Below are 57166 nucleotides of genomic sequence, written 5' to 3'. Positions count from 1 at the left end.
TCGAGGTCGCGGGACATCGCGCCGGAATGGCAGCAGTCGAGGATGACCGCGGCGTTGCGGGTCCGCGCGGTGAGTTTTTCGAGCAGCAGCGACAGCTCCACGTTGGCGATGCCGCGGAAATCGTCCTCCGAGGACTCTTCGTAGTCGGTCGGGATGATGAACTGCAGCACCCCCGGGCCCGGCATTCCTTCGGCGAGCGCCGGGTCTTTCGCGTAGGCCCCGTGCCCGCTGTAGTAGACGACGGCGGCGTCGTCGGGCCGCGACCGCGCGATCAGCTGTTCGTAGGCGTCGAGAATGCCTGCCCGGCTGGCGTTTTCGCCGTCGCAGACGACCGGGTCGAAATCCCAGCGCGTGAGCGCGGCGGCCAGCGCGGCGGTGTCGTTTCCGGGACCGGTCAGGCCGCCGGTCGCCGAACCGATCAGCAGTGCCCTGCGTGTCATGTTCCCTCCAGGATCATCGCGGCCCGTGCCCGGGCCGCGTCGTTCATTCCCCCAGCAGTCCGCATTCCCGGGCGATCCGCACCGCCTCGGCGGCGTTCCTGGCGTCGAGCCGGCGCATCGCCGAAGCGCGCTGATTGGCCACAGTGGACTTCGCCAGCCGCAGCCGGGTGGCGATCTGGCTGTTCGTCAGCCCCTGGGACACCAGGTCCAGCACCTGCAGTTCGCGGTCGGTGATCCCGAACGGACGCTTCGGCCGGGCCGGGGCCGCACCCGGCAGCTTGCGCGCCCGCCGGATCCGCCGGACCAGCGCGGCGAGCGGGACCGCGCCGAGCCGGCCGGCGATCGCCCCGGCCTCGGCGGCCGCTTCCGCCGCCGTCGCGGTGTCCTCGTCGCGGGCAGCCGCGCGGGCCAGCGCGTAAGCGCGGTGGTACGGACGGTCCAAAGAGGACCAGGATTCCGCGATGCCGGCCCACATCGGCGTGGTGTCCGCGCCCGAGGCTCGCGCTCGTTCGGCGGCGCAGAGCGCGGCTAGCGCCCGGGTTTCGGGGTCGTCGCCCGCGGTCGCCCGCGAAGCCAGGTCGCCGGCGAAAGCCCGGAGTTCCGGCGGCAGGCCGGGCTCGGGCCAATCGGCGGCGATGCGGAGGCCGCAGGCGCACAGTTGCAGCACCAGCAGCACGTCCTCGCTCGCCGCGACCGCTTCGATGCCGTGCCGCACGGTCGTCAGCGCGTTCTCCGGATCGCCTCGCGCCTCGGCGAGTTCGGCGAGGCAGCGGTACACGGGACTGAGGAACCGCGGCTGTGCGCTGGGCAGGTTCCGCACGCTCTCCAGGAGCCGCTCCGCCTCGTCGAACCGGCCGGTGGCCAGGTCGATCTCCGCTTTGGTCAGCCGCTGGAACGTGGTCTCCCGCGCCGGGTGGTAGCGCAGCACTTCCTCGACGAGGACCGAGGCCTCGTCCCATTCGCCGATCTGGAACAGCGTCGCGCAGGCGTTGTTCGCCAGCAGTGCCGACTGCCGGGAGTCGAGCAGCCCGAACTCCCTCGTTTTCGCCAGTCCGATCCGGAACTGCTTCGCGGCCTCGACGATCCGGCCCGCGCGCTCCAGGCACACGCCGAGGTTGCCGCGGGCGCGCAGCTGGTCCTCCAGATGGTCTTCCGCCTCCGCGACGGCGAGCGCCTTCTCGACGGCCGCGACTGCTTCTTCGTGGCGGCCCAGGCCGGAAAGCGCCAGCCCCCGGCTGTTGAGCGCACGTCCGGTTTCCGGCCCTGCCGACGCGGCTCGGGCCTCCGCTTCGGCTTGGCGGGCCAGTTCGAGCGCTTCGGTGCACCTCCCGGACTTCACCGCCGCCGTGGCGAGCGCGGACCGGACCCGGGAGCCCGCCGCGCTCGGCCGGGCCGCGTCGAGGATGCGGTCGGCGGCCCGCAGTTCGGCCTGGGATTCCTCGTCGTAGCCCGCTTCCCAGTGGTAGCTGCTCAGCCGCTCGTGCAGGCTGCCGAGCCGGACCGGATCCGCGCCGTTCGCCGCCGCCACCGCCTCGCGGGCCCAGGTGACGCTTTGGCGCAGGTGCCCGGCCCAGCGGGCGGCGTTCGCGGCCGCCTCGAGCACCTGGTCGAGCGAGGCGCCCGCGACTTGTCCGGCATCGGGGAGCCGGGGCCAGAGGTCGAGCGCGCGGGCGTACTGAACCTCGGCCTCGGTGAACGCGCGCAAGCGCAGGGCGAAATCGCCGGCGCCGATCGAGGCGTGCAGTGCCCGGGCCGCGTCGTCGGCCGCATACCAGTGATAGGCGAGCTCGGGCAGCAGCCGCGGATTGGCCGGGGCCTCCTCGGCCAGCGCTTCGGCGAACTGCGCGTGCAGGCGGCGGCGTTCCCGGGCCAGCACCGCGCGGTACGCGGCTTCGCGCAGCAACGCGTGCTGAAACCGGTACGAGCGATCGTCCTCGTCCTCGACCAGGACGTGCTGACCGAGGCATTCGGTGAGCGCGGCGTCGAGCGCCCGGTCGTCGAGCCCGGCGACCCGGGCCAGCACGGCGTCCCCGACCCGGCGGCCCGCGACGGCGGCGACCTTGGTCAGCCCGGCCGCGTCGGGGCCGAGCCGGGCGAGCCGTTCGTGCATGAGGTCGTCCAGCGAGGGCGGGATGCGGGCCGCCCCGGAGCCGGACTCGGCGACGAGCTGTTCGGTGAAGTAGGGATTGCCCTCCGACAGCGCGAAGTACTCGTCGGCGCGCTCCGGGCTGACGTCCTCCCCGGTCAGCGCGGCGACGAAGGCCCGGAGTTCCTTGCGGCTGAAGGGTTGCAGGGTCAGCCTGCGCGTCCGGCGGACGAACTCCGGCTCGGTCAGCCGGACCCGCAGCGGATGCCCGGTGCGCAGTCCCGACCGGTAGCTGCACACCAGCATCAGCCGCTCGTCGGTCTTGGTGAGCACGAAGTAGGCGATGAGGTCGAGCGTCGCGGTGTCGGCCCAGTGCACGTCCTCGAACACCAGCACCAGCGGTTTCCGGCCGCCGATGTGGTCGAGCAGCCGGGCGACCGCGCCGAAGACCCTGCTCCGCGCGCCGGGGCCCGGAGCGGGCCCGGGGCCCGCGGTGAAGTCGGAGATCAGGCAGGACAGCTCCGGCCAGGCGGGTCCGGCCAGTTCCCGGGCCCGCTGCTCGCCTTCGGCGCGGACCAGGCCGCGCAGGGCCTCGGTCAGCGGGCCGTACGGGATGCCGTCGCCTGCCAGTTCGAGACAGCCGCCCGCGAGGACGAACGCGCCGGATTCGCGTGCGGTGCGGGCGAATTCCCGCAGCAGGCGCGTTTTTCCGGTGCCTGCTTCGCCGTCGAGGACGAGGGCTTCGGGGCGCCCGGCTGCTGCGGCGGCGAGCACTTCGCGCAGCAGCTGGAGTTCGGCGTGTCGTCCGAAGAACGGGTTCACGCCGGGCCTCCTTCCGTGGTGGCGTGTTCAGGCGAGCGGTTGGGCCGCGGCTTTGAGCGACACCGGCCACGGGTAGCCGGCGGGCAATCCCTCGACCGCCTTGCGGAGTTCGGCCGCGGCGAAGGCGGTCCGGCACGCACAGCGGAGCGCGTGCAGTTCCGCTGCGCGATCGGCCGCGAGGTTCCCGGAGCCCAGCAGTGCGTCGAGGCGGCCGGTGAACCCGGCGGCGAGCGCGTCGAGTCCGGCGAGCGGCCGTTCGGGCGGGAGGAACGCGCCCAGGCAACGCAGGACGACCGGGAGTTCCGGATGGTCGATCGGCAGGGCGCGCGCGGCGGACAGCAGAGCGCGGGCGCCGAGTTCGCAATCGCTGCCGTCGCCGTCCGGATCCGCGCGTCGGCGGAGGCGCAATGCGACGGCGTGGGCGAAATGCGTGAACGCAGTGTCCTCTTCGGACAGTTCGGCGGTCTCGCTCTCCAGCACCTCGCTCGCCAGCGCGATCGCGGTGTCCACGGATTCCACCGTGGGCGGAGCCGTATCGGGCAGCAGCAACTCCGCGGCGGTGCGCCAAGTGCGGCGGCCGTCGAGGGAAAGCGACGCGACGAGGGACTGCAGCAACTCCGCCTGCACAGGCTGCGGCGGGACTTCCGCGGGAGCCTCCGCGCGCGCGACCGCCGGGCTTTCTTCGGCGGCGTCCTCGACGATGATCACCGGAACCTCGTCAGGACGCACGTTCAGGACGCCCGCGCCGGACTCGATCGCTTTGCGCATCAGGCTGGAGAAGCCCGCGCCGCCGTTGGCCATCCGGGCTTGGAGTTCGGTGAACCGGGCGAACAGGTTCTGCATCGAAGACAGGTCCAGCGGCCGGTCGCCGAGCCCGAGCATGGCCTTCATCAAGTCGCACAGCTGCAGCAGCAGATCGGCCATTTCGGAGACGTCGGCGGACACGCCGTCGGTGTCGCACACCGTGTGCAGCAGCTCTTCGGCCCGGTCGATGTCCGGCAGCGCGGCGGGAGAACGGCGTCCGGACAGCAGGTCGGCGGGGGTTTGGGTGACCATGCCGGTCAGCTGGTTCTGCGCGCCGGTGAAGAGCAGCATCGCCAGCACCAGGCGCAGGATCGCGAGGTAGGAGACCTGGAACCGCCCGTGCTCGATGGCTTCTTCGAGCAGTTCGACGGCGCGCGGACGGTGGGTGCCGTCGCCGGTCCGCACCGTGCGGAAGGCGAGCAGGTACCCGAGGAAGGCCGCGACCTGCGGGCGTTGCGGATCGCCTTCGCGGTGGTGGCCGTAGACCTCGTCGGCGCACTGGATCGCCTCGTCGAGATCGGTGCGCGCCGAAAGCGAATCCAGCGGCGCGGTCGTCATGCGCTGGAACAGTTTCTGCGCCAGGCTGCCCAGCGGTTCCGTCCGCGCGGGGCCGCTGAGCGTCGCGAGCCGGGCGCGCAGTTCGTCGATGGTCTCGGTGGTCTGGGGCATCCGGTTGTCTCCTTCGCCGGGGGAGGGCTGGTCAGTGGCCGCCGTGGACGAATCCGGCCCATCCGGCGACGCCCACGTGCTCGCGGTGGGCGAACGACTCGCGCAGCGGGGCGGGGACGCTGTCGGGGATCGGCGCGTCCGGACGGAGCAGGCAGAGCTGGGCCGTGCGCAAGGCTTGCCACGGCGGCAGCTTTTCCGCGCGCAGGTAGTGGTGGAACAGGTACATCAGCATCGACGTCGCCTCGTCCGGAATCGCCCACTGGGTGAACAGGACGGTGCGGACGCCGCCAGCCAGGAACGCGGTGCCCAGGCTGTAGGCCTCGTCGTAGCCGTGGATCGACCGGCCGGTGTGGCACGCCGCCATCACGACGAGGCCGATCCGGCGGCCGGGGGTGCGGTGCAGCAGCCGGACGATCTCGTCCGCGCCCAGTTCGCCCGGCGTGCCGGGAGAATCGGGTGCCAGCACCAGAACGGCCTTCGCGGCCCGCTCGTCGGAGGTGAACTGGCCGTGGCAGGCGAGGTGCAGCACCGCTCCGGCTTGCGGGCCGTCGGCGGTCAGCCACGCCCGGACCTGTTCGGCGGTGCCCGGTCCGGACGGGCTCGGGGATCCGTTCGGGCGGCGGCCGACGTACTTCGCCGCGTGCAGGAAGGCTTTGTGGACTTCCAGCGCCTCGAGCCGCGCGGCGGGCAGATCCCGCGCGGTGCCTTCGGTCCGCGGATCGCTGACGACAAGGCCGGTCGAGGTCAGCCGTACCGGGGGCCGCGCGGCGTTGGCGCAGAACTCGCGGGCCGACACCGCTTGCGAGAACGCGGCCAGTTCCAAGGCGTAGGCGCCTTCGCGGTTGCGTGCGGCCTGCCAGGGGATGGCCGCCAGTTCGGCCATCGGGATGAGCACGATCCGCGGCACCCGGTCGCGTGTTTCCGCGTCCCGCGCGAAATAGCGTTCCAGGAGCGGGCCGATCGCCACTCGCCAGGCCCATTCGCAGAGGTCGTCCAGGCAGTCGGTGAACGAAGTCTGCGCGACCGGAGCCAGCTCACGCGAAAAACGCGACAAGGCCGTCAGATAACCCTCGATTTCGTTGTCGTGGCGCACTCTCAGGTACGACAAAGGCAGGTAGGCCATTCGTCCTTCGCGCGGGATCACCAGGGCCATGCCCGGTTGCTGTTCGTCGGCGGGCACGAGATAGACGAGGGCGTCCGCCTCGACGGTGCGCAGCGCGGCGCGGACGTCCGCGGGAGACGGCAACCGCAGCAGATGTTCGATTCCTCCCGCGGCGTCCACGAGCACTTCGATGGCCTCTGCCCGCAGCCCCGGCGCGGTCGGCCCCTCTGTCTCCCACCGCTGCGCGAGGGCGTCTTGCCCGGCCGCGCGCAGCCGCGGCACCAGATCGAGCATTTCGACCTCGGCGAACAGCATCAGGCCGCGGCCGGTGTCGAGCGCCTCCATCGCGCCCGCGTAGTCGCCCGCGAGGACGCGCTGCCGGGCCAGGTCCATGCCCATGGCGGCGGCCTCGCGCAGACCGGTCCGGGCCACCGCGGGATCGGACTCCACCAGTGCGCGGCGCGCGAACCGGTACAGGGCGGTCAACCCCGCCTCGCCGGAGGCGGCGTGGTCGCCCAGCCGGCGGCTGATCTGCGAGAGCAGGTTGTTGGCATCCGTCCACAAAGGATTCGCCGATCCGTCGCGGCCGCGCAGGTCGCGGATGAGGTCTTCGAGCACTTGCCGCGCCTCGTCGAGGCCTTCGGTCGAGCCGAGGACCTCGGCGCGCCGCCACAGGTTGATCGCGACGCCGTTGCGGGCGAGGTCTTGCGCCGGACCGGGCTCGGCGGCGGCCTCCTTGGTGAGTTCGACGGCCCGGTCGATGCGCGCGAGGTCGGTCTCGGTCCCGCCGCGCATCAGCGCGTAGCTGGCGGCGAGCTTGTTCATCGCTCCGGTTTCGCCGCCGGTGTACCGCCGGACGGTCTCCTCGGCGGTGAGCCCGTCCACGTCGGGCATCGGGTCGGTGAGCAGGCCGAAGATCGCGTTCGAACTCGGCGGGAGCTCGAACGCGGACGGGTCGAGGCCGAGCGCCAGCGCGCTGTGGCGCAGCCGCTCGAGCTGGTCCTGCGTCGCGGACCAGTCGCCGGTGTGCTGCGCCCGGAGGAATTCGGCCATCGTGTCGCGCACGTCCCGCAACTGCGCGGCCCGCTGCTCGTCGCCGATGCGGTCGATGAGCGGCCCCATCTGCTCGATCATGCCCATCGCGCTGCTTTCGTCGCCGCGCTGGAACGACACGCTGAGCCCGACTCCGTGGCGGGCGGCCGCGAGCGCGGCGAGGGTGTGCGGGAATCCCGCCTGCTCCGTCGTGAGCTCGTCCAGTTCGGCGACGACCTCGGCGGCCGCGGCTTCCCGGTCCTGCACCTGGCAAGCGAGCTGGAAGGCCCGTGCCGAGGCGCGCGCCTGCGGCCAGGCGAGCAGGTGCGGGGGCGCGGCGTCCGCCAGGTCCAACAACGCGCCGGTCTCGGCGATGAGCTGGACCGGCGGTCCGCTGCCGCCGTCGGTCAGCAGCGTGACCATGGTGGCCGCGAACTCGCTCCGCAAAGGATGCCCGGCGGGCAGCGCGCGCAGGTCGGCCAGGAAGGACGGCAGGTCGTGCCGCCCGCCCGCGGCCACCGCGTCCACTGCCGCCCGGCAGCGCGCGACGGCAGCCGGATCCGCCGGGACGTCCGTGCCGTTGCCCACCCTGGCCTCCTCGCTCCGGTTCTGCTCTTCCCTGACGGACGGCCGCCGCTTCAGGGCGCGGTCACCGCCGCCAGGATGCGGTGCACCGCCTCGGGTTCGGCGGCCCGAGGCTCGTCGTCGAACACCGACGCCACGACGTCCAGCACGACCTCCTCGGGCGTTTCGCCTGCCGCGATCCGGCTCGTGATCGCCGCGACCGCCACCGCCGCCAGTTCGGTCAGCGCGTCGGGCGGTTCCTGGCCGCCGGACGGGTCGACGAGGAAGAGGTCTTCGCCGTTCTCCGCGGACACCCGTTGCAGCGGAACCGACGGAGGCTGTTTGCGCCCCAGCGGCCGCTCGACGTAATCCGCGTACCACCGGGGCCGCACGCGCATGGCGGACAGCACCGCGGCGATGTCGCGCGCGACCTCCTGGCGGGCGGTCGCGGGGTCGGCGCCGCACCCCACGCGGTATTCCGCCCACTGCTCGACCGGCCAGATCCCGGGCCCCACCGCGGCGTCCGTGCCGACGAAGTCCAGGATGTCGACGGCGAGCGCGAGCAGCACCGGGTCGCGGCCGAGTTCCGCGGCCAGCCAGCAGGGGACCCGCGGGCGCTGCAAGGCACCGCGTTCGCTGCGCCTGCGGCGGTATCCGTCGACGGTGGCGTGGCCGAGCCTGCTGCGGATCCACCCTTCGAGCGAGGCGATCGGCACGCGCGCGTTGGCGAAAATGTCGTCGATGACCGCGTCCATGTCGTTGTGGAACCGGTCGAGGCACGGGTCGTCGAGGCGCCGGACCCCGGCGGCGCAGCGGTAGTGGCCGCGCTTGGCCTCCAGCTTCCGGGTGAGGTTCCGGAACAGGACCGGCTCGGCGATCTCGAACACGGCGGCCCGCAGGCGGCGGCGGGCCTCGCCGCGCGCCGCGGCGGCGTGCGCGGCCAGCTTTCCCTGGCTCGCCAGCTGCCGGACCTGATCGGGGGTGACGGGGACGAAGTCGTTGCCAGCCATGGGAAAGCTCCTGCTGATCGAAATTGCTTCGGCAAAATCGAAGCTAGGAGCCGTCTTCCGCGGGTTCGATGGACCGCGCGGGAGTTGATGACAACGCACTATCCGGGAACCGCGGCGGACCGCCTCGTCTCGCGGACTGGACCGGTGGGACGACCCGGTTGGACCGCTCGACGCCGCTGCCGGGAATTCAGCCGCTGGCCCCGCCTGCGGGGTTCCCCTCACGAACCTGCCCGGTACGGTGCCGCCTTCGCGGTCAGCGTCGCCACGTCACCTCGGTGACGTCGAGTCCGAGGTCTTTCATCGACCGGTCGAGGGTGCGCAGCGCTGCTCGGCGAGGGGTGCCGATGATCCAGGGGCCGTCGTCGCCCGCCTCCAGCTGGAGCGGTCCTCGCGCGGGCGCGCAGTCGACGAACTCGGCGTAGCGGTGCCTGCCCAGTGCGCTTTGCGGGACCATGCGCTGGTTCGCCGAACCCCGCCACACCAGGTCGGTCGGCTGCGCGACGTCGAACCGGCCGTACACCACGACGTCGGCCCGCGCGGCCGCGGCCCGGCGGGGCTCGTCCAGTTCGTCCTCGTCGTAGCCGGTGTAGAGCAGGAAGTCGAGGTCGCGGTCTGTGCCGCGGCGGATCTCGTCCGCGGCGGCGAGGAACGCGGCGAGGCTTTCCGCCTGCTGCAACGGTTCTCCGCCGCTCACCGTCAGCCCGGCGGCACCGCGGTCCACCGCGGATTGCCACAGCGCGGCCAGGTCCTCGACCGGCGTCTCGGTCCCGCCGTCGGCGGACCAGGTGTCGCGCGACATGCAGCCCTTGCACGCCAAAGTGCAGCCTTGCAGCCAGATGCCGAGCCGGTGCCCGGGCCCGAGCGCGCGGACCGGGTAGTGGGTCCGGCTGATCCGCAGCCGCGCGCTCATGCGGGACGCGTCCGGTTCAGCCGGTTCTCGACGGCTTCGGTGAAGGCCGGATCGCCGGTCGTGGCGGACAACGCGTCGAAGTAGGCGTACTCCGCGGCGCGGTACGCGGCTTGGATCGCTTCGATCAGGGTCGCGGGCTGGCGGCCGCCGGTCTCGGGAATGACCGCGGCGAAGTCCGCGAAGCCAGGGTCGAGTTCGAGAATCATCTCCTGCAACTGTGCCTCCAGTTCCTCCGAACGCTGCCTGCTCGCCGCGTACGCCTCCTGGAACGGATGTCGGCGGGCGAGGCCGACCATGAACGAGACCGAGCCGCCGACCAGCAGTCCGGCGATCACGATCACCACCAGGGTCGTGCCCGTGATGTCCAGCGACGCGAGGCGGACGTGGTCCGCGCCGACGACGGACGCGGCGACCATGCCCAGGAAGGCCGCCATCGTGGTCCAGGCGACGCCGAGGACCGCCGCCGCGGGTTTGAGCGCGCGGTCGCTGCCGGTCGCCCGGCCCGACCGCAGCATGACCGCGGTGACGTGCGGCCCGAGCACGGTCATCACCGCGGACGAAACGCCCAGCGCCCAGGCCGCCGCGGCGGGCAGCACGCCGGAGAGGAAATGCTGGAACACCAGGTAATGCACCGGACCGAGCACGACGACGAGCCCGGCGAGGATGAGGACCCTCCACCGCAACCCCAGAGCGGTGGTTTCGCCCTCCCACACCGGATCGTCCTCGGGCGCCTGGTCCTCGCCGGCCTCCGCGGGCGGCCGGTGCGGATCCGGCTCGCGCAGCCACGCTTCCCGTCCCGCGAGGCGGCTCATCATCTGCCGGGCGGCAGCCGTCTGCCGGCGCGCCTCGTCGCGCTGCTCCCGCAAGAGCGCAGTCTGCTGGAGCACGGCGAGATGCCGTTCCTGCGCCGAGGCGACCGCCGCACGGCAGCGCTGGCGCAGGAGGTTCGCGTAGTCCTCCTTCTCGGTTTCCGCGTCGTGCGCGGCGGCGAGGGAATCGGTGAACGACCAGCCGTCGCGCACGTGGTTGCGGGCGTCGGCTTCCCCGCGCGCCCGCGCCTCGGCGATGAGCACCGCGGCGGGCGTGCGCGGGTCTTCGACCGGGACGGGCGGCCGCGGCCGGGCACGCGGGGCGCGGTCTGCGGACGCCGGGGCCGGCGCCTCCTGCGGGGGATGGGTCACGATGCGCTCTCCTGGCTAGCGGCGGTACAGGGTGATCGAGCCCTCGACGTCCCGGCCGAACCGGATCCGGTCGCCGGACGCCAGCTGCCGGTCCAGCGGCGGCTGGATCTCGGCTCCGTTCAGGAACGTCCCGTTCGGGGTCGGCAGCGCTTCGATCCAGGCGGTCCCGTCGGCGTCGACGCGCACCGCCGCGTGCGCGCGGGAAACGTTGGGATGATCGCGGAAGACCCGTTGATAGGAGCCCAGCCTGCCCAGCTCGACCCGGACGCCTTCGCTCACTTCGACCTCCCCGCCGGCGAACTCGATGTACAGGGCGGGCGGCGTCAGCGAGCGGCCGCACTCCAGCCGCGTGCACTGGGTGTTGCCGGGAGCGGCCTCGTGCGAGCAGCGCCAGCAGCGGTCGCGGCTCCACCCTTTCCGCCGGTCCGCCGGCTGGACCGGGATGTCCGTCCCGTCCGTTCGACCCCGTTCTGTCGTGGCGCCCCCAGGCGGTTCCTCGGCGACCTCCACCAGCGGGCACGTGTGCTCCGCGCACATCGACGCTCCGTCGTCGAAGACCTCCGAGGGATCCTCGGGGCACGCCCAGCGCATCAGGCCCCGCCCCGGGTGAGCCGCGCGGTCAGGCCGGGGCCGTCGTCCTCGCCGCCGGGGCGCAGCTCGAAGACCTCGACCAGGTCGCCGCGGGCGGCGTTCTCGTCGAACAGCATCCGCGCCAGCGGGTTGACCAGATTGCTCTCCAGCATGTTGCCGATGCCGCGGCCGCCGTTTTCCAGGTCCTCGCAGGACAACGCGGCCAGCCGGGAGTGCACGGCGGGCTTCAGCTCCAGCCGGACGCCGAGCTGGGTGCGCACCTTGGAGACGACGTTGCGCAGCTGCCCTTCGAGGATCAGCACCGCCACCTCCGGGCTGATGTAGTTGAAGACGACGATGTTGTCGCCGAACCGGTTCAGCAGCTCGGGCCGTTTGAGCACCGTGGTGAAGTGGTCGCGGATCTCGTGCCGCACGCTCTCCTCGAGTTCCGCGTACCGGGCGCCGGGCTCGACGAGCCGGGTGGTGGCCTTGGTCTCCGGGTCGGTCCGCAGGATGCCGAGGTTGGAGGTGAAGACGAGGACGCATTCGGAGAAGTACGTGGTCGTGCCCTGGCCGTCGGTGAGCCTGCCGTCCTCGAGGATCTGCAGGAACTTGTCCATCACGAGGTTGTGCGCCTTCTCGATCTCGTCGAAGAGCACCACCTGGAACGGCCTGCGGCGGACCGCGCCGGTCAGCTCGCCGCCCGCCTCGAACCCGACGTAGCCCGGGGGAGCGCCGATGAGCCGGTCGGCGGCCTGTTCGGCGGAGAACTCGCTCATGTCGAACCGCAGGTACGCCTGGGCGTCGCCGAAGAGCAGCTCGGCGATCTGCTTGGCCAGTTCGGTCTTGCCCACCCCGGTCGGCCCGGCGAAGAACAGCACCCCGCGCGGGCGGTGGCCCGAGGTGCTCGCCTGCGCCCCGGAAAGGCCCAGCGCGGCCCTTTTCAGGATGTCGAGGGTCTTGCCGATCGCGCGCTCCTGCCCGAGCACCCGCTCGGCGATGACCTTCTCGCCCCGGGTGATCTCGGCGCGCACGCTGGCCCGCTGCCACAGGTTGTCGTCGATGCCGAGCTTGTAGATCCGCGTGGCGTCGGCGAGGCGGTCCACGCCCAGCTCCCGGTCCGCCGCCAGCCGGGTGATCTTGAGCAGCGCTTCCAGCGGCATGCCCTCGGTGAGCGCGGCGAACTCCTTCTCCGGCGGGATTTCCCGCGGTTCCGGCTCGGCCGCCGCGGGCAGCAGCGGAACGAGGAGCTTCGCCATCCGCTCGCGGTCGTCGAGCGTCGGCACCGGGGCGGCCAGCGTGCGGATCGCCTCGATCCCGGCGGTGAACCAGATCGGCAGGTCGCGTTCGCTGTCGGCCAGCCAGATGACCGGGTGGTACAGCGCGCGCGGGCGGTCGGGGTACTTGTGCCGGACCGCGGCGAGCGCGAGTTTCTGGAAGTAGACGAACTCGTCGCGTTCTTTCGCGTCGAGCTGTGCGGGCGAGCGCAGGAGCCGGGAGGCGTGGTCCACGACGAAGGCCAGCCGGGCGAGCGGCCGTCCCGGCCCGCCGGACCGGGCGGCCGCGTGCGCGGTGGCGTCGGTCTCCAGCGGCGGTTGCTCGGCGGTCCCGGCGATCTTGGCCAGGTGCGCCCGCAAGCGTTCCGGGGACGGCCGCCTGCCCAGCACGCCGCAGCCGAGCACCTGTTCCGCCGCCCGTCGTGCGTCCTGTGTGGACGGATGCACGTCGAGGCCGGCGACCGCGTCGTAGGTGACCAGCGCGTCGAACCCGGCCGGTTCCAGCACGTGCCACAGCAGCTGGGTCAGCGACAGGATTTTCGTGGCGCCTTGGTGCTCGACGAGATAGGAGTCGCGGATGTTGCCGTGCAGCACGTACTGCGCGTGCACGGCGAGGGTGCCCGCGATCTCGCTGGCGAAGGCCGGGACAGGATGCTGCATACCGGGTTCGGTGGACACTGGCGCGCTCTTTTCGGGCCGGGCGGGCAGGGATCAGGTGTGGTACCGGACGCCGGGCCGGGACGCGGTTTCGATGTCCTCGACGGCGTCTGCACCGGCCACTTGCGCGGGCGTTTCCTCCAGGCGCACTTCCACTCCGGCGGCCGCCGCGGCGGCGGCGACCGTCCGCATCGCCGCGTTCGCGACGGCGCAGCGTTCCTCGCCGGTCGCTTTCTCGCTGTCGCTCAAGGGGGACCGGGCCGCTTCGAGGTGGTGTTCGATGCGATTGCCGTGGTGCACCCGGACCACCGTCGCGTGTTCGTCGGCCCAGCCGGGCCGGGCCATCCGGAGCCCGCTGAAATCCTTGCCCTCGAAGGTGTCCAGCACCTCGTGGCCGTCCTCGGCGAGGCAGCGGCGGACGAGGTCGCGCACGAACGCCCGCCCGGCCGTTTCGTCGGCCCAGTCCATCAGCCGGGCGCCCTCGCGGCGCAATTCGGGGGTCAGGTCGCGAGTGCCTTCGACGACCTCGCGCAGCGCGCGGGCGGTCCCGCGCAGCGGAGCGGGCGGGTCCACAGCGGACAAAACCTCGGCGAGCGGGCCGTCGTCCAGTGCCGACACCCAGGTGGCGGCCAGCCGCCGGCGCTCGATGGCCGGGTTGAGCTCGGTGACGATCTGGTAGCGCAGCTGCCTCAAGTACATCGGCTGCTCGGCCCCGGCCGGGATCGCGGCGGCTGCGGCGAGCATCTGCTCCAGTTCGGCGGTGGTGGCGTCCGGGTCGAGCAGGCCGATCACGTCGGCGACCGACGTGGCGGCGACCGGGCCGCGCCGCGGTGCGTGCCGGTCGGCGACGGCTCGCCGGTACCGGTCCAGTTCGGCGGAGAGGTCGCGGTCCGCGCCGGTGTTCGGCGCGGTGAGGACGACCCGGAGCGGCGGTGCGGCCGCGTCGATTTCCTTGTGCAGCCGGGCGATCTGGTACTCGGTGTCGGACACCCAGCGGACCGCGAGGGCGGGCGTCACCTCGGCGGAGAGAGCGAGCGGGGGAGGGACCGGCAGCCCGATGCCCGCCGCTTTGGCGCGCTCGCGGACGAGCCGCAGCCGGGCGTTGACCGCCACGATGTCGGCCATCGCGCGCCGCCGCCACTGCCCGGCCGCCTCCGCCGCCTCGATCGCGGCGATTTCCCGTTCCAGCGCGGCGCCTGATTCCCCGATCGCGCGGACCGCGCTTTCGGTCGCGGCGCCGACCGCCCTGGCCACCAGCACCGCGCCGGCCGTCACCGCGTACGCGCCGGCCACCACGATGGCGCCCGCCGCGACGATCGGAAGCCCGGCAGGTGCGACGACCATCGTTCCAGAACTCATGGCTACCTCCTCATGGATGGGATGACGGACCGCCGCCGCCCGCGCGGGCCAGGATTTCCCGTTCGCGGCGGTCCTGTGCGCGCCAGGCCATCGACCGCTGGACCGTCCACGGCAGGATCAGGAAAGCCGCCAGGAACGGCGCGGCGAGGGGCGCGACGACGGTGAGCGCGGCCAGGCCCGCGACCGCGGCGAGAGCCGCCGGGACGGCGGTGCGGCGGGCGAGCAGCCGCCTGGCCAGCCTGCCCAGCGCGACCCGGCCGGCGCCCAGCAGCGAGTAAGCGGGATGGAACCGGCCGCCGCTTTCCCACGCCAGCAGGCTTTCCGACACGAGGACGAGCAGGGCCGCGGCGGCGAGGCCCACCCAGGAGTCGACGATCTGGGCGTCGGAGGCGACCTCGGCCACGTCGCTCAGCCCGAGCAAGGCGAGCAGGAACGCGGTGACCGCGGCGACCCCGGCGGCGGCGTAGCTGAGCGCCTGCGGGCGGTTCTGCCGCCGCGACCAGTCGCGCAGGCTTTCCGTGCGGCGCAGCCAGGCTTCGTGCGCCTCCTGGGCGCGCCGTTCGTCGGCGAGCCGGGCCGACTCGGCTTCGGCGTGGGCGACGAGGGCCATGGCGATCCATCGGCAGTCGTTGTTCCGGACCAGCTCCGAAAACCAGTCCAGGCGGAAGGCGCGTGCCTGTTCGTCAAGCTCGCGGCGGATGGTTCGGGTGTGTTCCGCGGTGGCCGTCGCGGCGAGCAGTGCCAAGGAAAGCGCCCGTTCCCGTTCCTCCCGGAGGAAGACTTCGGCGGCTCGGCGCGCGTCCGCGTTCGCCACGGCTGCCGCGCGCTCGGCGAGTCGATCCCAGGCCGTCCGCCAGTTTCGGCGGACTTCCTGAAGGCCGAGCCCGCTCGATGCCTCCCCGCGTGCGCCGCCGGAGGCGAGGAGCGGCAACAGTTCGCAGTCCCAGAGTTCGGCGACGACGTCCGTGCTCGGGACGATTCCTTCGTAGCCTTCCTGGGCCAGCTGCGCGAGCGGGCCGGGCGCGATGTTCCATCTGCGGTACCAGGGCGGGAAGGCGGGGGCTACCGCGCGCACGAGATGCAGCAGGCGCACGTCGGCGGGCGCGCGGCGGCGGGGCGGCGGGACGCGGGCGCCGTCGTCGGGGAAGGCCGCCAGCCAGGCGGACAGCCGCCTCGCCGGTTCGGGGTTTTTCCCGCACAGCACCGAAAGCGCCAGTCCCCAGTCGTTGACCAGCGCGGCCGCGAGGTCTTCCCGGTCCCAGAACTGGCGGCCCGCGAAGACGTACGGTTCCCCGGCGCGGGGGTCGTCGGCGGGCCGGGGCGGGGGAGTGCTGACGGCGGGGCGTTCCCCGCGCAGCCAGGCGGCGACCTCCTCGGCGCCCCAGCGGTGGTCGGGGTCCATGGTCAGCAGGCCGTCGCAGAGCAGGCGGAGGCCCTCGTCGGCGACCGCGCCGGTGTCGATCGGCCGGCCCGAGGCGAGGCGGTCGCGGATGACCTGCGGGACGGTGATCCCGGGGAACAGCGGCTGCCCGGTGGCGAGTTCCGCCGCGCAGACCCCGAGAGACCACCAGTCGAAGGCCGGGCGGACCAGGCCGACGTGGAACTCGGGCGGGGTGTAGGGGACGGTGCCGATCCGCCCTTCGTCGGTGTGCGCCTCGCCGGCCGGCACGTGGAGGGCCATGCCGAAGTCGGCGATCGCCACCGTCAGCGGTTCGAGCCCGGCGACCAGAATGTTGGCGGGCTTGAGATCGCGGTGCACGATGCCCGCCTGCTGGACCGCGGCCAGCCCGTCGGCGAGCTGGCGCACCACCTCCGCGACGACGTCCGGGGCGACCCCGGCCGGATGCCGCAGCCGCAGGTCCAGCAGGGTCCCGCCGGTCAGGTGCGGCATGACCTCGTAGAACCGGTCGTCCTCGACCCCGGTTTCGGCACAGCCGACGACGTGCGCGGGGCACTCGCCGCGGAGGAACGCGACGACGCGTTCGTCCGGGAGCCAGCCCGGCCGGTGCACCTTCAGCACCCGGGGCGCGCCGTCGGAACGCCGCACGACGTGGAAGACGTCGCCCTGGCCGCCCGGGCCGGTGATGTCGAGCTCGATCCGGAACCGTTCGGCGAGCAGGCGCGGCAGAGCGCGGCCCGCGCCGCGGGGGCGGGACCGGCCGGGCTCGATCTCGGTCGGCTCGCCTCGGTCGAGCGCACGCCTGCCGGGTTCGACTTCGGTGGGCGGGGCGCCGTGCGGTGCGGTCACCCGGCGGTCCTCGCGAATCCGGTCAGCCGCACGAGAGCTCGACCACCACGGACCGGTTCTGGGCGGCGGCGACCGGGTCGAGCGTCCCGTCCGGGCCGATGTCCCGCACGCGGCCGGGCCCGTTCTGGCCCGCGCCGACGGTGGTGATGCGGTCGGCCGCGATACCGGCCTTGACCAGCAGCGCCTTCACGGTTTCGGCGCGCTGCTTGGACAGCGTCACGCTGTCGGCGGGCGAGCCGAACGTCGCGGTGTTCCCGGTGAGGGTCACTTTCTGCCCGCCGGCGAGCTGCGAGACCAAGGTCTGCAAGGTGTCGTGGGCCCCCTTTTCGTCGCGCAGCCGCGCCGTGTTCGGCAGGAAGCCGACTGGCCCGCTGTCACGCAGCACGGTCGTGCCGCAGGGCCGAAACACCGGCGCCGCGGGAACGTCGACCTTCGAGACCGGCAGGTCGGTTTTGACCGTGTCCTGGCGCCGATCGGGAAGCGGGAGGACCGCCGTGCATGTGGCTCCCGCCTTGGCCGCGACGGCCTGCCACAGCGCGACGACCTTTTTCTGGAGGCTGCCGTCCAAGGCCGGTTGCGGATCGGCGGTGAGGCCGAGCCCGGCGAGGAACACCGCTTTGTTCTTCAGCTCCGGCAAAAGGTGTTTCGCGGCAAGGAAGTTCGCCAACTCGCCGGGGTCCGCGTCGAACATCGCACTGTCGCGGAAGGAGATCGTGCCGGTCGTGGAGAGGCCCGAGTCCATCAGCACGACGGTGCCGCCGTCGCCGGTGAGCTTGCCCGCCTCGGACAGCGCCGTCAGATCGTCCGCCTCCGGCTTCTTCGGGCCGAGGCCGGAGACGGCCTGGGCGACCTGCTGGACGGCGCTCGCGATCTCCTGTTTGCGCTGGGACTCGTTCTTGCCCTTGATCACCGGCGAGATCTTGAGCGCGCGGGAGGGCTGGCCGTCGACCCGGAACACCTGGACGCTCTGCTGGTTCTGCACCGCGGCGGAGAGCAGGTCCTGCACCCCGGCGGCGACGGCGGGCCGCTGGCTTCCCGCCCGCGCGCCCACGACCAGGCTGACCGGCTTGTCCGGCGCGGCGGTGCAGCCGTCTGCCGCGAGGCCGGTCCCGGCGGCTGTCGAACCGCTGGCCGAACCGCCTGTCGGAGCGCACGCGGAGAGCAGGGCAGCCGCGGCGGCGAACGCCAGCGCCGCGGGGAACGGCCTTCCGCTGTTTCCGCGGGGTCGCAAGGAGATCATCGTCCGTCCTTCGGTTCGGGGTTGTTTTCGCCGGCCTCCGGCGCGGGCGGCCTGCGTTCGCCGGGATCCGCGCCGCTGCCGAGCAGCCGTATCCGCGCGTCGGCCACGAGCTTGGCTTCGAGGCTGTCCAGCAGCGCGAAGTGCAGGCGCATGTCCTGGTCGGCCCGCTGCCGGATCTCCCGGACCTGGGCGGAGAGCCGCTGCGCCACGACCAGCCCGGCCTCCAGGTCGGCCAGCCGCGCCGCCGCTTTCGCCCGTTTGGCCACCGCGCGCGCCCACTGCTGGGCGGCGGGGTTGTGCAGTTTGTAGGCCATCGCTCCGGACAGGACGCCGGTGCCGAGGTACAGCGCGAGGAACAGGATCGCCGACAGATGGCTCGCCTGGCCGGAGGCGGCCTGCAGCTGCGACTGGGACTGGCCCTCGACTTCGACGGTGGTCCCGGTCTGGTCCGACGAGACGTAGAACCAGCGGAACAGGAAGGCGGCCAGCCCGAGCGTCAGCCACACCCCGCCGCACGCCGCGGCGAGCGAGCGCGCGTTCGGCGCGTGCCGCTGGACGGACGCTTCCTTCCACTGTTTGCCCGCGAAGTGCGAGAGCGCGAGGCAGACGACGGTGAACCCGCCGACCAGGATCCACAGCTTCCACGGCTCTTCGTTGATCGCTTCTTCGAGGACCTGGTCGAACGCGACGACGTCCACCGCCGCCGCGGCCACGAGCGCCAGGTACTGCAGCCCGGTCGTCCACGGCAGCCCGACGATGAGCGACGCGTCGCCGCGGATCACCCTGCGGCGCTGGGAAAGGACGGTGATCGGCCGCCTCGGCTCGGTCATGGCTTCCCGCCCTTGCGCTCGCTGCGGCGGACCGGTTCGTGGTACGGCGAGTCCGGGTCGGTCACTCGTTCCAGCGCGTGCGCGACCGCGGCGTCGAGGTCGTCCATCACGTCGCGCTGGTCTTCGCAGCGGATGCGGCGGGATTCGAGCAGGGCCTCGGTTTCGGCTTCCAGCTTCCCGATCTCGATCAGCAGCCTGTTGTGCTGGTCTTTGACCTCGACGACCCACTTGGCCTTGTGCGCCTGGATGTAGGCGTCGAGCGGCGCCGCGGCGCCCGCGTCCGGCCCGAGCTCTTCGATCTTCCGGCTGACGTCCCGCGCCAGTTCGGCGACCGCGACCTCCGGCGGCGCGGGCTCGCGCAGGTTCCGCAGCCGGCGCTCGATCGGGGCCGGGATGCTCTCCGGCCGGTTTTTCCTGATTCTCATGCGGGTTGCTCGTAGTTCTCCGGCTCGGCGCCGGCGTCGGGGGCGGACTCGGGTTCCGGCGCCGCCGGGCGGAGGCGCTCGACGACGTGCAGCAGTTCGTACCGGCGGCCGAGGGATTCCGGCGGGCCGCTCGGGTCCTCGAAGACCCACGAGGGCAGCACCTGGCTGGTGTAGCGGATCAGCGGAGCCAGATAGGCGCCTTCGGCGTGGGCGAGCACGAGGTGCTCCCAATAGGTGGCGACCCGCATCGCGCCGCGGGCCCCGGCCTGTTTGGCCCTGGTCTGCGCGAGCGCGAAGTCGGAGCGGGCCGCCTGCTCCCCGGCGGCGATCCGGCCGCCCAGCTCGTCCAGTTCGTGCTGCATCGCGGCTTCCCCGCCGCGCGCCGCCGCGATCCTCCTGGCCCGAGCGGCCTCCCGGCGGCTGCGCAGGACGGTGTCCTGGCCGGGCTGGGCCTCGATCCGGCTGCGCGGGAGGAGTTCTTCCGGAGTGAGCGGGACTTCCGCGGAGACGACGCCGTCGGTCGCGCGCTCGAGGCCCAGTTTCGTGTCCGCGTACCGTCGGCGCAGCGCACCGAGTTCTTCGAACCGCGGCTTGTTCTGCCGCACGTACTGCGCGAGCTCGGCGGCCATCTCGTCGAGGGCGACGCTCTGGAGGTACTGGGGATAGGGCGCGGTGATCGCGCCGTCGTCGGCGACCATGGCGAGCACGTCGTTGTAAGCGGGGGTGCGCAGCCGTCCGTCCCTGCGTCCGCGTCTGCGGTCGGCGCGCCACTCGCGCTTGTCGTAGCCGGTCTGGCGGACGGACCTGGTCATCGCCGCTCCTTCTCGATGCGGGCGTCCCGGTGCCGGGACAGTGCCGTGCGGTGCCGGATTCCCAGCCGGGCCAAGGCGTTCGCCTGGACGCGCAGCTCGTCGGCCACCGCCTGGCCGGGGAATCCCGCTTCCGGGACCGGGATTTCGACGACGCTCAACGCCGCCAGCGCGGACAGCGGGTCAGCGAGCCCCTCCGCGGCACGTACGGCTTGCTGGGCCTGGTCGAGCGCTGCCGCGAGGGTTTTCCCGGTGCTGGTCTCAGCGAGACCGAGCCGCTCCCCTTCGCCGAGGACGGTCCGGCCCAGCGCGATCAGCCGGGTGGTGCTGTGCCCGAACTGCTCGGAGATCTCGCGCAGCTGCGGGTGCGTGCTGGCCAGCGGCGCCACGTCGGTCTCCTCCCACGCGCTGTCGTCCGGCCGGTGCTCGCGCATCGGCTCGGCGGTCGTCGTCACGCCGTCTGCTGTGATCAGGACGGACAGGTCCGCCGGATCCCCGGCGGCCCGGGCTTCGCCTGCCCGCAAGGCGAGCGCGATCCGGTCCTGGCGGGCCAGCACCTCCGCCACGTCGCGGCAGAGACTCCGCAGCCGCGGCCGGGCGGCCGGTTCCCGCGCCAGCGCGCTCATGCGCTCCAGCGCGTCCGCGATCAGCGTCCGGTGCCGCCGGATCCGGACCGCCGCCGCGACCCGCGCCGCGCCGACGAGCAGCAGCCCGGCCGCCCCGGCCGCGACCGCGATCCACCCGAGTTGGTCCACGCCTCACCCCACAGATCCGCCCACAATCCCGTCTGACGGACGGCCGTGGCGGTCATGCCCCGAGCAGAGCGAAGCCGCCCCAGCGCGAAATGTGCGCCGAGCCGTTGTCCGGGGCGAGCATCGACAGTTGCGCCCGGCGGAAGGCGGCCGCCGGGCGAGCCGGATCCTCGTCGAGATACTGCTGGAACAGCGAGAACAGCACCGGCGCGGGCGAATGCGGCCATGCTCCGCGCACGACGACGCGCGCACCCGCCGCGAGGAACGCGCTGGACGGTTCGAGCGCTTCGTCGTACGAGGAACGCGTGGCGTGGTCCGCAGTGCAGGCCTGCAACACCAGCTCGCCGTCCGCGAGCCCGGCAGAGTCCATAGCGGAGCGACGAGTGAGCAGGCCCGCCGAGGGGACCAGGGTGATTTCGACGTCCTCCACCAGATACCGGCGTCCGGAGCCGGTTTCGCGCCAGGCCGCCGCCCACGGCGCAGCGCCGAGCGCCCCGGCCGGAACGAGCGCGATTCTCGGCACCCGGCCGGGCGCGGCGGCCTGCGCGGCGGCGAGCACAGCGGCGCCGCCCGCCAGCCACGCCCAGCCGCCGAGCGCGTCCAGCGCCGCGGGCTCGCGGCTGGGATCCCGGGTGAACGGCTCGGCGGCGAGCAGCGGCAGCCTGCTGCTGGCGACCGGGCCCTCGGCGGGCACGACCACCGCGGTGCCGCCCGCCGCCGGATCGTGCGGAATCAGGTAGACGAGCGCGTCCAGCCCGCGGTCCCGCAGCGAACGGCGGATCTCGTCCGGCCCCGGCGGCTCGGCCAGCGTTCGTTCGTCCTCTTCGGACAGCTGTGCGGCCACTCGTCGGCGAGCCGCCTCATCAGCGCTCTGAGCAGACGGCCAGGCCTCGGCGAGCTCGGCCCGTCCGGTCTGGCCGAGGCGGTCGCGGAGCAACTCGGCCCCGGCGCCGCGGGCCAGCGCCGCGCCGCGTTCGGCCTCGACGACGCGGACGAGGTCGTCGAGGGCGTCGTCCTCGTGGCACCAGCCCGCCGCCGTCCGTGCGAACCGGTGCACCGGCGTGCTCGGTTCCCACTGCGGGAAAAGGAAAATCTGCCAGGTCTGCCGGGCCAGCGCGCGCAGGGCGACCTGTCGGCTGCGCGCGAAGTCCCCGGGCCCGCCGCGCCGCCGGAGCAGCCGGCAGAGCTGCTCGTCGACCGCAGGCTGCCCGCTGTCCGGACGCTCCAGCGCGCGTTCCAGGTCCTCGATGGCGGGCTCGGCCTCGTCGCCGTCGTGCCCGCCGAGGACCATCTGCGCGGACACGAAACCCCGGATGCGCCGGACGAACGGGCTCGCCGCCGCTTTCTCCGGCAGTTCGCCGCACATCCGCAATACCTTGCGATAGGCCGCGGTCCGGGCGGCCAGATCGCCGTTCTCCACCGAACCCGCCGCTTCGCCGAGCGCGGTCAGCAGCGGCAGGAGCGCCGCGCTCTCCTCGCCGGGCTGCGCCGCCTCGGTCGCGGCGAGATCCGCCACCATCTGCTGAATCCCCGGACCGAGCGGCTGCTTGCCGTCGACCATCGCCTGCAGCGCGGTGCGCTGGTCCAGCATCTTCAGCAGGCTGTCCGCGTCGAGGAGGCTTCGCACGCCCTCGTCGTTCAGCGCAGCGCGGAGCGGGCCGGGATCCCGGTAGCCCAGCAAGACCGGGATCATGTCTTCGAGCACGGCCGCGGCCGCGCCCAGTTCAGGGCTCCGGCCCTCCTCGTCGTGCTCGCTCATCCGGCGGAGAGCGTCCGCCGTTTCCGCGAAGACTTCCTGCATCAGGCTGACGTCCAGCGGGAACCGGTCGGCGATCCACTGGCCGCGCAGCTGGGCGGTCCGGTACGCCAGGAGCGCCCGCGCGGCATCCGGTCCGGCGAGCGCTTCGGCGCGGGCCTCGGCCAGGATCGCGTCGACGTCGCACCGGTCCGCGACCGCGTCGCCCCCGAAAGCGTCCAGTGCCGCGGCGAGGCCGCTGATCCTGCTGCTGTGCAACGGAACGACCACGCCGGGATCGACGTCGGCGTGCGTCAGTGCCCGGGTCGCCCATTCGACCGCGGGCCAGGCGTGTTCGTGGCCGGAGAGTTCAAGCAGCGACTCGTGCAGACCGGCGAGCACGACCTCCGACCCGGGCGCGCGCTCGGGCGTCCCCAAGACCTCAGCGGCGGACGACAGCACCGGGGCGTCTTCACTGGTGCAGCCGCGAACCTGAAGAAGGAGCGCGCAGCAAACGGTCTCGTGGTCGTTGAGGCCCGCCGACGCGCGTTTGGCCGCGTAGGAGGTGATTGCTGTTTCCAGTTCGGCGGTGGCCTCGCCGTCGCTGGTGCAGAAGATTTCGTTGGCGACTTCCGCCACGATGCCGTGCGCATCGGGCAGCCGCTCGGGATCGGCGGCGAGCAGTTCGAGCAGCTTCTTCGCGGCGGCGAGGGCCTCGGTGAGCAGGCTGCGGTCCGCGCCGGCCAAGTACAGCTGTTCGAGGACATCGACGAAGAGCTGCCATCCGTCGACGCAATCGTGGCCCGCTTCGGCCAGCGCCGGCGCAGTGAGCGCGCCGCGCAGGAGGTCCGCGGCGCGCTCCAGATCGTTGTGGTCCCCGGTCAGCGGATGGGCCCATCGCAACGCCCACGCCCGGCCCAGTGCGAAGTAGGCGGCGTTCAGGGAATCGGTCCAGGACAAGGAGATCCTGTCGAGAGCTCCGGTCAGCTGCCGTGCGCGCTCGGCGGTGACGGCCTCGGTGCGCAGCAGGGTGGCGACCATCTCGCTGGCTTCCACCGCGGCGGATTCCGCCACCTCGGGCGGGCTGCCCGGCGCGGAGGCGGCGGCGAGCAGGCAGGAGGCGGCGGTCTCGTAGTCCGCGGCAGAGCCGGTCTCCTCGGCGATCCAGCCGTGCGCGCAGCCGAGCACGCGCTGCCAGTGCGGAATCGACGGGTGGCCGGACGCGGTGTCGACGGCGAACCCGACGAGTTCGGCGGCGAGGCGCAGTTCCTCGACGCTGGCGTCCGGTCCGAGCGCTTGCAGAAGGCCGATCCCCGCGTCGGCGGCGTCCTCCGGCTCGACCCGGCCCGGATTTTCCCGGAGCAGCGCCGCGATCCGGTCCGCGCCGTCGTGCGCACCTTCATCAGCCACGGTTCACCTTCCCCTGCCTCGCCTCGATGACCGCCTGGACGCGCGACATCACGTCGTCCAGGCCCTGGGGGTCGGACAGCAGGGACTCGGCGCGCTGCCGGGGCAGGAAACCGTTGTCCGCCAAGCCGCGCAGCGCGGACCGCAGGCTGGTCTCCCGGTCGTCGGGCGGCACTCCGGCGAATCCGGTGACGACCGTGTCGACCACGACCGCGTCCGGGTCGGCGCTGGCATCGCGGAGTTCGACGGCGGCGAACGCGGCCTGCGCGCTCGGGTCGGCGACGCAGTCGCTGCCCCATTTGGACGCGTCGTCGTCGGAAAGCGAGGCGACCGCGCTGTCCGGGCGGCGTCCGAGCGGGCGTTCGATGTAGGCGTCGTACCAGCTCACGTACTCCGGAGCGGCCCGGGTCCCGACGTTGACCCGTGCGCCAGTGCTGCACACGCACTGGATCGTGGCGAGCATCGCGGGGATCCGCTCCACGTAGTACGGCACGGGCTTCCCGAACTCGGCGGCGCAGCGCTCGGCGATCCGGCGCACCAGATAGCCGCCCGAGGGCAGCGGGGCGGAGTAGCCCGCCTCGTCGACGAGGTGCCCGAACACCGCGCGGTGCTCTTCGTCGGGAAGCGCGAGCCCGTAGCGGTTGCTGCGCACCTGCTTGGGCTTCGCCTGCGCACCGCGGGCGCAGCGGTAGGACCGGAGCACGTCGTGGACCCGTTTGCGCACGTGGACGCGCACGGCGCCGGGCGGATTCGTGATCGTGGCGCCGTGCTCCGTCAGAAAGATCATGACGACGTGCAGGACGTCGGCGACGAGATCCCGGCAGACGCATTCGCCGGAGAGCACGAGACCGGACGCCGGTTCCGGGCCCGCCGCCGGGCCGTAGCGGAGCTCGCGCAGCACGAGGCGCAGATCGCAGCGGGCGACCCGGTGGCTGGCGTGCAGCCGGTCCCGGGTTTCGCGGAGCTCGTCGACCGCGGCGCGGACGACGTCGGTGGGCAGTTCGGGGGAAGGACGGCAGGGCCGGACAGGGGAAGAGAGCGTCTTCATGCAGAAATTCCTACACTAACAGAAGTTAATATGCGAATGTGTGGCTAAGGGTGACATCGCGGGTCACGTTCCGTGCCGGGGTCCGGGGCAGTGGAGGCCGGCTGTGACACCATTGGCCTAGCGGAGGTGGAGTGCAGGATGGTGTTGCTGCCCGCGGTTGTGCCCCAGCTGGTCGAAAAACGGTCGGAACTGGTGCCCGCCCGGCTGGCCCGCAAGGTCGCGCCGCTCTTCGGCGTCCCCGCCGAGCAGAACCCGTTCCGCCCGCTGACCTGGGTGTGCGACTTCACCGCGATCACCGTCTCGGAGATCGCCCGCGGGGCCCCGCTGCCGACCCGGGCCGCCGCCGCCGAACTGCGGGAAGAACAGCACGAGGGCGGATGGTTCGTCCGCGACCGCGCGGTCCTGCCCGGCACCCGGGGCGCGCTGCCCAACGAGATCGTCGCGGCCACGATGAACCGGTTCGGCCCGGACACCAAGGCCGCGGTCGTGCTCACCGCGGCGAACGTGCTGCTCGGCCCGGCCGCCGAAGCGGTCCGCACCGCGCTGGGGATGCTGCGGCCGGCGGACGGCCGCGAGCTCCCGCCCGTGCAGTGGCTCGCGGCGTGGGCCGCGACGGCGATCGAGATCTACCGGTCGCAGCCCGCTCTCGTCTCCGCCGCGCTGACCGCGAGGGTGATCCAGCGCGCGTCGCTTTCCGCCCCGCGGTTTCCGTTGTCGCCCGCGGTGGCCGCGCAGGCGCGGGCCCGGTGCGAGATCGGCGCGGTCACGGCCGAACGCGGTCCCGATCCGGTCACCCGGCCCCGCGACTTGGACTTCCTGGACGGCATCGGCGCCGCCCGGCTCAACTCCGTCGGGGTGCTGCCGGGCGCGGGGGCGGAGGAGCCTGCCGGGCTGCCCGCCGGGCTCGGCGACCGGATGGTCGAGCGGCTGATCGGCCTGCTGGTCGAGATGGGCGCTCCCGGCGGGGTGGCGCACCTCTGGGTCACCGAGCGGATCCCGGGGCAGGAACTGGTGTCCGCCATGGTCCCGTCGTCCGGGCTGGTCCGGGAACTGGTCGAGGCCTGGGCCGCCGAACCGGGCTCGCTGCCGGGACGGGACGAGCCAGGCGACGCGCTGGCCGGTGCGCTGGCGGTGCCCTTCCGGCTGCCGCGGCCCGCCGAACTGGCCGCGCTGCCGCTGCTCGCCCGGCGCGCGTTCGTGCTGGCGGCGACCGGGATCGTCCGGCAGATGGGCTTGCTCGCGCCGTCGGAATGGCTGGCCGGGCCGCGGTTCGCCGAACTGGTGCACGACCTGTCGGATCTGCTCGGCCGGGTGTTCGAAGCGGACGATCCGGTGGTGACCGACACCCGGCTGCGCTTGGCCGTGCAGCTGGCGGGAGCCGAACGGCATGCCGGTCGTGCCGAGCCCGCGTCCGCGCGAGCGGTGCTGGCCGCCGCCGATGCCTGCCTGGAAGCGGGGGAGGCGGGCCGGATCGATCCCGGGCTGCTCGCCGACCTGCTGGTCGTGGCCTGCATCGAGCTGAACGCGCTGCGGTCGGCCGGCTTGCGGGGCTTCGGCATCGGGACCGCATTGCGCCGGTACTGGGCGGCATTCGCCGACACCGTCGAGGTCGACCTCTTCGCGCCGGGCGCCGATCACAGCGGGCTCAGTTTCCAGCTGCACAATTACGCCGCTTTCCTGGGAGCCAACAAGGACAACGCCGAGGATCTGCGCGCCGCGGTCCGGCTGTTCGAAACGGCGGTCATCCCCGGCCGGACCCGGCTGTACAACCGGGACCGCGACATCAGGCCGCTGGCGCGCAGCCGGTACCTCGCCGCGGACGCCGCTTCCGGCCTCGCTTCCCTGCTGACGGACAGCGCCGAGGCCGAGCGGTTCGCCCAGCAGGCTTATGCGTGGCTGCAGCAAGTCCTGGCCGATCCGCTCTATCAGCCGCACCGCCTGCGGCCGGTGCTGGGCGACAGCATGTTCGCGGTGCGTGCCGCGCCGGTCCTGCTGCAGGCGGTCGAACTCGGAATCGCGGAGAACCCCGCCGCGGACATCGCCCGGGCCGACGAGCTGGTGCGGCTGGTCGAAACGTGGCTGAAAGAGACCGCGGACGACGGCCCGGGGCATTCGGGCCATCAGCTCGCCGTTCTCGATTTGCGCGCGCGGCTCGCGGCCCTCGGTTTCGCCGGCTGAAGACACCGGAATTCCTTTCCTGGCGTGCGGTTTTCCGTGCGCTCCCGCTGCTCGCCGATCCGCGGCCGCCGGCGCGGACCGTCCAGTGGAGGGCGGAGGTGATCGGCGATGCGCGGTGGCGGAGGAAACGGCGACGACGACGGCGGCGGCAATTGACCGCAACGGAATCCTTTCGGGAGCACGGCAGTCGTTCCGGGACCGGGAAGCCGCGGTTCCGGAACGACTGCGTTCCGCGGGAGTTGTTGGCAGGCGGGCAATTCGGGGTCGAAACGATGCTGCGGAAAGCGGGAAGCTGCCGGGGAGTCGGTTCGCCCGCGCGGATCGTTACAGCGCGGACGCCGAGCACCGGAGCCGGCCCCGCAATGAGCGGATTCCGTTTGCCGGCCGGTGTTTTCCGGTTTCCGCGAGCTGTTCCAGTTTGTTGCGCACTGCCTTATCGGACGGCTGCCGAAAGAATGCGGATCAGCTGTTTTCGCCGCGGGAATTGCGGTGGCGGAAACAATCCGGACCTGGTATCAGGCGGGCGGCGCCACCGCGGTGGCGATCAGCGCGCGTGCCGCGATCTCGATCCGTTCTTCGTCCCCGGTCACGATCCGGTCCAGGCACAGCCCTCGCAAGCCGGAGATCAGCAAGCTCGCCCGGGCCGCCGCGTCGGGTTCGGCGTAGCCCAGTTTCCGGTACACCGGCACCAGCGGGTCCACCATCGCGGTGATCGCTTCCCGCGCGACGGTCAGGTAGCGCTCCGGCTGAGTCGGGGCCAGCGCGAGCACCTGGAACAGAATGTGGATCGGCCGCTGCTGGCGGCCGCGGGTGATCGCGTGCCACAGGGCGTGCGCGGCGGCGGCGAGGGATTCTTCGTCGTGCACGGAGCGGAAGAGTTCGGCGACGTCCGGGCGGCTCGCGGCGATCGCTTCGGTGATCAGGTTTTCCCGGGTGCCGAAGTAGTACAGCAGCATCCGCTTGCTCGTCCCCAGCGCTTCGCCCATCGGCGCGAGCGACAGGTCCGCGATGCCGTGCGTCGCGAGGTAGTCCACGGCCTGCTTCAGCAGTTCGGCGCGGCGGCCGGTCCCGGAATCCACCCCTTGACTGTACCGATCGGTACGCCGTACCGTCCATCCGTGTACCGATCGGTACACGGGCGAGGAGGGCTGATGGCGGGCAAAGCGCTCTCGGTGGCGATCGCCGGCGGCGGGATCGGCGGGCTGACGCTCGCGCTCGCGTTGCGGCAGCGCGGGATCGGGGCGGAGGTGTACGAGCGGTCGGCGGAGTTGCGCGAGGTCGGTGCGGCGGTGGCGTTGGCCGCCAACGGGTCCCGGGTCCTCGCGCGGCTGGGGTTGCGGGACGAACTGGCCGCGTGCTCGGCGGTGCCGACGGAGCTGGTCTACCGGCATTGGCGGAGCGGACAGCGGGTGGTCGCGCATCCGATCGGGGACGCCTACGAGGAACGGTTCGCCGGACCGTACTTCGGGATCCATCGGGCGGATCTGCAGCGGATCCTGGCCGGTGCGTGGGGCAAGGTCCATCTTGGCCGGCAGGTGACCGGGGTCGTCGCGGACGGGGCGCGGTATCGGCTCGCATTCGCCGACGGGACAAGCGAAACCGCCGATGTGGTGGTGGGCGCGGACGGGGTGCACTCAGCCGTGCGCTCGTGGGTGGACGACGCGCCGCTTGCCCGGTACTCGGGGTCGAGCGGCTTCCGGGGCCTGGTGCCGGCGGAGCGACTGCCGTCGTTGCCGGACGCGGGGGCGATCCAGTTCTGGATGGGGCCGGGCGGGCATCTGCTGCATTACGCGATCGGCGACGGTTCGGTGGTGAACTTCCTTGCGGTGCTGGACGAACCGGACGTGTGGACGGGGGAGTCGTGGACCGAGGACATCCCCCGTGAGCGCATCGAAGCGGCCTTCGAGGGCTGGCATCCGGCGGTGCGGGAGACGGTCGGCGCGACGACGCTGTACCAGCGGTGGGGGTTGTTCGGCCAGCACCCGCTCAACCGCTGGCATCGCGGCGGTGTGGTGCTTCTTGGCGACGCCGCGCACGCGATGCTGCCGCACCACGGGCAGGGGGCGAACCAGACGATCGAGGACGCGGTGACGCTCGCCGAGTGCCTCGCGCGGGATTCGCGCGAGGCGGCGCTCGCCCGGTACGAGAAGCTGCGGCGGCCGCGGACCCGGGCGGTGCAGCGGAGTTCGTGGGTGGCGAATGCGCTGCTGCATCTGCCGGACGGTCCGGCGGCGGAGGCCCGGGATGCCGCGTTGGGGCGGATCGGGGAGACACTGGAGTGGATTCACTCGCATGACGCGCTGACGGCCGCAGAGCGCGGCTGAGCAGCTCCCTTTTCCGCGAGCGCCTTGAATTCCGCACTCGTGAGCACGTCCGCAGTGGACTGAGCGAGCACTACCAGCGTCGCCGCATGGACCTCGGCGGCGGACATCGCGCCGTGGCCGAGATCCGGATGGTCGTAGGTGGCGCACGCATCGGACAGCACCCCGGTCCGGAAGTCGCGGAACATCGCGTCGCGGACGGTGGCGTGGACGCAGTCCTCGGTGGTCACGCCGGTGGCGATCAGGGTGTCCACGCCGCGCCCGCGGAGCTGCATCTCGAAATCGGTGCCGTAAAAGGCGCTGTAGCGGTGCTTGGGGATCAGCGGTTCGTCCGGGCGGCGGTCCGCTTCGGAGTACAGGGCGGCGCCGGGCGTGCCCTCGATGAGCGCGTCGCCGGCGGCGATCGGCGGGTACAGGTCGGCGAACCGGCCCATGTCGGAGCCGTCGGGGCGGTGGACGTGGGCGGTGAAGAACACCGGGACGCCCGCGGCGCGGCAGAAGCGGATCGTGTCGTTGAGGACGGGGATCATGGCGCGTCCGGCCGGGGATTCCAGCGGGGCGCCGGGAGCCAGGAAGTCGTGCTGCATGTCGATGACGACCAGTGCGGTGCGGGCCGGATCGACGGTGGACAAGCGGTAGCCCATGGAACGCTCCTTCCGCGGAGGTCCATGAAGTATCACGGGTTGTCGTCGGTCGTCAAGAAAACGACAGGTTGGATGGTGCTGCCGAGGTGCGTGCGGGGAATCTTCACGCATGGGGTGCGGCGCAGACACGGTCCCGTGAGCATTGATCGAGTGTTTCGGCCAGGTTGGCGTCCTGCCTGAATCAGGCGTCTTCGATCTGCGCGGCGACGGTGTGCAGGGATTCGATCAACGCCTGGGTCGCCGGGTTCAGCCTGCGGCCGGCGGCGAGGGTCAGGCCGACGCTGTGCCCGATGTTCTCCAGCGGCGTCGGCAGCGTGACCAAGCGCGGGTCGTCCATGCCGAGGAGGCCGGGGAGCGCGGCGACCATGGCGGTTTCGGTGAGCAGCTGCCGCACGGTCAAGAACGACGTCGCTTCGACGCGGTTGGCGGGCAGGTCGAGGCCGTGCTGGGCGAAGAGGCTTTCCAGTTCCTGGCGCAGCACTGTTTCGGTGCCGGGCACGATCCACGGGAACTCCGCCAGGTCCTCCAGCGAGACGTTCCCGCGCGCGGCGAGCGGGTGGTGCGCGCCGGCTACGACGCGGATCGACTCCTGGTACAGCGCCCGCCGCCGGGTGTCTTCCGTGCCGGGGCCGCTCAGCCTGCCGACGATCACGTCGACCCGGCCCGCGGTCAGCTCCACCAGCAGCGATTCCGGCGTTCCCTCCCGGACGACCACCGTGACCAGCGGATGGTCCTCCTTGAGATGCGCGATGGCCCGCGGCAGCAGCAGGTTCGATCCCGCGAGGTGGATGCCCGCGACGACCCGGCCGCGCGTCGCGTCGGCGATCTCCACGACGTGCCGCGCGGCGTGGGTCAGCTGGGCGAGCACGGCGCGCGCGTGTTCGGTGAACGCGGTCCCGAACTCGGTCGGCGTGATCCCGCGCGGCCCGCGTTCGTAGAGCGGCACGCCGAGGATGGCTTCGAGATCGTGCAGGCCGCGCGTGACGACCGGCTGCGTGACGTGCAGCGCGGCGGCCGCGCCGACGACGCTGCCCTGTTCGGTGAGGGTGTCCACCAGCACGAGGTGCCTGAGCTTGAGGCGGCCGTCGAGCAGGCGGGGCATCTCCATTCCGGCGACATTACTGTCCGGGACGGCTTCCGGCGTCACGAGAGAGCGAGCCGGACCAGCGCCTGGCTGAGCGCCGAGCGCGGGTCGGCCAGGTCGAGGAAGACGTCGAAGTGGTTGCGGCCGGGCACGACGGTCAACGGACCGGCGGCGGGCCAGTGCGCGTGGAAAGCCTTGCTCTGCCGGTGGAATCCGGCGGCTTCGTGTTCCGCGACCGCTACGTGCAGCGGCGCGGCGCCGGGTTGCGCGAGGATCGGGCTGAGGGCTTCCGCGCGCGTGGAGTCGAGCGTCAGCCACGCGTTGGCGAACGAGTCGACCAGCGGGCGGACGTCGAAGAGCCCGCTGATCGTCATCGCGCCTTTGACGACGTCCTCGGGCAGTCCGGCGGCACGCTGCCATCCGGCGACCGCGGTCATCGCGGTCAGGTGGCCACCGGCCGAGCTGCCGACGACGTGGATGCGCTCCCGGTCGAGGCCGTGCTCGGCGCCGTGGTGGTGCACCCACGCGACGGCGGCGCGGACCTGGCGCACGATCTCCTCCAGCGGAGCCGCGGGAGCGAGCGTGTAGTCGGGCGCCACGGTGGCGATTCCGGCGTCGGACAGCACCCTTGCCATGAACGCGGTGTCGTGGCGCGAGAGCATCCGCCAGTAGCCGCCGTGGATGGCGAGGACGACGGGGCGCAGCTGTCCGGGGGAGATGCCCCAAACGTCCAGCCGCTCGTCGCTGAGCGGGTCGAAAGCCAGGCCGGCGACACCGTTCAGCCTGGCGGTGGCGGATTCGGACGCGGAGCGGTAGCGGGCCATCGCGGCGTCGAATTCGGCCGCGGTGACCGTGGCCTGTGCGCTGTAGTCCCGATCGACGTTCGGATGGTTCACGGGAGTCATCCTTCGCCGCTGCCGTCATGCCTGGCCAATGCTCATTTCGGCGAAAGCCATGCCGATCGAGGCATGGCCGAGACATGTCCGGACAGCTATGGGAGCGGCGGCAAAGAGCATTGGCCAGGCATTCCGGACGTCCCTACGGTCAGCTTCATGGCTGCGGAACTGCACAACGTCGTCGGCGGGACCCGGGTCGCCGGGCGGCGCACCTTCGAGAAGATCGACCCGGTCGACGGGTCTCTCGTCGCGCACGTCCACGAGGCCGGGCCGGACGTGGTCGACGCGGCGGTCGCGGCCGCGCGCGCCGCGCTGGACGGGCCGTGGGGACGCGCTTCGGTGGCTGAGCGCACCGCCTTGCTGCGCCGGATCGCCGACCGGATCGAGGAGCGGTTCGAGGATTTCGTCGCCGCGGAGGTCCGCGACACCGGAAAACCGGAGCACCTGGCGCGCGACCTGGACGTGGCGCGGGCGGCGATGAACTTCCGGTCCTTCGCGGACACGGTCGCGGCGGCCGGTCTCGACTCGTTCCTGACGGATCTGCCCCACGGCCGGAAAGCGCTGAACTACGCGGTGCCCAAGCCGCTCGGCGTGGTCGCGGTGATCGTGCCGTGGAACCTGCCGCTGCTGCTGTTGACCTGGAAAGTCGCGCCCGCGCTGGCGTGCGGCAACGCAGTGGTGGTCAAGCCGTCCGAGGAGACGCCCTCGACCGCGACCCTGCTCGCCGAGGTGATCGCGGACGCGGGAGCGCCGACCGGGGTGTATAACGTCGTTCACGGCTTCGGGCCGGACTCCGCCGGGGAGTACCTCACCGCCCACCGCGGCATCGACGGCGTGACGTTCACCGGCGAATCCCGCACCGGGTCGGCGATCATGCGCGCGGTCGCTCCGTCGGTGCGGCCGGTTTCCTTCGAGCTGGGCGGAAAAAACGCGGCGGTGGTGTTCGCGGACTGCGACCTCGGGAAGACCCTCGACGGACTCGCCCGCTCGGTTTTCCTGAACACCGGGCAGGTGTGCCTGTGCACCGAGCGGGTCTATGTCGAGCGATCCGCCTTCGACGCGGTCGCGAACGGGCTCGCCGAGCGGGCGAAAGCGTTGCGGCTGGGCCGGCCCGGCGCTCCTGAAACCACGACGGGGCCGTTGATATCCCACCAGCACCGCAAGAAAGTACAGTCCTATTTGGACCTCGCGGTGGCCGAGGGCGCGACGGTGCTCACTGGTGGTGCGGTGCCGGAACTCGGGCCGGACCTGGCGGGCGGGTCGTGGATCGAACCGACGTTGTGGACCGGGCTGGACAACTCCGCGCGGGTCGTGCGCGAGGAAGTCTTCGGGCCGGTCGCGGCGCTGATCCCGTTCGACAGCGAAGAGGAAGCCGTCCGGCTGGCGAACGACACCGACTACGGGCTCGCCGCCGCCGTGTGGACGACGAACCTGGAGCGCGGCCACCGCGTCGCGCAGCAGATGCGGGTCGGGATGGCCTGGGTCAACACCTGGTACCTGCGCGATCTCCGGTCGCCGTTCGGCGGCGTCGGGCTTTCCGGCATCGGCCGGGAGGGCGGCCTGCACTCGATGCACTTCTACACCCAGCCGACGAATGTGTGCGTGCAGCTATGACTGTCGAGGACCATGCCGAGCGGCTCGACCGGGCGACCGCCACCGGGCAGGCGATCCCGCAGCTCACCAGCACGGAGCCGATGAGCCTGGCGACGGCGTACGCCGTGCAGCACGCCGGAATCGCGCTGCGCGAAGGGCGCGGGGAGACGCTGGCGGGCGTCAAACTGGGCTTCACGAGCAAGGCGAAAGCCGAGCAGATGGGCGTCTCGGACGTGATCATCGGCTCGCTGACCGACCGGATGCGCATCGAGGACGGCGGGACGTTCGACGTCGGCCGCGGCGTGCATCCGCGGGTCGAACCCGAGGTCGCGTTCCGCCTCGGCCCGGACGCCGGGATCGTCGCCGTCGCGCCCGCGCTGGAGATCATCGACAGCCGGTACCGCGACTTCGATTTCAGCCTGGCCGACGTCGTCGCCGACAACACCTCGGCCTCGGCGTTCGTGCTGGGGCCGTGGACCCAGCTCGACCGGCTGGACGCGCTGGCCGTGGACCTGCTTTTCGACGGCGAGGTCGTCGCGACCGGATCGACCGCCGACATCCTCGGCGACCCGCTGCGGGCCCTTCCCGCCGCACAGCGGATGGCGGCCGCGTACGGGCATCGCCTGCGCGACGGGTCGGTGCTGCTGGCCGGTGCGGCGACCGCGGCGGTCGCGTTGAGAGCGGGCACGCACGTCGAGGCTCGGGTCGCCGGGCTGGGTTCGGTTTCTGTTCACACGGTGGAGGGATGAACGTGGCGCAAGCCCATGTCGTCGCCGGGAAGGCGACGCCGCGCGGGCGGTTCCCGCACGTGAAAGTGTTCGGGGACCTGGTGTTCGTCTCGGGCACCAGCAGCAGGCGGCCGGACAACACGTTCGCCGGCGCGGAGGCCGACGAGTTCGGCGTGACCGCGCTGGACATCCGGGCGCAGACGCGCGCGGTGATCGAGAACGTCCGCGACATCCTGGCCGCCGCCGGAGCGGGTCTCGAAGACCTCGCGCAGGTGACCGTGTTCCTGGTCAACATGAACGATTTCGGCGGCTACAACGAGGTCTACGGCGAGTTCTTCGACGAGAACGGCCCGGCCCGCACGACCGTCGCGGTGCACCAGCTGCCGCATCCGCATCTGCTCATCGAGATCCAGGCGATCGCCCGGATCCCCGGCAAGGAGGAACGATGACCGCCATCCCGCCCGTGTTCGACTTCGCGAAGTGGATCGCCGACCACGAGGACGAGCTGAAGCCGCCGGTCAACAACAAGCAGATGTGGGCCCCGACGGGCGATTTCATCGTGCAGGTCGTCGGCGGGCCGAACCAGCGCACCGACTACCACCTCGACCCGTACGAGGAGTGGTTCTACCAGTACAAGGGCGACATGCACGTCAACCTCATGACCGAGGACGGCCCTCAGCGGGTCGACATCCGCGAGGGCGAGATGTGGATGCTGCCGCGCAACGTGCACCATTCGCCGCAGCGTCCGCAGGAAGGGTCGATCGGGATCGTGATCGAGCGGATCCGCGAGGAGGGGACGCTCGAGAAGTTCGTGTGGTTCTGCCTGGAGTGCGACGCGAAGGTGCACGAGGTGGAGTTGCAGGTGCGGGACATCGTGGACGACCTGCCGCCGGTGTTCGAGCAGTTCTACACCTCCGAGGAAGCCCGGACCTGCGGCAACTGCGGCACGCTGCATCCCGGGAAGGGCTGAGCGTGCGCGCGATCGACGTCCACAGCCACTTCGTCCCGCACGGCTGGCCCGACCTCGGCGAGGGAATGCCCTGGCTGCGCGCGGAAACCGAACGCGAGGCCGTGATCATGGCCGGTTCGGACGAGTTCCGCCGGATCCGGTCCGACTGCTGGGACGCCTCCGTCCGGCTGGGCGACATGGACGCCGACGGCATCGAGGCGCAGGTCGTCTCGCCGACGCCGGTGTTCTTCGGCTACGACACCAGTCCGGGCCAGGGCGAGAAAATCGCCCGGGTCTTCAACGACCTCGCGCTGGAGATCTGCGCGCCCGCGCCGGGCCGGCTGATCCCGTTCTGCCAGGTTCCGCTGCAGGACACCGACGCCGCCTGCCGCGAACTGGACCGCGCGGTCGCGGCCGGGCACCGCGGTGTGGAGATCGGCAACCACGTCGGCGACCGCGACCTCGACGACGCGGGCGTGGTGACGTTCCTCCAGCACGCGGCTTCGCTCGGCGTCCCGGTATTCGTGCACCCGTGGGACATGCCGGACGCGCCGCGGCTGGACCGCTGGATGGCGCGGTGGCTCACCGGAATGCCCGCGGAGACGCATCTGTCGATCATCGCGATGATCCTCGGCGGGGTGTTCGACCGGGTGCCGCCGAGCTTGCGGATCTGCTTCGCCCACGGGGGCGGGTCGTTCGCGTTCTGGTTGGGGCGGTTGGAGAACGCCTGGCATCAGCGGGCGGACATCATCGCTACCTCGGAGAAGCCGCCGTCGGAGTATGTGGGCCGGTTCAGTGTCGATTCGGTGGTGTTCACCGAGCCGGCGTTGCGGAACCTGGTCGACACGCTCGGGGCGGAGCAGGTGATGGTGGGGAGTGACTACCCGTATCCGCTCGGGGAGCGCCCGGCCGGCGGGGTGGTGCGCCGGGCATCGTTCTTGGACGAGGCCTCGCGGGAGTTGTTGCTGCGGGGGAACGCGAAGCGGTTCCTTGGCTAGGACAACCCGAGATGGTCCCGCAGCGCAGGCCCGCTGTAGTCCTCCCGGAACACCCCGCGTTCCTGCAGCCTCGGCACCACCTGGTCGGCGAACTCGTCCAGCCCGCCCGGGGTCACGTGCGGGACCAGGATGAAGCCGTCCGACGCGTCGGCCTGGACGAGGTCGTTCATGGCCGACGCGACGGTCTCGGGCGAGCCGATGAAGTTCTGCCGTCCGGTGACCTCGATGATCAGTTCCCGGCTCGACAGGTGCTTCGCCTCCGCCAGCTGGCGCCATTCGCGTGCGGTCGCGATCGGGTCGCGGTGCATGCGGACGCTCGCGCGGCCCTTCGAGATCAGGTCGCCGACCACCGGGTCGAACGACGGGAGCGGGCCGTTCGGGTCGTGGTCGCTGAGGTCGGTGTTCCAGAGCTGTTCGAGGAACTTGATCGCGGTCTGCTCGCTGACCTGCTGCAACCGGACCTCGTGGGCGAGTTCGTGCGCTTCGGCGTCGGTGTCGCCCAGTACGAAGGTCGCGGCCGGGAGGATGACCAGTTCGTGCGGGGAGCGGCCGTATGCGGCCAGGCGGCCCTTGACGTCGGAGTAGAACGCCTGGCCTGCTTCGAGCGTGCCGTGCCGGGTGAAGATGGCGTCGGCGGTCGCGGCGGCGAATTCGCGGCCTTCTTCGGAGTCCCCGGCTTGGATGGTGACCGGGCGGCCTTGCGGGCTGCGCGGGACCGGGAAGCGGCCGGAGATGTCGAAGTGGGCGTCGTGGTGGGCGAAGTCGCCGCCGTCGGCCAGGAAGCGGCCGGATTCCTTGTCCGCCAGCAGCTCGTCGCCGCGCCAGGAGTCGAAGAGCTCCCATGCCGTACGCAGGAAAGTTTCGGCGCGCGAGTAGCGCTGGTCCTGGGGCAGGAATCCGCCGCGGCGGAAGTTTTCGCCGGTGAACGCGTCCCAGGACGTGACGACGTTCCAGGCGGCGCGGCCCGCGGAAAGGTGGTCCAGGGAAGCGAATTGGCGGGCCACCTCGAATGGTTCGTTGAAGGTGGAGTTGATGGTTCCGGCCAGGCCCAGGCGGTCGGTGACGGCGGCCAGTGCGGACAGCACGGTGAAGGTGTCGGGGCGGCCGACGACGTCGAGGTCGTAGATTTCGCCGCCCTGTTCCCGCAGGCGCAGGCCTTCGGCGAGGAAGAAGAAGTCGAACTTCGCGCGTTCGGCGGTCTGGGCCAGCTTGACGAACGAGCTGAACTCGATGTGGCTGCCCGCTTCGGGATCGCTCCACACCGTGGTGTTGTTGACCCCGGGGAAGTGCGCGGCGAGGTGGATTTGCTTGGCAGTCATGGAAATCTCCCGGGACTCAGGCGGCGTAGCGGTTGGCCGGGCGCGGCAGGCCGAGCAGCCCGCGCAGGGTCGAGGCCTCGTATCCGGTGCGGAACGCGCCCCGGTCGCGCAGTTCGGGGACCAGCGCGCGGGCGATGGCGGTCAGATCGTGCGGCAGGGCGCCCGGGCGCAGCCGGAAACCGGTCAGGCCCGCGGCGTGCCAGTCGAGCAGGAGGTCGGCCAGCTGAGCCGGGGTGCCGGTGAAGACGTGGGCGTCGGAGGCGAACTCGGCGCGGTCGTCCAGCCGGGCTTTGCGGTCCGCGGCGGCCTGCTCGGTTTCGTCGAGGAAGACGACGAGGTCGGCGAAAACCTGAAGGGGCGCACCGATTTCGTCGATGATCGACGCGGCGTGTGCGCGGTCGTTCGGGGTCACGTACACGACGTCGGCCTGGCGGGCGGCGAGGCGATAAGCGTCGGGACCGTGCGCGAGCGCGGCGACGATCGGCTGGCCCTGCGGCGGCCGCGGCGTGATGGACGGGCCTTTGACAGAGAACCAGCGGCCCTCGAAGTCGATGTAGTGCAGTTTGCCGCGGTCGATGAACCTGCCGGTGGCGACGTCGCGGATCTCGGCGTCGTCCTCCCAGCTGTCCCACAGCCGGCGCAGCACCTCGACGTAATCGGCGGCTTCCTCGAAGAGTTCGGGCGCCTCGGGCGGCGTGCGGCGGCCGAAGTGCCGGAACTCCGCAGCGCTTCCGGACACCTGCACGCGGACCCCGGCGCGGCCGGTGCTGACGTAGTCGAGCGTCGCGATCGCCTTCGACAGGTGGAACGGCTCCGTGTGGGTGACGACCGCGGTCGGGATCAGGCCGATGTGCGAGGTCAGCGGCGCGATCCGCGAGGCGAGCAGCACGGCGTCCAGGCGGGTTTGCGCGCGGTCGGCGCGGGCCGTCGGCTCGGCGGGGTCGCGCAGGGAGAGGAAGTCCTCGAAGGTGACGAAGTCCAGGTGCGCGGCTTCGGCCTCCTGGACCAGTCCGGTCCAGTATCCGGCGGTGAGCAGGTCGGCCGGGCGGGCGTCCGCTTCGCGCCACGCGGCCGGATGCCAGCCGGCGCCTTCCAGCGCGACGGCGAGCCGTGGTCCGGTGAGCCCTGTCATGCTGCGTCCTTTCCCCGTGGATGCCAGCAGTGTGGCGCGGAGTCCGGGGCCGGGGCGAGGAGTAACCAGCGTCTGGGACAGTCGGCGGGAACGGGAATAAACCGGTTGCCCGGCGTCAGGCCGACGCGGTTTGCTCGACGCTGATGAATCGGATGCATGCCGGCGAAGCGGAAATCGACGACGACCTGGTCCGTCGCCTCGTCGCGGCCCAGTTTCCGCGGTGGGCCGGGTTGCCGGTGTCGCGGGTCGCCTCGTCGGGAACGGAAAACGCGATGTTCCGGCTCGGCGACGACCTGGTCGCCCGGCTGCCGCGGCTGGAACGCGGGGCCGCCGAGATCGGTCACGAACAGCGCTGGCTGCGCTGGCTCGCACCGCGGCTGCCGGTCGCGGTGCCGGAGGTGCTCGCCGAAGGACGGCCGGGCGAGGGCTTCGCCTGGGACTGGTCGGTGCTGCGCTGGCTGCCCGGCGTCAACCCGGATTTCGGCGACGCGCGGGTGGCGCGGGACTTGGGCGCGTTCGTGAAGGCGTTGCGCGGCCTCGGCACTTCCGGTGCGCCGGAGGTCAGCCGGGGCCGTCCGCTGCGCACGCGGGACGCGCCGACCCGGGAGGCGATCGCGCAGCTCGGCGGCGATCCGGCGTATGCCGAGGCATGGGAGAAGGCGCTCGCGGCGCCGGAGTGGGCCGGGGATCCGGTGTGGCTGCACGCCGATCTGTCGCCGGGGAACGTGCTGGTCGACGACGGCGGGCTGAGCGCGGTGCTGGACTTCGCGGGAGCCGGGATCGGCGACCCGGCGGTGGACCTGATCCCGGGGTGGAACACGTTCGCGGCGGCTGAGCGGGAGGTGTTCCGCGAGGCAGCGGACGTGGACGACGCGACGTGGGAGCGCGGCCGGGGCTGGGCGTTGTCGATCGCGCTGATCCAGCTGCCGTACTACCGGGAGACGAATCCGGTGCTGGCGGCGAATGCCCGGCGCACGATCGAGGCCGTGCTGGGCGACTCGTGAGTGCCTGTGCCGGTTCTCGCCGGCATCGCCGCGCACGAGGGTCTCTGCGCTAGTCCAGGTCGATCCGGATCGTCAGCAGGTCGGTCCCGAACGCCTGGACCGCCGTGCTGTTCAAACGCGGCAACGACTTCAGCCGCGCCCGGGCGTCGTCGTCGGGAAGCAGGTGCGCGACCCCGCGCAGCCAGCGGCCGTGCAGGCGCAGCCGGACGCGCGGGTCGGCCTGGATGTTGCGCACGTACTGCGACCGCTCGCCGAATTCGGACACCAGCCAGAATTCCTGTCCGACGCGGCGGCCGCCGATCGGGGTCTGGCGGGGCAGACCCGAGCTGCGGCCGGTCGTTTCGAGCAGCGTCTGGCCGGGGAGCCGCGACAGGACGGGGTTGCCGAGCCGCCGCTGGAACGTCGTGACGAGCTGGTGCTGCAGATCGCCGGGCCGCGAGGCCCCGGCCGCGTGGCGCAACCGCGCCGGGATGACGAGTTCGTGGATCGGTGCCGCCAAAGCCCACAGCTGGCGGGCGGGGAACCGGTCGTAGGTGACTTCCGTGGTCCAGTACACGCGGTCCGCGTCGAGGTGCACGATGTTGCGCGTGGTCATCAGCGGCGACGGTGCTTCGAGCACGACGCGGTCCGGCGTCGCCGAGGCGATGGTCCAGCCCAGCACCCGGTCCGGCGACAGGCGGGTGGTCAGGCCGAGGCCGAGCCACCCGGTGCGCAGGAAGGCCCGCATCGGCGGCGGAGCGTCCTCCCAGACCGCGCGAGCCCACGCGAGGGCCTCGCGCTGGTCCCCGGCAGGACGGGGAATGTCCACTGTGGACGTGAAATCCGGCACCCTGCCACGCTAGCACCGTTGGGGTGTCGTGGGTGTTTACGCCGGTCGGAACCGGCGCAAACACTCACGACGCCGGCTTCCAGCCCAGTTCCGGACCCAGCCGGGTGGCCAGATCGGTGAGGATCTGCACGTAGTCCTCGTGCTCGAAGGTGAACGGCAGCGCGAAAGCGACCTCGTCGATCTCGCGGAAAGCGGCGTGCTGGTACAGCTGCGAGGCGATTTCAGCGGACGTGCCGACGTAGTCGCGCGAGAACAGCAGGCCGCCTGGGCCCTGCGGGGTTTTGGTGCGCGGCAGGCGTTTTGCCGCGTAATCCTCGTACTTGGCGCGCTGCCCGGCCGTGGCGCTGTCGGTCGGAATCACCACCAGGCCTTGCGAAACCCGGGCCCGCGCCCCGTCCGGATGGTGCGACCGGAACGCGCGCACGTGCGAGAGCTGGATGCTCTCGAAGTCCGTCGAGCCCTCCTCGGCGCGGACGACGCTGCTGGTCAGGTAGTTCATCCCGGCCTGCCCGGTCCAGATCGCCGAGCGGGTGCTCGCGCCGCCGTACCACAGGCGGCCGGCCAGTCCGGGCGAATGCGGCTGGACGCGGTCGGAGAACGTCTCGATGCCTTCGACGCCGCTGAACGTCGAGGCGCGCTCGCCGCGGATCAGCGACAACAGCCGCGACACCCGGTCGTAGCCGAAGTCTTCGCGGTCGCCGGTGTCCGGGTACAGCGCGCCCCGCACGTCCTCGTAGTGCATCGGCGGGCTGACGCTGACGCCCGGGTTGAGCCGTCCGCCGGACAGGACGTCGACGGTCGCCAGGTCCTCGGCGAGGCGCAGCGGGTTTTCCCAGCCGAGCGGGATGACCGCGGTGCCGAGTTCGATCCGGCTGGTGCGCTGGGTGGCCGCGGCGAGCACCGCGACCGGCGACGAGATGCCGTACTGCAGGTGCCGGTGGCGGACCCAGGCGCTGTCGAAGCCGAGCTGCTCGCCGAGTTCGAGCACGCGCAGCGTGGATTCGTGGCCCGGCCGCGGGTCGTCGCCGTCGAACAGGCCGATGGTCAGGAAACCCAGTTTGCGCAGCGATTGCGTTTCGGTCGGCACGACGCGTCCTTCCTCGGGTGAACTAAGCCGGAATAACCGCGGACCGGCCCAGGTTGTTCCGGCTCGCCGGCACACACGCAGAACACTGGGGAGTACGCACGATGCGCGCTTTGTCCATCACTCGCTACGGCGGACCCGAGGTCCTCGAAGAAATCGAGGCGCCCGAGCCCGTTCCGGGGCCGGGCGAAGTGACCATCACGGTCTCGCACGCGTCCGTGGGGCTGATCGACGCGCTGATCCGCCGAGGCACGCTCGCGGAGTACGACTACGCGCCGAAGCCGCCGCTGGTGCCCGGGCTCGAGGTCGCGGGCACGATCCGCGCGGCCGGACCGGGGAGCGGCTTCTCGGTCGGGGACGAGGTCGTCACGCTCACGCTGCCCGGAATGGGCGGATACGCCGACGTCAAGCTCGCGCCCGCCGCTCTCGTCGTGCCGCTGGCGGGCACCGGAGTGGACCGCGCGCAGGCTGTGGCCGGTCTGGCGAACACCGTGACCGCCTACCTGTCGCTCACCGAGGCGGTGCGGCTGCCGAAGGACGCGCGCGTGCTCGTGCACGGTGCGCTCGGCGGCCTCGCCTCGGTGTACCCGGAGGTGGCGCGGCTGCTCGGCGCTCGCGAGGTCGTCGGCACGGTCCGGCGCCCTGAGCAGGTCGAGGCGGCGAAGCAGCTCGGTTTCGACCGGGTCGTGCTGTCCGGGGAACCCGGCGAGCTGGGCGCAGAGCGGTTCGAGATCATCGTCGACCCGGTGGGCGGCGACCTGCGGATCGCGTCGCTGGACCTGCTCGCGCCGATGGGGCGGATGCTGGTCGTCGGCAGCGCGGGCAGCGAGACCGCGCCGCTGGTCGACTCGAACGCCGTGTGGGGCAAGAACATCGGCGTGGTCGGGTTCAACGTGGGCGGTTTCCTGGCCGCCGATACCGCGCCCGCTCGCCCCGCCGCGGACGCCGTGCTGCCGCTGTACACCGACGGCCGGATCCGGCTGCCGGTCACCGTCCTGCCGATGGCGCAGGCGCGCGAGGCGCACCGGCGGATGGACGCGGGCGAGGCCGTCGGGCGGCTGGTGCTCGCCAACTAGGGCCGACGCCGGGAACGGAAGCGGCGTCGCCTCTTTCCCGGACGGCGCCTCCGCTGACGTCACGCGCGAACCTGCTCGCCGCCGGGGATCGCGGCCAGCAGGTCGCGCGTGTACTGCACGCGCGGCCGCAGCAGGACGTCGTCGGCCGGGCCGAGTTCGAGCAGCTTGCCCTGGCGCATCACCCCGACCTGGTCGGCGATCTCCCGCACCACGGCCAGGTCGTGGGTGATGAACAGGTACGTCAGGCCGAGCTCGTCCTGCAGGTCCACCAGCAGGTTCAGGATCTGCGCCTGCACCGAAACGTCCAAAGCGGACACCGGCTCGTCCAGCACGACGAGATCCGGCCGCAGCGCCAGCGCCCGGGCGATCGCCGCGCGCTGGCGCTGGCCGCCGGACAGTTCGGCCGGTTTCCGGCGCAGCACGGACGACGGCAGCGCGACCTGGTCCGCCAGTTCGGCGACCCGTCCGGCCCGGCCGCCGACGCGGAACGCGCGCAGCGGTTCGCCGATCACGTCGGCGATGGAAAAGCGCGGGTTCAGCGAGGCGTACGGGTTCTGGTAGACGAGCTGGAACCGGCGGCGCAGCCTGCGCAGTCCGGCGGGGGACAGCCGGGTGACGTCCTGGCCGGCGAAGCTGACCGTGCCCGCGGTCGGGGTTTCCAGGCCGACGACCAGGCGCGCGGTCGTCGTCTTGCCGGACCCGGATTCGCCGACCAGCGCCAGGGTCCGGCCGCGAGTGAGCTGGAACGACACGTCGTCCACGGCTTGCACGGCACCGGCGCGCGAGGAAGCGAAGGTCTTCGAGACCGAGTCGACGGACAGCAGGACTTCCGGGCCTTCCGCGCGGCGGGGCCGGAGTGGTTCGCGGCTGAGACTCGGGGCGGCGGCGAGAAGCCGTCGGGTGTAGTCCTGCGTCGGCGCGGCAAGGAGCTCGCGGGCCGGCCCTTCTTCGACCAGCCGTCCCTCGGAGAGCACGGCGATCCGCCCGGCCCGGTCCGCGGCGACGCCCAGGTCGTGCGTGATCAGCAGGATCGCGGTGCCGTCGTCGGCGGCGAGTTTCGCGAGATGGTCGAGGATTTCCTTCTGCACGGTCACGTCGAGCGCACTGGTCGGCTCGTCGGCAATGATCAGCCGGGGCCGGCCCGCGAGCGCGATCGCGATCAGCACGCGCTGCCGAAGCCCGCCGGACAGCTCGTGCGGATACTGCCGCGCGCGCGATTCCGGCCGGTCGACCCCGGCGCGGCGCAGGAGTTCCACCGCGCGGGCGGCGGCCTCGTTCCTGGCGGCCAGGCGGTGGATCAGCAGCACCTCGGCCACCTGCTCGCCGATCCGCCGGACCGGGTCGAGCGACACCGTCGGATCCTGCGGCACGAGCGCGATCCCGGTGCCGCGGATCCGCCGCCAGTCCTTTTCGGACAGTGTGGTGAGGTCGCGTCCGCCGAAAGTGATCTGTCCGCGGCGGACTCGGCCGCCGCGGGGAAGCAGTCCGATCGCGGCGTGCGCGGTGGTGCTCTTCCCGGAACCGGATTCGCCGACCACCGCGACGATCTCGCCCGCTCCGACCCGCAGGCTCACGTCGCGCACAGCGGGCACCACGCCGCCCGAGGTGCGGTATGAGACCGCCAGTTCGCTGATCTCCAGCACTTTGTCAGCTCCGTTCGCCGTCGAGAGCCCGGGACACGCGGTTCGCCGCCAGCACGACGGCCGCGACGGTCAGCCCCGGGAACGTGGTCATCCACCAAGCGGTGGCCAGGAAATTGCGTCCGCTGGCGACGAGCGCGCCCCACTCCGGCGTCGGCGGAGTCGCGCCGAACCCGAGGAAGCTGAGCGCGGACACTTCGAGCACCGCGATCCCGACGGTCACCGTGGCCAGCACGAGCACCGGTCCCAGCGCGTTGGGCAGCACATGCCGTCCGAGCACCCCGCCCCAGCGCACGCCGGACGCCCGCGCTGCCTCGACGAAGACGCCGGAACGCACTCGCAGCACCTCGGCGCGCATCAGCCGGGCGAACGACGCGAGGTGCGCCACCCCGACGGCGATCGCCACGTTTGTGGTTCCGAAGCCGAGCGCGGTCACCAGCGCCAGCGACAGCAGGATCGACGGAACCGCCTGGAGGACGTCGACGATCCGCATCACGACCGAGTCGAGCCAGCCGCCGCGGAACCCGGCGAGCAGCCCCAGCGCGGACCCGGCGGCGAACGCGACGAGGACCGCGAGCACCGTCGCGCGCAGGGACAGCCCGGCCCCGTGCACGACGCGGGCGTACCCGTCGCGGCCGGTCTCGTCGGTGCCGAACAGGTGGCTGAGCGAGGGGCCTTGGAGCCGTTCGGAGGGGATGCCGGTGAGCGGGTCTTGGCTGGTGAACAGGGTGGGGGCGAAGGCGGCGATCAGCACGGCGGCGAGGACGAGTCCGGAGAGGACCAAGCCTGGGCGGCGGACGAGGAATCGGCGGGACAGCACGGCTTCAGACATGCGCGGGCACCTCCTTGCGCACGGAGACCCGCGGGTCCAGCAGCGGGTAGACGAGGTCGACGACGAGATTGAGCACCACGAAGAAGAACGCGGCGAGCACGATCACCGCCTGCACCACCGGCACGTCCTGCGCGGTCACCGCCGACGCCGTGACGCGGCCGAGACCGTCGCGGGAGAACACGGTTTCGGTCACCACCGAACCGGCCAGCAGGTTGCCCGCGACGACGCCCACCAGGGTGAGCGCGGGCAGTCCGGCGTTGCGCAGCGCGTGTCCGAAGTGGACTCGGCGACGGCTCGCGCCCTTCGCGCGCACCACCTCGATGTACGGCTCGGCGAGCTGTGTTCGCAGGCTCTTCGCCAGCACTTGCGCGATGATCGCGCCGGTCGGCAGGGCGAGCGTGACCGCTGGGAGGACGAGCGACGCGAAGCCGGTCGATCCGAGCGCCGGGAACAGCCGCAGCCGGAACGAGAACAGCTGGATCAGCAGCAGCCCGACCCAGAACGTCGGCAGCGAAGTGCCCAGCGGCGGCAGCGAAAGCAGGAGCTGGCTCACCCAGCGGGTGCGGGTGAAGGTGCCCAGCACGGCGATCCCGCCGCCGAAGACGATCGCGAGCACCAGCGCCAGTCCGGAGACGGCGAGCGTCGGCGGCAACGCGGTGAGGACTTGGCGGGTGGCGTCGTCGCCGGTGGCCACCGAGGTGCCGAAGTCGCCGTGCAGCGCGGCGAGGAGGTGCTTGCCGTACTGCACGAGGACCGGGTCGTCCAGCCCGTACTCGGCGCGCAGGGCGGCGATCTGCTCCGGCGACGCGCTGGGACCGCCCTCGGCCGAGCCGAGTTTGGTCAGCACCGCGTCGCCGGGCAGCAGGTACAGGATGACGAACGACAGCGTGAACGCCGCCCACAGCACCACTACGGCCTGCAGAACGCGGCGAAGCAGCGGGAAGCCTTTCACGAGCCCGAAACCCACGCGTCGAACAGCTGGAGCCGCGAGGAAGCCTCGAAGCCGACGTCATGTGCGTTCGGTCCGACGCCGAGCACCTGCGTCAGTTCGAAGACCGGGATCGAGTAGGCCTGCTCCACGATGGTCCGCTGCGCCTTTTCCGCCGCGGGCTTGCGCTTCGCGGGATCGACGGTCGCGGACTGTTCGTTCAGCGACGCGTCGAGCGGGTTGTCCGCGGGCAGCTTGCTGCGGTTGTTCGTCTTCGTGGAGAACTGCTGGCGCAGGATGTCCGGGTCGGCGCGGGTGACGTTGTACCAGAGGAAATCGTACTGGCCTGCCTGCTGAAGGCGGGTGACCTCGGCGTTGGTGTGCAGCTCGATCTTGAGGTCGAAACCGATCTTGCGCAGCTGCTGCTGGATCAGCTCCAGCACGCTCTGGTTCTGGTTGAACACCGCGGAGAACAGCACGGACGCGGTGAGCCGCTGCCCGTTCTTCGTCCGGATGCCGTCCGGGCCGGGGACCCAGCCGTCGGACTGCAGCAGCGCCTTCGCGCCTTCCGGGTCGTAGGCGAGTTCCTTGGACAGATCGGTGTACAGCGGCGTCGCGGTGCCGAGGATGCTCGTGGCGGGCTTGTAGTTCGGGGTGAGCACGGTGCTGGTGACCTCGGGCCGGTTCACGCCCTTCGACACCGCCTGCCGCACTTTCTGGTCGGCGAGGACGCCGCGGGTCACGTTCGCGTGCAGGTTGAACACGATGCCCGGGTTCGGCCGGACGGGTTCGGTGAAGCCGTTGCCGGAGAACTGCGGTTCGTCCACCGGCTGGACGTCGGTGATCGCGTCGAGCTGCCCGGACGTCAGGCTGCCCGACCGCACGCCGGGTTCCGGCACCACGCGGAAATCGATCTTGTCGACGTACGCCTCGCCCTGGTGCCGCCACAACGGCGAACCCCAGTGGTAACCCGTGCGCTTGCTGAGCACGATGTTCTGGTTCGGCTTCAGGCTGGTGAACACGAACGGGCCCGAGCCGATCAGGCCAGCGCCCTGGCAGCGCTGCTCGGCGGTGTGCCGGAACGCCGCGGGCGCGAGCACGCCGAGCGACATCGTGGAGCTCGCTTGCAGGAACTGCGCGCTGGGCTGGGTGAACTCGAGCCGGACGGTCGCTGGGTCGACCACTGTCGCGCCGCGGTAGGCGGCCAGGTAGCTGGAACCGAGCAGGGCCTTCGCGCCGAGCGCCTTGATGCCGTCGAAGCTGGCCTTCACCGCGGCGGCGTCCACGGGGGAGCCGTCGGAGAAGGTGGCGCCGGAGCGGAGGTGGAAGGTGAAGCTCGTGGAATCGGGGCTGACCGTCCAGCGGTCGGCGAGCCACGGGGTGATCGCGCCGGTTTTCGGGTCCTGGTCGGTGAGCGAATCGACCAGCTGGCGGCCGACGTTCACCGAGGCGTTGGTGCTGACCTGCTGCGGGTCGATGCAGTCGGGATTGGACGAGATGCCCAGCCGGAGCGTGCCGCCCGGGCGCGGGGGACCGGCGTCCTGCGGACTGGCCCCGCCCGCCGTGCCGCACGCGGCGAGCAGCAGCGGAAAGGCCAGCGCGAAGGCGAGACGGGACCGCGCGCGGGCGGGACGGCCGGGTCGGGGCGGGGTGTGGCGGGGCACGGAATTCCTCCAGCGGGGACGGAACGGATGCGTCCAGCTCAACCGTTCGCGACGGTTCGCTGAAGCCCGTCCCAGCAGGTGAACCGCCGTCCCGCGATCCGGCCGGGCGCGCGGATTCCGGTTGACGGACAAGGGAAAGCGTGGCCCGCGCCCGCGTGATAACCGGAGCGGTTTTGTTCGGCGAGGAGGTCCGGGGACCGGGAGCGCGTGCCGGTGCGCTGCGGAAAACCAGTTGCGGCGCGCGGGAGACTGGCGGGCATGGCGGGGTGGGGCGGGAGCGGATCGGCTTGGGTCCGCCTGCAAGCGGTGGCGGTGTCCGGTTCAACCTGTGAAGGGCTTTTGCTCGCGGCACTGCCCTTGCTGGCCGTCTCGATCACCACCGACCCGCGTGCGGTGTCTCTGGTGAACGTCGCCGGGCAAGCGCCGTGGCTGCTGCTTTCGCTGTTCGCCGGGGTGGTGATCGACCGGGTCCGGCGCACGACCGTGCTCGCCTCGGCGTACGCGGTGCAGATCGTGGCCGCGCTCACGTTGGCGCTGCTCGGTTCCACCGGTTCGCTGAGCCTGCCCGCGCTGCTGGTGGTGGCGTTCGTGCTCACCACGGCGCAGGTGTTCGGCGACGGCGCGGCGGGCTCGGTGGTCCCCGAGGTCGTCACGCCGGATCAGCTCACCATGGCCAATTCCCGGCTGCAGGTGATCGACCGGGGCATGGTCCAGTTCGTGGTGCCGCCGGCGACCGGGCTGCTGATCGGGATCAGCGCGGGGCTGCCCGCGTGGCTGGCAGCCGTCGCCGCGCTGGTCGCGTTGCTTCTCGCACGCGGGATACCGTCGGCGAAACCGGTGCGCACGCCCGCGCATCCGCTGAAGGACGTGACTGCCGGGCTGCGCTATCTCGTCGGCACGCCGCTGTTGCGGTCGATCACCGTCACGGTCGCGCTGGGCTCGTTCGCGGCGGCCGCGGGCAACTCGATGCTCGTCCTGTACGCCACACAGGAACTGCGTCTCTCGCCGTTCGGGTACGGCGTGCTGCTGGCCTGCCTGGCGGTCGGCTGGGTGGTGTCGTCGTTCTTCGTGGACCGGTTCGTGCGCCGGTTCGGCTACTCGACAGCGATGCGGATCGCGCAGGCGTGCGCGGTGCTGAGCCAGCTGCTGATCGCGATCGTGCCGCCGTGGCCGGTGCTGGTCGGCGCGGTGCTGATCTTCCTCACCGCGACGACGCTGATCTGGAACGTGTGCTCGCAGTCGAGCAGGCAGCGGTTCACGCCGCCGGAGCTGCTCGGGCGCGTGCTGACCAGCCATCGCGCGCTGGCCTGGGGATTGACGCCGCTGGGCGCGCTCGCGGGCGGGTTCGTGGCCGTGCACTGGAGCTTGCGCGGGGTGTGGGTGATGGCGGCGGCGGTCCAGCTGCTCGGGACGTCGCTGGTGTGGCGGCGGCTGAGCCCGGCGGCCTTCCGGGAGGCCGAGGCCGCGATGGCGCGCTAGCCGCGCTTCGGCAGTTTCCAGCCGGGACGGGGAAAGTGGCAGGTGTAGCCGTTGGGGTAGTGCTGCAGGTAGTTCTGGTGCTCGGGCTCGGCTTCCCAGAAGTCCCCGGCGGGCGTCACCTCGGTGACGACCTTGCCGGGCCAGAGGCCGGAGGCGTCGACGTCGGCGATGGTGTCTTCGGCGATCTGCTTCTGCTTGTCGGTGGTGTAGAAGATGGCGGAGCGGTAGCTGGCGCCGATGTCGTTGCCCTGGCGGTTTTTGGTGCTGGGGTCGTGGACCTGGAAGAAGAACTCCAGGAGGGTGCGGAAGTCGGTTTGCGCGGGGTCGTAGGTGACCTCGATGGTTTCGGCGTGGGTGCCGTGGTGGCGGTAGGTGGCGTGGGGGACGTCGCCGCCGCTGTAGCCGACGCGGGTCGCGGTCACGCCGGGCTGGTGGCGGAACAGCTCCTCCATGCCCCAGAAACACCCGCCGGCCAGAATCGCCTTCTCCGTGGCCATGTCGCCTCCTCCGTGCTCGCACCGCTTCCGCCGCCATGCTAGCCGCCGGGCAGCAGCCCGAGGACGAGGGCGAGCGGCGGCCACGCGTCGCGCCCGCGCCGGGTGCAGGCGAAGGCCCGCAGCCGGACGTCCGGCCCGGTCAGCGCCACGACGGCGACGTCGGGCCGGGTCTCCCAGGATTCGGGCAGCAGGCCGACCCCGCCGCCCGCCGCGATGAGGTCCTGGACGAGGTCGAGGTTGTCCGCGCGGTGGGTGAACCGCGGCGAGAACCCGGCCATCGACGCCAGCGTCCCGACGACCGTCTCGTCCGCGCCGTTGCGGGAGTTGCCGATCCAGTCGCGGTCGCGGAAGGCGGCGAACACGTCGAGGGTTCCGTTGCCCCGCAACCGGTTCGCGTCCGCGCGCGGCACCGCGAGTCCCCACGGCTCCGCCCACAGCGGACGGACGGCGAGCGACGGGTCGGCGGCCGCGGGCGCGAGGTTGTAGTCGTAGGTGAGGGCGAGGTCGATGTCGTCGGTCCGCAACTGGGCCAGTGCTTCGGCGGGTTCGTGCTCGCTGATCACGACGCGGACGCGCGGATGCCGCTGCGCGAGGAGGTCCGCGACCGGGAGCACCGCGTGCCGCACGCCCGTCCCGAACCCCGCGACGCGCACGGTTCCGGCGGGTTCGGCCTCGGGATCGAGATCCACCCGCGCCGCTTCGACCGCGCCCAGGATCGTCACCGCGTGCTCGGCGAGCCGTCGCCCGGCGGGAGTGAGCCGCACGCGGCGGCCGTCCGGTTCGAGGAGCGCGACACCGGTTTCCTTGGCCAGCACCGAGATCTGCTGCGAGACGGTGGACGTTGTGGTTTCGAACACGTCCGCCACCGCGCGCATCGAGCCGAGCCGCGACAACTCGAGAAGGAACTGCAGCCTGCGGGTCTCCATCCGCCGATTGTCCAGGATATCCGAACAGTACGTCCAGGATTGGCACGTGGACACGAACGGTCTCGATGCGTTCTCCTGGACAACGTGCTTCCCTCCTCTCCCCGGGCCGGTGTCGCCCTCGCCGTCGGCGCCATGCTGTCCGTCCAGCTCGGGCTGGCGGTTTCGGTCGACATCGCGAACCGGATCGGGCCGACCGGCGTCGCGTGGCTGCGGCTCGCGTGGGCCGGGGTGCTGCTCTTGGTGCTCGTGCGGCCGAGGCCGTCGGCGTTCCGCCGCCCGGCGTTGCTGACGTGCGTGGTGCTCGGCTTCGCGACAGCCGGGATGACGATCCTGTTCATGATCGCCGCGACCCGGCTGCCGCTGGGCACCGCGAGCGCGCTGGAATTCCTCGGCCCGCTCACCGTCGCGATCGTGCGCGGCCGCGGCGGAACCCGGGTGTGGCCAGTGCTGGCGGCTGCCGGAGTGGTGCTGCTGACGCAACCATGGCAGGGCGGGACCGACCTGATCGGCGTCGGCTGCGCGCTCGCGGCCGCGGTCTGCTGGGGCGCGTACATCGTGCTGACGCAACGGGTCGGCGACGAGGTGTCGGGCCTGCGCGGGCTGGCGGTGTCGATGCCGGTGGCCGGTCTGGTCGCCACGGTCGTGCACGCCCCGGCGGTGGCCGGCGAGCTGACCTGGCCGCTGGTGCTCGCCGGGCTCGGGCTGGCGGTGCTCGTGCCGGTAGTGCCGTTCAGCCTGGAAATGATGGCGTTGCGCCGGCTGACGGCGTCGGCGTTCGGGACGCTGATGAGCCTGGAGCCGGCGATCGCGCTCGTGCTCGGGCTGATCGTGCTGCACCAGGTGCCGAATGTCGCGGCGGTGGCCGGGATCGCGTTCGTCGTGGCCGCGGGCATCGGCGCGGAACGGACCGGGGCGCGGGAGCCGGTGAAGACCGCCGTCTAGGCGGCGCGTTCTACGCTGGCGGCATGCAGGTGGAAATCTGGAGCGATGTCGTGTGCCCGTGGTGCTATCTCGGGAAGGCGCGGTTCGAGAAGGCGCTGGCCGGGTTCGAGCACCGGGACGAGGTGACCGTGACGTACCGGTCGTTCGAACTGGACCCCGGGAAGACCGGGACCGAGCCGTTGCTGGACATGCTCACCGCGAAGTACGGGCCGCAGGCCGCCGAGATGGAGCAGCGGGTCGCCGCGCTCGCGGCGGCGGAAGGGCTCGGCTACCGGACGGACCGGGAGATCGGCAACACCTTCGACGCGCACCGCCTGCTGCACCTGGCCCGCGAAAAGGGGCTGGAGAACGAGATGCTGTCGGCGTTGTTCCGCGCGAATTTCGCCGAGGCTCGGGCGGTGTTCGCCCCGGACGTGCTGGCCGATGTCGCCGAGGAAGCCGGATTGCCGCGCGCCGAGGCCGAAGCGGTGCTGGCGGATCCGTCGCGGTACGCGGAGGCGGTCCGGGCCGAGGAACGCGAGGCCGCCGAACTGGGCGCGGGCGGGGTGCCGTTTTTCGTGCTGGGACGGCGGTTCGGCGTGTCCGGCGGGCAGTCCGCCGAGGTTTTCGCGCAGGCGCTGGAGAAAGCCTGGGAGGCTGCCGCCGCCGGGAGCTGAGAACGGCCCGGCCGCGGCCAAGCAGCCGGGCGTCCCTTCCGGAGCGGTTACTCGGACCAGGTGCTGAGGCGGTTCAGCAGCCGTTCCAGCACCTGCGGGTCCGCGGTGACCGGTTCGCCGGAGACGGGTTCGTCCACCAGCGTGCGCCGGTCGCCCCGGCGCGGCAGCCGGACCTGCCCGGCGGAGATCCCGCCGGGCAGCGCCAGTTCGCACCACGTGGTGCGGCCGCCGCGTTCGCCGGGGCGCACGCCGATCCGCTCGTCGCGCGGCGGGTCCGGGGCGACGAGGTCGTCGTCGACCTCGATGACCAGCCGGTCCCCGCGCAGCTGGAGCCGGACGGTCACGAAGGCGGGCGCGGACGGGCTGCTCTGGTCGACGACGTCGCCGACGAGCCGGACCGCGGCGTTCGTGACCTGGTCCAGCATCGGCATCAGGGACCAGTCGGTCAGGATCAGGCGGACGAACAGCTCGGTGCACGGGACCGCGCTCGGCTGCGCCACCAGCCGGAGGTCGTCCACCTGGGTAGTGCGCGTGCTCAAGCGTCACCTTCCTCCTCGGCGAGCGGTCCGATCGGCCGGGACCGTGCGGGCATCATGCCACCGCCGCCGCACCGCGCTGCGGCGGGAGGGCGGTCTCCGGGAGAACCGCTGGTCACGGGTCCGGGCGGACGTGCGGGCCGCGTCCACTGTGGAACTCCTATGCTGGCCCGATGTCGGCAGAGTCGGCCCGGTGGGCGATCCAGGACCTGATCATGACCTACGCCGCGCGCATCGACGCGGGCGATCTGGCCGGGGTGGGCGAACTGTTCCGCGAGGGCACCTTGCACAGCGGCGGCGGCCGGTCCGGGCGGGAGGCCGTGGAGAACTGGTTCCGCGACATCCTGATCATCCATCCCGACGGCACGCCGAGGACCCGCCACGTGACGACGAACGTCCGGATCGCGCCGGGGGAGGACACGGCTTCCGCGCACAGCTACTTCACCGTTTTCCAAGCCGCGGAAGACTTTCCGCTGCAACCCATCGCCGCCGGGCACTACGACGACCGGTTCGTCCGGCGCGGCGGCGAATGGCTGTTCGCGGAGCGGACGCCGGTGCTGCAGCTGACGGGGGATCTGACGCGGCATCTCCGGATGGACGTCGTGCGGGCGGCCGGCGCGGGCCGGTGAGGCGGCGCTGCTCCCGCTCTTGCGGACGGACAGTCGGATCGCGGTCAGTCCTGTTTGGCCAGCTTCCGCCGCAGGCTCCGCCCGGCGGCGAGCGTCGGGAACGCCAGCAGCGCCCCGGCGCCGAGCGGGATTCCCTGCTGCCACGCGGGTGCGCCGAGCGCGGCGGGCGCGGCTTGCGGGTCGTGGTCGCTGACGCCGCCCCAGCGCGACGGCGGCAGGACGATCACCCGCGCCTTGCCGATGACGTCGTCCACCGGGACGGTGCCGTTGACTCCGCCGCCGCCCTGGCAGCGCGAGTCGCACGAGTTCTCGCGGTTGTCGCCCATCACCCAGAGGCTTCCCTTCGGGACGGTGACCGGGGCGAAGGTCTGCCGCGCCGTCGGCGGCTGGTCCAGCCAGTGCACGTACGGTTCGTCGAGCGGTTTGCCGTCGACCAGGACGCGGCCCTGCGGGTCGCAGCACTGGACGGTCTGGCCGCCGACGGCGATCACGCGCTTCACGAAGTCGCGCTCGTCCGGCGGCGCGAAGCCGACGAGGGAACCGAGGCCGCGCAACGTCTTCGTGAAGAAGTTGCCCGACTCCTGCGGGGCGATCTCGTTCGCGGTCCACGGCTGCGGGCCGCGGAAGACGATGACGTCGCCGGGGGCGGGATCGGTGAAATCGTAGGTGACGCGGTCGACGACGACCCGGTCGCCGAAGCAGCCGTCGCAGCCGTGCAGCGTCGTCTCCATCGACGCCGAAGGGATCAGGAACACCTTCGCGACGAACTGCTGGATCAGGATCGTCAGCACCAGCGCGATGCCGATCAGGATCGGCAGTTCCTGCCAGAACGGGCGCTTCCGCCGCTTCTTCCCGGGCGGTTCGCCCGCGCCGGGATGCTCGGATCCGGACTCGCCGGGGGCGGGGACTGGGGGGATCGGGTCGGCCACGCCGTCAGGCTACCCAGATCCGCGCGCCCGGCGGCGGACCGCGCGCGGCCACGATCGGGGGGTCGTGCCGGTGAGCGGGACGGCAACCGGAGATTTCGCCCTCAGGGAAGGAAAACGGGTCGGAACCGGGGGAGGATTGCGGAATCCGGCGGAAGCCGGCCGGCCGGGGCGCCGTCATCGTGAGACCGGAGCGCCGCGCCGGTCGAGCGCGGTCAGCTGCTCGACGAACTCCGCGACCCGATGACTCCACGTGTACCGGCTGCGCACGAGTTCGCAGGCGTTCTCCCGGATCGCGTGTGCGAGCCCCGGGTTGCTCTCGAGCCGGTCCAGTTCGCCGGCGAGCGCTTCGGGAGAACGCGGCGCGGCAAGCAGCCCGTTGACCCCGTCGGTCACCAGCGCGGCGAGCGGACCGACCGCGGTGGCGATGACCGGCACCCGGCTCGCCCACGCTTCGAGCAGTGCCGTCGGGAAGGCGTCGTTCGGACTGGTCGGGCAGAGAACGAGCGAACTGGCACTGCGGAGAGCGCGGAATTTCGCGGAGCCGCGGAGATTTCCGGCGAAGGTGACGTTGCCGTCGATCCCGAGTTTCCGGGCGAGGGCCTCGTATCCGGGTCGCGCGGCGCCGTCGCCGATCACCAGCAGGCGCCCGCGGCGGATGCTCATCGCGTGCAGGAGCTGGTCGAGGCCTTTCCACGCGTGGGTCGGTTCCAGCCGGGCCAGAAAAGCGGCGGCGTAAGGACGGTTCCCGCCGAGCGGGGACGTCAAGAGCTCCGGGGCGACGGCGTTCTCCAGCACGCCGACTTTGTCGCCGTAGCGCGGGCGGAAGCGGTCGGCGACGTAGTCGGAAACCCCCAGGATCAGGTCCGCCCGGCGGAGCATGAAGGCCTCGGCGCCGGCATAGGCGCGCGCGACGGCGTTGAAGAACGGGTGACCGTCCTTGGCCAGGGCGGCGGCGTGATAAGTCACGACGACCGGGGTGTTCCCGGCGGCGAGGGTCGCGGCGTCGGCGAGACCGGGCACCGGGGTGTGGACGTTGAGGAAGTCGGCCTGTTCGGCGCGCAGGATGCGGCGGATCCGGCGCGGCCAGCGCGGGTCGAGGGGAGTGTTGGACAGCTTGGCGAGTGCGGGGAGCCGGTAGACCGGAAAGGGGTCGCCGGACCCGGCGCGGGCGCTGGTGGTGACGACGACCGGCCGCCATCCGGGGACTTCCCGCAGCGCGGCGGCCAGGCTGTGCACGTAGGTCTGCACGCCGCCGACGTCCGGCGGGAAGTACGGCGTCGCGAAGACGACGGTGCGTTCTCGGCTCACGGAGGCTCCTGTCCTCATTGGTCCGGTTGGCTGGGCGCGCGCGGATGTGATGGTGTGTGCCGGGGGAGCGGGGGACTTCGAGGAGGCGCAGGATGTCCGGGATCCGGATGCCGTGGGCGACGATGCGGTGCCGCGCGTGCGGTCACGAACGCAGCGAGCACCGGCATTTGCGCGGCGGCACCGACTGCGGACGCTGCGGCTGCCGCCGGTTCCGCTGGCTGCGGCGGGGCTGACCTCCGCGTCAGGCGGCATCGAGCAGGTGGCGCAGATCGCGGGCCCGGCGCGCGTAAGGGGGAAGCACTTCGCGCAGGTGCCGCCGGTAGTCGTCGCGGTGGTCGACGAGGCTGTCGAGGAGCGCGGGCAACGTGGTTTCGCGGACTTCGGCGATGCCGACGACCCATTCCGCGAGCCCGAGATCGCGCATGATGCCCGCCGTTTTGTGCTCGTACTCGATCGCGAGGCACGGGACGTGCGCGGTGAGGGCGAAGATGACCGAGTGGAAACGGGTGCCGATCACGAGGTCGGCCTCGGCGTAGAGGGCGCGGGCGTCGCGGTGGTCGAAGGTGTCGTCGCCGAGGACGCGCAGCCGGGCGTGGTCGAGTCCGGCGGCGAGGCGGGTGTTGACCCTGCGGTCGTCGTCGCCTTGGAAAGCGCAGGTCACTTGCGGGACCAGGACGACGTGGTATCCGCGGCCGAGCAGGTGCCGGATGCCCGCGGCCAAGGCGCGTTCGTAGCGGTGCTGTCCGGCGTCGTCGAGCCACTGGCGGGCGGTGACCATCGCGATGCGGGCGTCGGCGGGGACGGCGAGAGCAGTGCGCCAGTCGCGGTCGGAGCGGGTCTCGAAGGCGAAGGCGCTGTCGACGCTGCGGGTGAGCAGATGCGGCGGCAGCCCGATTTCGGTGAGCCGCTCGCGGCTGATGTCTTCGCGGACGAGGACCGCGTCGGCCCGCCCGAGGACGTGGCGGACCAGCACGCGCTGGAGCCGGCGGGGAAACGGCCCGTAGGACTGCGGCCCGGTCACGACCCGGACGCCGAACCGCTCGGCCAGCCACAGCGGGAGCAGCAGGAAGAGGATGTTGAGGTCGGAGGCGAAGTTCGCCCGGCCGTTCAGGTAGCCGCCGCCGAGGGAGACGACGAGGTCGGCGGTCGCGAGCGCGTGCAGTTCGCGGCGCGGTTCGGCGGGCAGCAACCGGGCCGCAGCCAGCCGCAGCCGCCGCGGAAGCCGGGCGGCGGCGAGCGCGACGACCGGGAGCAGGCTCAGTTTCCGCAGGATCCGCCGGAGCCGGGGGATGTCCTCCTCGCCCGAGTAGCGGCGGAACGACCCGAGGTTGGGCACGCCCTCGAACTCCGGCCAGCGCGCCGGATGCTCGAACCCGGCGATCGCGATC

Annotated in this window: 50 protein-coding genes (2 of these 50 cut by a window edge); 14 read left to right on the top strand and 36 right to left on the bottom strand. The window is 72.1% G+C overall.

Annotated features, from left to right (window positions below; all coding sequences use genetic code 11):
- From H4281_RS33355 to H4281_RS33270, 18 genes are all read right to left on the bottom strand, one after another.
- Positions 1–440 carry the start of a caspase family protein gene (locus H4281_RS33355; RefSeq protein ID WP_182894830.1) on the bottom strand. It extends 1972 nt beyond the left edge of the window, so only the first 440 of its 2412 coding nucleotides appear in the window; its start codon is at positions 438–440; its stop codon lies beyond the left edge, outside the window.
- 43 nt (positions 441–483) lie between these two features.
- Positions 484–3348 carry an ATP-binding protein gene (locus tag H4281_RS46640; RefSeq protein ID WP_182894829.1) on the bottom strand — a complete coding sequence of 955 codons (2865 nt, stop codon included), beginning with the start codon at positions 3346–3348 and terminating at the stop codon, positions 484–486.
- Positions 3349–3375: 27 nt separating this feature from the next.
- On the bottom strand, positions 3376–4821 hold the full coding sequence (locus tag H4281_RS33345; RefSeq protein WP_182894828.1) for a hypothetical protein: 1446 nt from the start codon (positions 4819–4821) through the stop codon (positions 3376–3378).
- Positions 4822–4852: 31 nt separating this feature from the next.
- On the bottom strand, positions 4853–7543 hold the full coding sequence (locus tag H4281_RS46635; RefSeq protein WP_182894827.1) for a CHAT domain-containing protein: 2691 nt from the start codon (positions 7541–7543) through the stop codon (positions 4853–4855).
- Between the two features lie 50 nt (positions 7544–7593).
- Positions 7594–8529 (bottom strand): hypothetical protein, encoded by a 936-nt coding sequence (locus tag H4281_RS33335; RefSeq protein WP_182894826.1) that lies wholly within the window; start codon positions 8527–8529, stop codon positions 7594–7596.
- Positions 8530–8782: 253 nt separating this feature from the next.
- On the bottom strand, positions 8783–9439 hold the full coding sequence (locus H4281_RS33330) for a 4Fe-4S single cluster domain-containing protein (protein ID WP_182894825.1): 657 nt from the start codon (positions 9437–9439) through the stop codon (positions 8783–8785).
- Positions 9436–10620: a hypothetical protein gene (locus tag H4281_RS33325; protein ID WP_182894824.1), complete on the bottom strand. Its 1185-nt coding sequence runs from the start codon at positions 10618–10620 to the stop codon at positions 9436–9438. Before H4281_RS33325 ends, H4281_RS33330 begins: the two co-directional genes overlap by 4 nt.
- Positions 10621–10635: 15 nt before the next feature.
- Positions 10636–11211, bottom strand: a complete 576-nt coding sequence (locus H4281_RS33320; RefSeq protein ID WP_182894823.1) for an FHA domain-containing protein — start codon at positions 11209–11211, stop codon at positions 10636–10638.
- The gene (locus H4281_RS33315; protein ID WP_182894822.1) at positions 11211–13127 is read right to left on the bottom strand and encodes an AAA family ATPase; all 1917 of its coding nucleotides are present in this window, start codon (positions 13125–13127) and stop codon (positions 11211–11213) included. Before H4281_RS33315 ends, H4281_RS33320 begins: the two co-directional genes overlap by 1 nt.
- Positions 13128–13178: 51 nt before the next feature.
- Positions 13179–14483, bottom strand: coding sequence for a hypothetical protein (locus tag H4281_RS33310; protein WP_182894821.1), 1305 nt, complete (start codon positions 14481–14483; stop codon positions 13179–13181).
- Between the two features lie 10 nt (positions 14484–14493).
- Positions 14494–16731, bottom strand: a complete 2238-nt coding sequence (locus tag H4281_RS33305; protein WP_182894820.1) for a protein kinase domain-containing protein — start codon at positions 16729–16731, stop codon at positions 14494–14496.
- 22 nt (positions 16732–16753) lie between these two features.
- Positions 16754–17971: an OmpA family protein gene (locus H4281_RS33300; protein ID WP_182894819.1), complete on the bottom strand. Its 1218-nt coding sequence runs from the start codon at positions 17969–17971 to the stop codon at positions 16754–16756.
- Positions 17968–18801, bottom strand: coding sequence for a hypothetical protein (locus H4281_RS33295; protein ID WP_182894818.1), 834 nt, complete (start codon positions 18799–18801; stop codon positions 17968–17970). The genes H4281_RS33300 and H4281_RS33295 overlap by 4 nt, the downstream gene beginning before the upstream one ends.
- Positions 18798–19226, bottom strand: a complete 429-nt coding sequence (locus tag H4281_RS33290; RefSeq protein WP_182894817.1) for a hypothetical protein — start codon at positions 19224–19226, stop codon at positions 18798–18800. The genes H4281_RS33295 and H4281_RS33290 overlap by 4 nt, the downstream gene beginning before the upstream one ends.
- A complete protein-coding gene (locus H4281_RS33285) occupies positions 19223–20038 on the bottom strand; it encodes a hypothetical protein (protein WP_182894816.1) in 816 nt (271 codons plus the stop codon). The genes H4281_RS33290 and H4281_RS33285 overlap by 4 nt, the downstream gene beginning before the upstream one ends.
- Positions 20035–20790, bottom strand: coding sequence for a hypothetical protein (locus H4281_RS33280; protein ID WP_182894815.1), 756 nt, complete (start codon positions 20788–20790; stop codon positions 20035–20037). The genes H4281_RS33285 and H4281_RS33280 overlap by 4 nt, the downstream gene beginning before the upstream one ends.
- Before the next feature lie 52 nt (positions 20791–20842).
- On the bottom strand, positions 20843–23932 hold the full coding sequence (locus H4281_RS46630) for a CHAT domain-containing protein (protein WP_182894814.1): 3090 nt from the start codon (positions 23930–23932) through the stop codon (positions 20843–20845).
- Positions 23925–24977, bottom strand: coding sequence for a hypothetical protein (locus tag H4281_RS33270; protein ID WP_182894813.1), 1053 nt, complete (start codon positions 24975–24977; stop codon positions 23925–23927). The genes H4281_RS46630 and H4281_RS33270 overlap by 8 nt, the downstream gene beginning before the upstream one ends.
- A gap of 138 nt (positions 24978–25115) precedes the next feature.
- Here H4281_RS33270 and H4281_RS33265 point away from each other — a divergent pair, with 138 nt between their 5' ends.
- Entirely contained in the window at positions 25116–27155 is a 2040-nt protein-coding gene (locus H4281_RS33265) for a hypothetical protein (RefSeq protein WP_182894812.1), read from the top strand.
- Positions 27156–27670: 515 nt separating this feature from the next.
- Here H4281_RS33265 and H4281_RS33260 read toward each other — a convergent pair.
- The gene (locus tag H4281_RS33260; protein ID WP_237599541.1) at positions 27671–28234 is read right to left on the bottom strand and encodes a TetR/AcrR family transcriptional regulator; all 564 of its coding nucleotides are present in this window, start codon (positions 28232–28234) and stop codon (positions 27671–27673) included.
- Between the two features lie 72 nt (positions 28235–28306).
- On the opposite strand from H4281_RS33260, the gene H4281_RS33255 reads away from it, so the two are divergent.
- Complete coding sequence (locus H4281_RS33255) at positions 28307–29479, top strand: FAD-dependent monooxygenase (RefSeq protein ID WP_182894810.1); 1173 nt, start codon at positions 28307–28309, stop codon at positions 29477–29479.
- Here the strand turns inward: H4281_RS33255 and H4281_RS33250 are convergent.
- The 3 genes from H4281_RS33250 to H4281_RS33240 all read right to left on the bottom strand — a co-directional run bounded on the left by H4281_RS33250 (position 29440) and on the right by H4281_RS33240 (position 32100).
- On the bottom strand, positions 29440–30120 hold the full coding sequence (locus tag H4281_RS33250; RefSeq protein WP_182894809.1) for a cysteine hydrolase family protein: 681 nt from the start codon (positions 30118–30120) through the stop codon (positions 29440–29442). The two genes, H4281_RS33255 and H4281_RS33250, sit on opposite strands and share 40 nt — an antisense overlap.
- A 181-nt stretch (positions 30121–30301) precedes the next feature.
- The gene (locus H4281_RS33245; protein WP_182894808.1) at positions 30302–31228 is read right to left on the bottom strand and encodes a LysR substrate-binding domain-containing protein; all 927 of its coding nucleotides are present in this window, start codon (positions 31226–31228) and stop codon (positions 30302–30304) included.
- A 35-nt stretch (positions 31229–31263) separates the two neighbouring features.
- Positions 31264–32100: an alpha/beta hydrolase gene (locus tag H4281_RS33240; protein ID WP_220508206.1), complete on the bottom strand. Its 837-nt coding sequence runs from the start codon at positions 32098–32100 to the stop codon at positions 31264–31266.
- Positions 32101–32256: 156 nt separating this feature from the next.
- Here H4281_RS33240 and H4281_RS33235 point away from each other — a divergent pair, with 156 nt between their 5' ends.
- The 5 genes from H4281_RS33235 to H4281_RS33215 are packed head-to-tail and all read left to right on the top strand — an operon-like array spanning position 32257 to position 36368.
- Complete coding sequence (locus H4281_RS33235) at positions 32257–33714, top strand: 2-hydroxymuconic semialdehyde dehydrogenase (protein WP_182894806.1); 1458 nt, start codon at positions 32257–32259, stop codon at positions 33712–33714.
- Positions 33711–34442 carry a 2-keto-4-pentenoate hydratase gene (locus H4281_RS33230; RefSeq protein ID WP_182894805.1) on the top strand — a complete coding sequence of 244 codons (732 nt, stop codon included), beginning with the start codon at positions 33711–33713 and terminating at the stop codon, positions 34440–34442. Before H4281_RS33235 ends, H4281_RS33230 begins: the two co-directional genes overlap by 4 nt.
- Positions 34439–34870: a RidA family protein gene (locus tag H4281_RS33225; protein ID WP_182894804.1), complete on the top strand. Its 432-nt coding sequence runs from the start codon at positions 34439–34441 to the stop codon at positions 34868–34870. Before H4281_RS33230 ends, H4281_RS33225 begins: the two co-directional genes overlap by 4 nt.
- The gene (locus H4281_RS33220) at positions 34867–35391 is read left to right on the top strand and encodes a 3-hydroxyanthranilate 3,4-dioxygenase (protein ID WP_182894803.1); all 525 of its coding nucleotides are present in this window, start codon (positions 34867–34869) and stop codon (positions 35389–35391) included. The genes H4281_RS33225 and H4281_RS33220 overlap by 4 nt, the downstream gene beginning before the upstream one ends.
- Positions 35392–35393: 2 nt before the next feature.
- Positions 35394–36368: an amidohydrolase family protein gene (locus H4281_RS33215; RefSeq protein WP_182894802.1), complete on the top strand. Its 975-nt coding sequence runs from the start codon at positions 35394–35396 to the stop codon at positions 36366–36368.
- On the opposite strand, the gene H4281_RS33210 is transcribed toward H4281_RS33215, so the two are convergent.
- Together H4281_RS33210 and H4281_RS33205 are read right to left on the bottom strand one after the other, a co-directional pair.
- The gene (locus H4281_RS33210; protein ID WP_220508205.1) at positions 36365–37687 is read right to left on the bottom strand and encodes an NtaA/DmoA family FMN-dependent monooxygenase; all 1323 of its coding nucleotides are present in this window, start codon (positions 37685–37687) and stop codon (positions 36365–36367) included. The two genes, H4281_RS33215 and H4281_RS33210, sit on opposite strands and share 4 nt — an antisense overlap.
- A 16-nt stretch (positions 37688–37703) precedes the next feature.
- Positions 37704–38819, bottom strand: a complete 1116-nt coding sequence (locus H4281_RS33205; protein ID WP_182894801.1) for an LLM class flavin-dependent oxidoreductase — start codon at positions 38817–38819, stop codon at positions 37704–37706.
- Positions 38820–38962: 143 nt separating this feature from the next.
- Here H4281_RS33205 and H4281_RS33200 point away from each other — a divergent pair, with 143 nt between their 5' ends.
- Positions 38963–39823 carry an aminoglycoside phosphotransferase family protein gene (locus H4281_RS33200; RefSeq protein ID WP_220508204.1) on the top strand — a complete coding sequence of 287 codons (861 nt, stop codon included), beginning with the start codon at positions 38963–38965 and terminating at the stop codon, positions 39821–39823.
- Positions 39824–39872: 49 nt separating this feature from the next.
- Here the strand turns inward: H4281_RS33200 and H4281_RS33195 are convergent, their stop codons facing one another.
- Both H4281_RS33195 and H4281_RS33190 read right to left on the bottom strand, forming a co-directional pair.
- Entirely contained in the window at positions 39873–40652 is a 780-nt protein-coding gene (locus H4281_RS33195; RefSeq protein WP_237599549.1) for a nitroreductase/quinone reductase family protein, read from the bottom strand.
- 64 nt (positions 40653–40716) lie between these two features.
- Entirely contained in the window at positions 40717–41739 is a 1023-nt protein-coding gene (locus H4281_RS33190) for an LLM class flavin-dependent oxidoreductase (RefSeq protein ID WP_182894800.1), read from the bottom strand.
- A 101-nt stretch (positions 41740–41840) separates the two neighbouring features.
- Here H4281_RS33190 and H4281_RS33185 point away from each other — a divergent pair, with 101 nt between their 5' ends.
- Positions 41841–42812, top strand: a complete 972-nt coding sequence (locus tag H4281_RS33185; protein WP_182894799.1) for a quinone oxidoreductase family protein — start codon at positions 41841–41843, stop codon at positions 42810–42812.
- 59 nt (positions 42813–42871) lie between these two features.
- Here the strand turns inward: H4281_RS33185 and H4281_RS33180 are convergent, their stop codons facing one another.
- From H4281_RS33180 to H4281_RS33165, 4 genes are read right to left on the bottom strand one after another with little or no spacing between them, the layout of a single operon-like run.
- Entirely contained in the window at positions 42872–44455 is a 1584-nt protein-coding gene (locus H4281_RS33180) for a dipeptide ABC transporter ATP-binding protein (protein WP_182894798.1), read from the bottom strand.
- Between the two features lie 4 nt (positions 44456–44459).
- The gene (locus tag H4281_RS33175; RefSeq protein ID WP_182894797.1) at positions 44460–45284 is read right to left on the bottom strand and encodes an ABC transporter permease; all 825 of its coding nucleotides are present in this window, start codon (positions 45282–45284) and stop codon (positions 44460–44462) included.
- Positions 45277–46251: an ABC transporter permease gene (locus H4281_RS33170; RefSeq protein ID WP_312872223.1), complete on the bottom strand. Its 975-nt coding sequence runs from the start codon at positions 46249–46251 to the stop codon at positions 45277–45279. Before H4281_RS33170 ends, H4281_RS33175 begins: the two co-directional genes overlap by 8 nt.
- Positions 46233–47810 (bottom strand): ABC transporter substrate-binding protein, encoded by a 1578-nt coding sequence (locus H4281_RS33165; protein ID WP_182894951.1) that lies wholly within the window; start codon positions 47808–47810, stop codon positions 46233–46235. Before H4281_RS33165 ends, H4281_RS33170 begins: the two co-directional genes overlap by 19 nt.
- A gap of 324 nt (positions 47811–48134) precedes the next feature.
- On the opposite strand from H4281_RS33165, the gene H4281_RS33160 reads away from it, so the two are divergent.
- Entirely contained in the window at positions 48135–49355 is a 1221-nt protein-coding gene (locus tag H4281_RS33160) for an MFS transporter (RefSeq protein WP_182894796.1), read from the top strand.
- Here H4281_RS33160 and msrA read toward each other — a convergent pair.
- Together msrA and H4281_RS33150 are read right to left on the bottom strand one after the other, a co-directional pair.
- On the bottom strand, positions 49352–49852 hold the full coding sequence (msrA, locus tag H4281_RS33155; RefSeq protein ID WP_182894795.1) for a peptide-methionine (S)-S-oxide reductase MsrA: 501 nt from the start codon (positions 49850–49852) through the stop codon (positions 49352–49354). The genes H4281_RS33160 and msrA overlap by 4 nt on opposite strands.
- A gap of 38 nt (positions 49853–49890) precedes the next feature.
- Entirely contained in the window at positions 49891–50778 is an 888-nt protein-coding gene (locus H4281_RS33150; protein ID WP_182894794.1) for a LysR family transcriptional regulator, read from the bottom strand.
- 84 nt (positions 50779–50862) lie between these two features.
- Here H4281_RS33150 and H4281_RS33145 point away from each other — a divergent pair, with 84 nt between their 5' ends.
- A complete protein-coding gene (locus H4281_RS33145) occupies positions 50863–51720 on the top strand; it encodes an EamA family transporter (protein ID WP_312872222.1) in 858 nt (285 codons plus the stop codon).
- A 23-nt stretch (positions 51721–51743) separates the two neighbouring features.
- Entirely contained in the window at positions 51744–52376 is a 633-nt protein-coding gene (locus H4281_RS33140) for a DsbA family oxidoreductase (protein WP_182894793.1), read from the top strand.
- Between the two features lie 47 nt (positions 52377–52423).
- Here H4281_RS33140 and H4281_RS33135 read toward each other — a convergent pair whose 3' ends face one another.
- Entirely contained in the window at positions 52424–52915 is a 492-nt protein-coding gene (locus tag H4281_RS33135) for an ATP-binding protein (RefSeq protein WP_182894792.1), read from the bottom strand.
- A gap of 170 nt (positions 52916–53085) precedes the next feature.
- Between H4281_RS33135 and H4281_RS33130 the strand changes: the two genes are divergently transcribed.
- Positions 53086–53541: a nuclear transport factor 2 family protein gene (locus tag H4281_RS33130; protein WP_182894791.1), complete on the top strand. Its 456-nt coding sequence runs from the start codon at positions 53086–53088 to the stop codon at positions 53539–53541.
- Between the two features lie 44 nt (positions 53542–53585).
- Here the strand turns inward: H4281_RS33130 and lepB are convergent, their stop codons facing one another.
- Positions 53586–54470 carry a signal peptidase I gene (gene lepB, locus H4281_RS33125; RefSeq protein ID WP_182894790.1) on the bottom strand — a complete coding sequence of 295 codons (885 nt, stop codon included), beginning with the start codon at positions 54468–54470 and terminating at the stop codon, positions 53586–53588.
- A 174-nt stretch (positions 54471–54644) separates the two neighbouring features.
- Positions 54645–55778 (bottom strand): glycosyltransferase family 4 protein, encoded by a 1134-nt coding sequence (locus H4281_RS33120; protein WP_182894789.1) that lies wholly within the window; start codon positions 55776–55778, stop codon positions 54645–54647.
- 92 nt (positions 55779–55870) lie between these two features.
- On the opposite strand from H4281_RS33120, the gene H4281_RS33115 reads away from it, so the two are divergent.
- The gene (locus tag H4281_RS33115; RefSeq protein ID WP_182894788.1) at positions 55871–56011 is read left to right on the top strand and encodes a hypothetical protein; all 141 of its coding nucleotides are present in this window, start codon (positions 55871–55873) and stop codon (positions 56009–56011) included.
- Between the two features lie 8 nt (positions 56012–56019).
- On the opposite strand, the gene H4281_RS33110 is transcribed toward H4281_RS33115, so the two are convergent.
- On the bottom strand, positions 56020–57166 hold the 3' portion of the coding sequence (locus H4281_RS33110) for a polysaccharide pyruvyl transferase family protein (protein ID WP_182894787.1). 107 nt of this gene lie beyond the right edge of the window; the window shows 1147 of its 1254 coding nt (coding positions 108–1254); its start codon lies beyond the right edge, outside the window — the gene reads right to left on this strand; it ends in the stop codon at positions 56020–56022.

Origin of the sequence: Amycolatopsis dendrobii, assembly GCF_014145675.1 — a bacterium.
Taxonomy (GTDB): domain Bacteria; phylum Actinomycetota; class Actinomycetes; order Mycobacteriales; family Pseudonocardiaceae; genus Amycolatopsis; species Amycolatopsis dendrobii.
The sequence above is the reverse complement of the archived record's forward strand: the minus strand, read 5'-3'. Positions and strand labels throughout refer to the sequence as shown.

Bases quoted from the DNA above. Each gene is read 5' to 3' on its own strand.
- H4281_RS33130 (WP_182894791.1), top strand. From the start codon at position 53,086: ATGTCGGCAGAGTCGGCCCGGTGGGCGATCCAGGACCTGATCATGACC.
- H4281_RS33285 (WP_182894816.1), bottom strand. From the start codon at position 20,038: ATGACCAGGTCCGTCCGCCAGACCGGCTACGACAAGCGCGAGTGGCGC.
- H4281_RS33300 (WP_182894819.1), bottom strand. From the start codon at position 17,971: ATGATCTCCTTGCGACCCCGCGGAAACAGCGGAAGGCCGTTCCCCGCG.
- H4281_RS33160 (WP_182894796.1), top strand. From the start codon at position 48,135: ATGGCGGGGTGGGGCGGGAGCGGATCGGCTTGGGTCCGCCTGCAAGCG.
- H4281_RS33330 (WP_182894825.1), bottom strand. From the start codon at position 9,439: ATGAGCGCGCGGCTGCGGATCAGCCGGACCCACTACCCGGTCCGCGCG.
- H4281_RS33175 (WP_182894797.1), bottom strand. From the start codon at position 45,284: ATGTCTGAAGCCGTGCTGTCCCGCCGATTCCTCGTCCGCCGCCCAGGC.
- H4281_RS33290 (WP_182894817.1), bottom strand. From the start codon at position 19,226: ATGAGAATCAGGAAAAACCGGCCGGAGAGCATCCCGGCCCCGATCGAG.
- H4281_RS33235 (WP_182894806.1), top strand. From the start codon at position 32,257: ATGGCTGCGGAACTGCACAACGTCGTCGGCGGGACCCGGGTCGCCGGG.
- H4281_RS33115 (WP_182894788.1), top strand. From the start codon at position 55,871: ATGTCCGGGATCCGGATGCCGTGGGCGACGATGCGGTGCCGCGCGTGC.
- H4281_RS33295 (WP_182894818.1), bottom strand. From the start codon at position 18,801: ATGACCGAGCCGAGGCGGCCGATCACCGTCCTTTCCCAGCGCCGCAGG.
- H4281_RS33200 (WP_220508204.1), top strand. From the start codon at position 38,963: ATGAATCGGATGCATGCCGGCGAAGCGGAAATCGACGACGACCTGGTC.
- H4281_RS33345 (WP_182894828.1), bottom strand. From the start codon at position 4,821: ATGCCCCAGACCACCGAGACCATCGACGAACTGCGCGCCCGGCTCGCG.
- H4281_RS33250 (WP_182894809.1), bottom strand. From the start codon at position 30,120: ATGGGCTACCGCTTGTCCACCGTCGATCCGGCCCGCACCGCACTGGTC.
- H4281_RS33245 (WP_182894808.1), bottom strand. From the start codon at position 31,228: ATGGAGATGCCCCGCCTGCTCGACGGCCGCCTCAAGCTCAGGCACCTC.
- H4281_RS33210 (WP_220508205.1), bottom strand. From the start codon at position 37,687: ATGACTGCCAAGCAAATCCACCTCGCCGCGCACTTCCCCGGGGTCAAC.
- msrA (WP_182894795.1), bottom strand. From the start codon at position 49,852: ATGGCCACGGAGAAGGCGATTCTGGCCGGCGGGTGTTTCTGGGGCATG.
- H4281_RS33140 (WP_182894793.1), top strand. From the start codon at position 51,744: ATGCAGGTGGAAATCTGGAGCGATGTCGTGTGCCCGTGGTGCTATCTC.
- H4281_RS33205 (WP_182894801.1), bottom strand. From the start codon at position 38,819: ATGACAGGGCTCACCGGACCACGGCTCGCCGTCGCGCTGGAAGGCGCC.
- H4281_RS33185 (WP_182894799.1), top strand. From the start codon at position 41,841: ATGCGCGCTTTGTCCATCACTCGCTACGGCGGACCCGAGGTCCTCGAA.
- H4281_RS33150 (WP_182894794.1), bottom strand. From the start codon at position 50,778: ATGGAGACCCGCAGGCTGCAGTTCCTTCTCGAGTTGTCGCGGCTCGGC.
- H4281_RS33255 (WP_182894810.1), top strand. From the start codon at position 28,307: ATGGCGGGCAAAGCGCTCTCGGTGGCGATCGCCGGCGGCGGGATCGGC.
- H4281_RS33315 (WP_182894822.1), bottom strand. From the start codon at position 13,127: ATGCAGCATCCTGTCCCGGCCTTCGCCAGCGAGATCGCGGGCACCCTC.
- H4281_RS33320 (WP_182894823.1), bottom strand. From the start codon at position 11,211: ATGCGCTGGGCGTGCCCCGAGGATCCCTCGGAGGTCTTCGACGACGGA.
- H4281_RS33225 (WP_182894804.1), top strand. From the start codon at position 34,439: ATGAACGTGGCGCAAGCCCATGTCGTCGCCGGGAAGGCGACGCCGCGC.
- H4281_RS33220 (WP_182894803.1), top strand. From the start codon at position 34,867: ATGACCGCCATCCCGCCCGTGTTCGACTTCGCGAAGTGGATCGCCGAC.
- H4281_RS33265 (WP_182894812.1), top strand. From the start codon at position 25,116: ATGGTGTTGCTGCCCGCGGTTGTGCCCCAGCTGGTCGAAAAACGGTCG.
- H4281_RS33230 (WP_182894805.1), top strand. From the start codon at position 33,711: ATGACTGTCGAGGACCATGCCGAGCGGCTCGACCGGGCGACCGCCACC.
- H4281_RS33310 (WP_182894821.1), bottom strand. From the start codon at position 14,483: ATGAGTTCTGGAACGATGGTCGTCGCACCTGCCGGGCTTCCGATCGTC.
- H4281_RS33335 (WP_182894826.1), bottom strand. From the start codon at position 8,529: ATGGCTGGCAACGACTTCGTCCCCGTCACCCCCGATCAGGTCCGGCAG.
- H4281_RS33270 (WP_182894813.1), bottom strand. From the start codon at position 24,977: ATGAAGACGCTCTCTTCCCCTGTCCGGCCCTGCCGTCCTTCCCCCGAA.